This window comes from Pseudoxanthomonas japonensis, assembly GCF_010093445.1.
GTDB classification, from domain to species: Bacteria; Pseudomonadota; Gammaproteobacteria; order Xanthomonadales; family Xanthomonadaceae; genus Pseudoxanthomonas_A; species Pseudoxanthomonas_A japonensis.
This window is the reverse complement of record NZ_PDWW01000003.1, coordinates 56429-112199: the sequence shown is the minus strand read 5'-3', so window position 1 is coordinate 112199 and position 55771 is coordinate 56429. Positions and strand designations below refer to the sequence as shown.

The window sequence follows — 55771 nt, the reverse complement described above, 5'->3', positions numbered from 1 at the left end:
CGAGCACCTGGAAGGTGCTGCCGAACAGGGTGACCGCGCCCGACCAGACCGGGATGGCCTTGCCCGCCAACAGCGAGGCATTGGCGAACACGGTGGCGTAGTCCAGCGTGCCAAACATCAGCAGCACGCAGCCGATGCCGAGCAGGAAGCCGAAATCGCCCACGCGGTTGACCAGGAACGCCTTCATGTTGGCGAAGATCGCCGTGGGGCGCTTGAACCAGAAACCGATCAGCAGGTACGAGACCAGGCCCACCGCTTCCCAGCCGAAGAACAGCTGCAGGAAGTTGTTGCTCATCACCAGCATCAGCATGCTGAAGGTGAACAGCGAGATGTAGCTGAAGAAGCGCTGGTAACCCGGATCCTCGGCCATGTAGCCGATGGTGTACAGGTGGACCAGCAGCGACACGAAGGTCACCACGACCATCATCATCGCCGTCAGCTTGTCGATCATGAAACCGACGTGGCCGCTGATACTGCCCACTTCGAAGAAGGTGTACAGGTTCTCGTTGAACGGCGATGCACCCACGGCCACCAGCTGGTACAGCACCCAGCACGACAGCGCGCAGCTGGTCGCCACGCCCAGGATCGTCGCCGTGTGGGCGCCGGCGCGACCGACAAAGCGGCCGAACAGGCCGGCGATGATGCTGCCCAGCAGCGGCGCCAGCACGATGGCCAGCAGCACGTTCTTGGAGAGGAGGACTTCCATACCGGTCATCGGTGCATCAGCCTTTGAGCGTATCGACGTCGGCCACGTTGATCGTGCGCCGGGTGCGGAACAGGGTGACCAGGATCGCCAGGCCGATGGCGGCCTCGGCCGCGGCCACGGTCAGGATGAAGAAGACGAAGATCTGGCCGGCCGCATCGCCCAGTTCGCGCGAGAACGCGACGAAGTTGATGTTCACCGACAGCAGCATCAGTTCGATCGACATCAGCAGCACGATGACGTTCTTCCGGTTGAGGAAGATGCCCGCCAGGCTGATGCAGAACAGCACGGCGCCGAGCGCCAGCAGGTGGCCTACGGAAATCATGCCTTGCCCTCCCCTTCCACCGGCGCGCTGGCCGGCGTCTCGCGCACCAGCTTCTCGGCCGGCATCGACACCATGCGGATGCGGTCGCGCGCCTTGACCCGCGACTGCTCGCCCGGGTCTTGCGTCTTGATGCCGGTGCGCTTGCGCAGCGTCAGCATCACGGCGGCCACGACGGCGACGGTGAGGATGACGGCGGCGAACTCGAACGGCAGCAGGAACTCGGTGAACAGCGTGCGCGCCAGCCAGGCCGTGTTGGAGACGTCCGCCGCGGCGGACGCGGCGTTGTCCTGGAACGGCACCGCCATCTTCGCCTTGATGCCGATCAGCACCAGCATCTGCGCCAGCATGACGATGGCCACCAGCAGGCCGACCGGCAGGAACTTGACCCAGCCTTCGCGCATGGCGGTGACGTCGATGTCGAGCATCATCACCACGAACAGGAACAGCACCATCACCGCGCCCACGTAGACGAGGATGAGCGCCACGCCCAGGAACTCCGCGCCCACCAGCAGCCAGATGCAGGCCACCGAGAAGAACGTCAGGATGAGGCACAGCACGGCATGCACCGGGTTGCGCACGCTGATCACCGCGCCGGCGGCGATGACCGCGACGGTGGCGAAGGCGTAGAAACTGGTTAGGACCCAATCCATTCTTCGGACCTCAGCGGAAGGCGGCGTCGGCGGCGCGGCGCTCGGCGATCTCGGCTTCCAGCCGGTCGCCGATCGCCAGCAGCTGCGGCTTGGTGACGATGTTCTGCCCGCGCTTGTCGAAGTGGTACTCCAGCACGTGCGTTTCCACGATCGAGTCCACCGGGCAGCTCTCTTCGCAGAAGCCGCAGTAGATGCACTTGAACAGGTCGATGTCGTAGCGCGTGGTGCGGCGGGTGCCGTCCTCGCGCGGGGCCGAGTCGATGGTGATCGCCAGCGCCGGGCAGACCGCCTCGCACAGCTTGCAGGCGATGCAGCGCTCTTCGCCGTTCGGGTAGCGGCGCAGCGCGTGCAGGCCACGGAAGCGCGGCGACTGCGGGAACTTCTCCATCGGGTACATCAGCGTGTACTTCGGCTTGAAGGTGTACTTCAGCGTCAGCCACAGGCCCTGGAGCAGCTCCAGCAGCATCAGGCTCTTGAAGTAGTGCACAACCTTGCTCATGTCTTACACACCCTTCTCGAACACGCCGAAGAACACCATCACTGCCGTCACCGCGATCCAGAAGATCGTGAGCGGGATGAACACCTTCCAGCCCAGGCGCATGATCTGGTCGTAGCGGTAGCGCGGGAAGCTGGCACGGAACCAGATGTAGGCGCTGGCGAAGAACAGCACCTTCAACAGCAGCCACGGCCAGCCGCCGGTCCAGATCCAGTTGATCCACGGCGACACGTCGGCGGTGATCCAGCCCTGCAGCGGGCTTAGCCAGCCGCCGAGGAAGAACAGCGACACCAGGAAGCTGACCAGGATCATGTTGGCGTATTCGGCCAGGAAGAACAGCGCGAACGCCGCGCCCGAATACTCGACCATGTGGCCGGCGACGATTTCCGATTCGCCTTCCACCACGTCGAACGGCGAGCGGTTGGTCTCGGCGACGCCGGACACCCAGTACACGATGAACAGCGGGAACAGCGGCAGCCAGAACCACTCGAAGAAGCCGGAGTCGCCCGCCTGCGCCATCACGATGTCGGTCAGGTTGAGGCTGCCGGCGGCGATCAGCACGCCGACCAGGGCGAAGCCCATCGCGATTTCGTAGCTGACGACCTGCGCGGCCGAGCGCATCGCGCCGAGGAAGGCGTACTTCGAGTTGGAGGCCCAGCCGGCGATGATGATGCCGTACACGCCCAGCGAGGTCATCGCCAGCAGGTACAGCAGGCCGGCATTGGCGTTCGACAGCACCAGCTGGTAGTCGAACGGCACCACCGCCCACGCCGCGAAGGCCGGCGCCAGCGTGATCAGCGGCGCCAGGATGTACATCGTCTTCTGTGCGCTGCTGGGCTGGATGATTTCCTTGAACAGCAGCTTGAAGACATCGGCGAAGGCCTGGAAGATGCCCATGCCCACGTACATCGGTCCGTGGCGCACATGCATCCAGCCGATCAGCTTGCGCTCCCACACCACGTAGAACGCGACCGAGATGATCACCGGCATGGCGATGGCCAGGATCTTAAGCACGATCCACAGGATCATGCCGATGTCGCCCAGCCCGAAGAACCACTCGCGCAGGGGGCCGACCGCGTTGATCAACATCTCGTTCATGCGCTCACCACCGTGACGCGTCCAGCGCCCAGCGGTGCCGTGGCACCGTAGCCGCTCTCGATCCAGGCGACGCCCGCGGCGACGCGGGCATCCACCACCACCGGCAGCGCGGCCGTGCCGACACCGTTGCCGACCTTCGCCATCTGGCCTTCGGCGACGCCGGCGGCCTGCGCGTCGGCAGGATTCAGCACGATGCGGTCGCCCACGTTCAGCGGGTGCGCCTGCAGCGCTTCGGCGCGGCGGACGGTACCGTCGGTGCGGTAGATCGCCGCAGTGACCGCCAGTTCCAGACCATGTCCATTGGCGGCAGGCGCGGCCGACTTGGCGACGGCGACGGCCTTGGTATCGCCGATGGCCTCGCGCGCACCGGCGATGTCGGTGAACTCGAAGCCGGCCAGCTGCAGCTCGCCACCCAGGGCACGCAGCACCTTCCAGCCGTCGCGCGCCTCACCCGGCAGCTTGCCGGCCGCCTGCGTGCGCTGGTCCCTGCCATCCAGGTTGGTCAGCGTCGCTTCGATTTCCGGCAGCAGGCCGATCGGCAGGATCACGTCGGCCACGTCGCGCGTCGACTTGCAGGCGAAGTGGCTGAAGGCCACGACCTTGGCCGAGGCCAGCGCGCGCGAAGCGGCCGGCGTATCGGCGAAGTCCAGGCCAGGCTCAATGCCGTAGATGACGTAGGCGCTGCGCGGCTCGGCGAACATGCCGGCCACGTCGCGACCGGTCGGCAGCACGCCATGACGGGCCAGGCCGACCGCGTTCGCGCCTTGCGGAATGCGGCACAGCGACGCGTCGGTCGCGCCCGCGAACGCCGCGGCAGCGGCGCGTAGCGTTGACGCCTGCGGATGATTCTCGACGATGCCGCCGACGATCACGACGGCGCGGTTCGCGGCCTTGGCGATGTCGCGCAACGCGGCATCGTTCAGCGCGTCACCGAGCTTCGACGGCGCAACGATGTGCTTGCCGGCGATGCCGAAGGCGAAGTCGAAGTCGACCGGATTGACCACGTGCACCTTGGCGCCCGTGCGGACGGCCTTGCGGATGCGCTGGTGCAGCAGCGGCAGCTCGTGGCGCAGGTTGGTGCCGAACAGCACGATGACATCGGCCTGTTCGATCTCCGCCAGCGGCAGTGCGAACGGCTCGGCGACGGCGCCGTCGGAGAAGTCGCGGGTATTGATGCGGTGGTCCAGGTTGCCGGTGCCGAGGCCGCCGGCCAGCTTCGCCAGCAGGCCGCCCTCTTCGTTCGACACGGCCGGATGCACCAGCATGCCGACGCTGTCGCCGCGGTTCGCGCGCAGGATCTCGGCAGCCGCCGCCAGGCCTTCGCCCCACGACACTTCGCGCCACTCGCCATTGACCTTCTGCAGCGGCTTCACCGCGCGGTCGTCGGCGTACAGGCCCTGGTGCGAATAGCGGTCGCGGTCCGACAGCCAGCACTCGTTGACCGCCTCGTTCTCGCGCGGCACGGTGCGCAGCACCTGGCCCCGGCGCGAGTGGTAGAACACGTTCGAACCCATCGCATCATGGAAGCCGACGGACTCGCGCGCGATCAGCTCCCACGGACGGGCGCGGAACTGGAACACCTTGTTGGTCAGCGCACCCACCGGGCACACGTCGATGACGTTGCCGGAAATCTCGGTGGTCAGCGGCTTGCCGTCGTAGGTGCCGATCTGCAGGTTCTCGCCGCGGTACATGCCGCCCAGCTCATAGGTGCCGGCGACGTCCGCGGTGAAGCGCACGCAGCGCGTGCACTGGATGCAGCGGGTCATCTCGGTGGCGACCAGCGGACCGATGTCCTCGTCCGGCACCACGCGCTTGCGCTCCTGGAAACGGCTGACCGAACGGCCATACCCCAGCGACAGGTCCTGCAGCTCGCATTCGCCGCCCTGGTCGCAGATCGGGCAGTCCAGCGGATGGTTGATCAGCAGGAATTCCATCACGTTGCGCTGCGACTTCAACGCCTTGTCGCTGCGCGTGGCGATCTTCATGCCGTCCATCACCGGCGTGGCGCAGGCCGGCGCCGGCTTCGGCATCTTCTCGACTTCGACCAGGCACATGCGGCAGTTGGCCGCGATCGGCAGCTTCTCGTGGTAGCAGAAGCGCGGGATCGGGATGCCGGCCTTGTCGGCGGCCTGGATGATCATCGAACCCTTGGGCGCGGCCAACTCCTGCCCGTCGATGAAGACGGTGACGTGGTCCGGCGGCAGGTTGGGATTCACGGGCTGCGCACTCACGCGGCCACCTCCAGGTTGGAACGGACCACCGTGCCGTTGCGCTCGTCGTCGACGAGGAAGCGCTTGTTGACGATCGCGTATTCGAATTCGTGCCAGAAGTGGCGCAGCATGCCCTGCACCGGCCACGCAGCGGCTTCGCCGAAGGCGCAGATGGTGTGGCCTTCGATCTGGCCGGCCGCCGCGCGCAGCGTCTGCAGGTCTTCGATCGTGGCCTTGTGCTCGGCCACGCGGGTCAGCATGCGGTACATCCAGCCGGTGCCTTCGCGGCACGGCGTGCACTGGCCGCAGCTTTCCTTGTAGTAGAAGCGCGCGATGCGCTGGCAGGCACGCACCATGCAGGTGGTGTCGTCCATCACGACGACGGCGCCCGAACCCAGGCCGGAGCCGGCCTTCTGGATGCTGTCGTAGTCCATCGTCAGACCCATCATCACCTCGCCCGGCAGCACCGGCATCGAGGAGCCGCCCGGGATGACCGCCTTGAGCTTGCGGCCTTCGCGCATGCCACCGCAAAGCTCCAGCAGGTCGGCGAACGACGTGCCCAGGCGGATCTCGTGGTTGCCCGGCTTCGCGACGTGGCCGGAGACCGAGAAGATCTTGCAGCCGCCGTTGTTGGGCTTGCCGAGGTTCATGAACCACTCGGCGCCGTTGCGCACGATCGCCGGCACCGAGGCGTAGGTCTCGGTGTTGTTGATCGTGGTCGGCTTGCCGTACAGGCCGAAGTTGGCCGGAAACGGCGGCTTGAAGCGCGGCTGCCCTTTCTTCCCTTCCAGCGACTCCATCAGCGCGGTTTCCTCACCGCAGATGTAGGCGCCCGCACCGAGCGCGTTGTACAGGTCGATGTCCACGCCGGAGCCGAGGATGTTCTTGCCCAGCCAGCCGTGCTTGTAGGCCTCGGCGGTGGCTTCTTCCAGGTGCTCGAACGGCTCGTGGTGGAACTCGCCGCGCAGGTAGTTGTAGCCGACGGTCGAACCGGTGGCGTAGCAGGCGATGGCCATGCCCTCGATCACCGCGTGCGGGTTGTAGCGCAGGATGTCGCGGTCCTTGGCGGTACCCGGTTCGGATTCGTCCGAGTTGCAGAGGATGTACTTCTGCATGTCGCCCTTGGGCATGAAGCTCCACTTCAGGCCGGTGGGGAAGCCCGCGCCGCCGCGGCCGCGCAGGCCGGACTGCTTGACCATCTCGACCACGTCTGCCGGCGGGATCTTCTCTTCGATGATCCGGCGCAGCGCGGCGTAACCGCCGGTCTTCAGGTAGTTCTCGTACGACCACGGCTTGTCGAAATGCAGCGTGGTGTAGACGGCCTGGTGCTCCTTGGGAGCGGGACCGACCGGGCCGTAGCCTTCCGAATAGTGTGAATGGCCTGCCATGCGCTTACTCCAGCCCGTCCAGCAGCTCGTCGACCTTCGCCGGCGTCAGCTTCTCGTGGTAGTGGCCGTTGATGACCACGACCGGCGCGCCGCAGCAGGCGGCGACGCATTCTTCTTCGCGCTTCAGGTAGACACGACCGTCGGCGGTGGATTCGCCCAGCTTGCAGCCGAGCTTCTTCTCCGCGTGCGCGACCAGATCCTCGGCGCCGTTGAGCCAGCAGCTGATGTTGGTGCAGAACGCGACGTTGTTGCGGCCGACCTTCTCGGTCTCGAACATCGAGTAGAAGCTGGCGACTTCGTACGCCCATACCGGCGGCAGGTCGAGGTACTTGGCGACGGCGGCGATCAACTCGTCGGTCAGCCAGCCCTCGTTCTGCTCCTGCGCGGCATGCAGGCCCTGCAGCACCGCGGAACGCTTGCGGTCCGGCGGGAACTTGGTCAGCCAATGATCGATGTGCGCGCGCGTCTTGTCGCTCAACGCCACCAGCGGATCGACATTCTGCGCCGCTTCGAAATTACCCGTGGCCCTCATCGGTCCACCTCACCAAAGACAAGATCATAGGTACCGATCATCGCGACGACGTCGGGGAGCATGTGGCCGCGCACGATCTCGTCCATCGAGGAGAGGTGCGCGAAACCCGGCGCGCGCAGCTTCACGCGGAACGGCTTGTTGGCGCCGTCGGATACCAGGTAGCAGCCGAACTCGCCCTTTGGCGCTTCGACCGCGGCGTAGGTCTCGCCGGCCGGCACGCAGTAGCCCTCGCTGAAGAGCTTGAAGTGGTGGATCAGCGCTTCCATGTCGTCCTTCATCTCCTCGCGGGAGGGTGGCGCGACCTTGAAGTTCTGCACCATGACCGGACCGGGGTTGGCCTTCAGCCACGTCACGCACTGCTGGATGATGCGGTTGGACTGGCGCATCTCGGCGACGCGGACCAGGTAACGGTCGTAGCAGTCGCCGTTGACGCCGACCGGGATGTCGAAATCGACCACATCGTACTTCGCGTACGGCTGCTTCTTGCGCAGGTCCCAGGCGATGCCCGAACCGCGCAGCATGGCGCCGGTCATGCCCCAGGCGCGCGCCTGCTCGGGCGCGACGACGCCGATCCCGACGGTGCGCTGCTTCCAGATGCGGTTGTCGGTCAGCAGCGTCTCGTACTCGTCGACGCGCTTCGGGAATTCGTTGGTGAAATCTTCCAGGAAGTCGAGCAGCGAGCCCTCGCGCGCCTGGTTGAAGTGCTTCAGCGCCTTGCCCTTGCGCCAAGGCGATTCCTTGTACTTCGGCATGCGGTCCGGCAGGTCGCGGTACACGCCGCCCGGCCGGTAGTAGGCCGCGTGCATGCGCGCGCCGCTGACCGCTTCGTAGCAGTCCATCAGCTCTTCGCGCTCACGGAAGGCGTACAGCATGACCGCCATCGCGCCGAGATCGAGCGCATTGGAGCCGATCCACATCAGGTGGTTCAGGATGCGGGTGATCTCGTCGTACATCGTGCGGATGTACTGCGCGCGCTCCGGCGCTTCGATGCCCATCAGGGTTTCGATGGCGCGCACGTAGGCGTGCTCGTTGCACATCATCGACACGTAGTCGAGGCGGTCCATGTAGCCGATCGACTGGTTGAACGGCTTGGACTCGGCCAGCTTCTCGGTGCCCCGGTGCAGCAGGCCCACGTGCGGATCGGCACGGACGATGGTCTCGCCGTCCATCTCCAGGATCAGGCGCAGCACGCCGTGCGCGGCCGGATGCTGGGGACCGAAGTTCAGCGTGTAGTTGCGGATTTCCTGCTTGCTTTCGGCAGGATTGCTGGCGAACGCGACGCCGGATTGCGGATTGCTCATGCCTTGCCCTCGCGCGCGGCCTGCTCGCCGGCGGCGGTCTGGTAGCGGGCGTCGTCGCGGATCACGCGCGGCACGCCGACACGCGGCTCGACCGAGGTGACCGGTTCGTACACCACGCGCTTCTTCTCTTCGTCGTAGCGGACTTCGACGTTGCCGATCAGCGGGAAGTCCTTGCGGAACGGATGACCGACGAAGCCGTAGTCGGTCAGGATGCGGCGCAGGTCCGGATGGCCTTCGAAGATGATGCCGTACAGGTCGAACGCCTCGCGCTCGAACCAGTTCAGGCCCGGCCACACGTCGCACAGCGACGCGACCACCGGCAGGCCGTCGTCCGGCGCGAAGCAGCGCACGCGCACGCGGCGGTTGTGCTGGTACGACAGCAGATGCAGGACCACGGCGAAGCGGTTCGGACGGGCGGCGTCGCGCGGACGCTGGTCCCAGTTGAAGCGGCCCGGACCGAAGCCCTCGACGCCGCGACTGAAACCTTCGGACGACACGTCGGCGGTATCCCACTCGGCGCTGCCGTAGCCCAGGTAGTCCACGCCGCTGACATCGACGGCCTGTTCGAAACCGAACTCGTCGCGCAGCGCCAGGCAGACCGCGTGCCAGGAGGCGGACGGTACTTCCAGGGTGATCTCGCCGCGCGGCTCGGCCACGCTGACCGTGGCGTCCGCGAAGCGGGCGCGCAGCTGGTCGGTGAAGTTTGCAGCTTGCTCAGCCATGGGGCGTGGCGTGCTCTAGAAAGGATTCGGGGGAATGGAGGATCAGCGCGCGATGGTCTGCGTGCGCCAGATCTTCTTCTGCAGTTGCAGGATGCCGTACACCAGCGCTTCGGCCGTGGGCGGGCAGCCCGGCACGTACACGTCCACCGGCACCACGCGATCGCAACCGCGCACCACCGAGTACGAGTAGTGGTAGTAGCCGCCGCCGTTGGCGCAGCTGCCCATCGAGATGACCCACTTCGGCTCGGGCATCTGGTCGTAGACCTTGCGCAGCGCCGGGGCCATCTTGTTGACCAGCGTGCCGGCCACGATCATCACGTCGGACTGGCGCGGCGACGGGCGGAACACCACGCCGTAGCGGTCCAGGTCCAGGCGCGAGGTGCCGGCATGCATCATTTCCACCGCGCAGCAGGCCAGGCCGAAGGTCATCGGCCACATCGAACCGGTACGCGCCCAGTTCATCAGCGCGTCGACGCTGGTGGTGACGTAGCCCTTTTCCAGCAGCGGGTTGTCGCCTTCGGGGCGCAGGATGTCGTCCACCCGCCCTTCCGGGATCGGGTTGTTCATCAGACGGTCGACGGTCTGGATCACTCCCATTCGAGCGCTCCCTTCTTCCAAACGTAAACGAAGCCGAGGAACAGCATGCCCACGAACAGGCCCATCGTGACCAGCGCACGCGGACCCAGCTCCTGGAACACCAGTGTCCACGGAACAATGAAGATGATTTCCAGATCGAACACGATGAACTGGATGGCGATCAGGTAGTAGCGCACGTCGAACTTCATGCGCGCGTCTTCGAAGGCCTCGAAGCCGCATTCGTACGGGGACAGCTTCTGGGCGTCGGGGCGACGCGGGCCGAGGAAGCGACCGGCCACCATCAGCGCGATGCCGATGCCGGTGGCGACGATCAGGAACAACAGGGTGGGCAGGTAATTGGCCAGCACTCGCTTGTCTCGTCTTGTCCTATCCGCCGGCGCGCACGACGCGGCACGGCATGAATGGGGCTCGCATCGCCCGCGTCCGGCCAGGCCGTGCGCGACCCGTGGCGCAACCACCGGGCCCATCTTCGGCGGGAGCCCTTCCGCAACACGTACCGGGCGCCCGATGAATCGGCGGGATTGTAACGGTTCGTGAACTCGCTAGTAAACGATTACCGGCGCATATCACCGCAGTCGGCAAAAGAAAAAACCCGCCGGAAGGCGGGTTTTTCCATGCGGGAGCGACGTTGCCGCCGACCCGCCGATTGGTGCCCAAGAGGGGACTCGAACCCCTACGACTTTCGCCGCTACCACCTCAAGGTAGTGCGTCTACCAATTCCGCCACCTGGGCTTTGAAACCTGCGCGGTACGCCGCGCCATTGTATCCGCGATCAGCCGCCCTGCGGCGGCGTCACCGGCGGCGTTCCGGTTGCCGGCGCCGGCTCCTGCGGCGCGGCGGGCGCCTGCTGGATGGGCGTGCTCGGCACGGTGGACGGCTTCGGCAGTTCGCCCACCGGCGCAGCCGGCGCTGCGGGCAGCTCGGACATCACACCGAGGTTCTGCTGGGTGGTCGGACGCGCGCTGTGCGTCGCGTACCAGGCCATGAACAGGCTGATGCCGAAGAACGCGATGGCCAGCCACTTGGTGCTCTTGGACAGGAAGTTGGACGCGCCGCGCGCGCCGAACACCGTGCCGGAGGCGCCGCCGCCGAAGCCCGAACCCGCTTGGGCGCCGGAACCCCGCTGCATCAGCACCAACGCGATGATGGCGATGGCCACCAGCACGTACACCACATTCAGGATCAACATCCACATTTGGAATCAGTCTCAACCGGTTGAGTCGCCCGGTCCCGATGGACCGGTCGTGCCGGGGTCACCCCCGACCGGCCGCCGCCTGCGCGATGGCCAGGAAATCCCGGGCGACCAGGGAAGCGCCGCCCACGAGCCCTCCATCGACATCGGGCTGCGAGAACAGTTCCGCGGCGTTGTCGGGCTTCACGCTGCCGCCGTACAGGAGAGGCAACGAGCCGGCGATTCTAGCATCGCGCGCGGCGACTTCGCCACGGATGAACGCATGCACCGCCTGGGCCTGGGCTGGCGTGGCCGTCAGGCCGGTGCCGATGGCCCAGACCGGCTCGTAGGCGATGACGGCGCCATCGAAGGCCTGCGGGCCAGCCAGGTCGAACACCGCCTGCAGTTGCTTCTGGATGCGGAACTCGGTCTGCCCGTCCTTTCGCTGCTGCTCGGTCTCGCCCACGCACAGCACCGGGATCAGGCTGGCGTTCTTGGCGGCGACGAACTTCTTCGCCACCAGTTCGCTGCTCTCGTTGTGGTACTGGCGACGCTCGGAATGCCCGACCAGCCCGTAGCGCGCGCCCACGTCCACCAGCATGGCGGCACAGACTTCACCGGTGTAGGCGCCCTTTTCGTTGCTGCTGACGTCCTGCGCGCCGAAGGCCACGCCACGGCCGGCGTAGTCCTCGATCAGCTCGCCCAGATAGGGCAGCGGCGGCAGGATCAGCAGGTCCACGCCGTCCAGCGGCAGGCCTGCGACCAGTTCGTCCATCAGCGCGTTGGCGAAACCGCGGGTGCCATGGAGCTTCCAGTTGCCGGCCACGAGCTTGCGACGCATAAGACCAATTCCTGTCCAGTTCGAGGGCGCGCAGTCTAGCCCATGTTGGGCGGCACACCTACCCGCGCGCTATCGTGCCTGAACCCCTTCGCTTGCCCAGGAGCCCGCATGTCCGACGCCACCCCTGCCCCTCCTGCCGGCTACGCCCTGGTCACGGGCGCCTCCAGCGGTATCGGCGAGCAGATCGCACGGGAGTACGCGAGGCGCGGCGTCCCGCTGGTGCTGACGGCCCGGCGCGCGGACCGGTTGCAGGCATTGGCGACGGAACTGCGAGCGCAGGTGCCGGTGGAGCTCGTGGCCGCGGACCTGGCCGATCCCGCCGCGCCCGAGGCACTGGTGGCCGAACTCGCGCGACGCGGCGTGAAGATCCGCATCCTGGTCAACAACGCCGGCTACGGCATACCGGGGCGTTACCGCAGCAGCGACTGGACCGACCACGCCGCCTTCCTGCGGGTGATGGTGACCAGCGTGTGCGAACTGACCTGGCGATTGCTGCCCTCGATCCGCACCGCCGGCCATGGCCGCATCCTCAATGTCGCTTCGTTCGCCGCGCTGATGCCGGCCGCCGACGGACAGACCCTGTACGCGCCGGCCAAGGCCTTCCTGTTGAAGTTCAGCGAGGCGCTTGCGCTGGAGAACAACGACAAGGGCGTGCACGTCACTGCCCTGTGCCCGGGCTTCACCTACTCCGAGTTCCACGATGTCACCGGCACGCGCGCGCGGATGCGGGTATCGCCGTCCATGTGGCTGCAGGCCGCCGACGTGGCGCGCGCCGGCATCGACGGCACAGAGCGGGGCGATGTGCTGGTGGTCCCCGGCTGGCGCTACCGGGTGCTGCACGCCATCGTGAAGCTGCTGCCTCACCGGCTGGCGCTGGGCATGATGGCGCGCAACTCGCGCAAGGTGCGCCCGCTGGATTGAGACCGCCTCAAACGCATGAAGCCGGACATCCCGGCGTCGTGTGTCGTGCGATGGCGGGCCTGGGCCCGCCCTATTTCAGCTTGATCTCGCGCAGGCGCTCTTCCAGGTAGCCCTGCGCGGTGATCGGCTCGGGGTACCGCTTCGGATTGTCCGCGGTGATCGTGGACGGCAGCACGTCGATCAGGAAGTCCGGATTCGGGTGCAGGAAGAACGGCACCGAATAGCGCGGCTGGCGCGCCTGTTCGCCCGGCGGGTTGGTCACGCGGTGCGTGGTGGACGGATACACGTGGTTGGTCAGGCGCTGCAGCATGTCGCCGATGTTGACCACGATGGTGTCGGCGTCCGAGGTGAACGGCACCCACTCGCCCTGCTTCGACCGCACTTCCAGGCCGGCGGCGCTGGCGCCCACCAGCAACGTGATCAGGTTGATGTCCTCGTGCGCACCCGCGCGCACGTTCGGGATGTCGTCGGCGGTGATCGGCGGATAGTGGATCGGGCGCAGGATCGAGTTGCCGGAATCGGTCTTGTCGGCGAAGTAGGTCTCGGGCAGGCCGATGTGCAGCGCCAGCGCCGACAGCACGCGCGAACCCAACTGGTCGAGCGCCTGGTACAGCCCATAGCCATGCTCGCGGAAGCCGGGCACTTCATCGGGCCACAGGTTCGGCGGCATCACGTCGCGGTACTTCGAATCGTCCGGGATCTCGCGACCGATGTGCCAGAACTCCTTGAGGTCGAAATGCTTGGAGTCCTTCGCGGTCTCCACGCCGAACGCGGTATAGCCGCGCGCGCCACCACTGCCTGGCACGTGATAGCGCTTCTTGGCATCGTCGGGCAGCGCGAAGAAGCGCTTGAACACATCGTAGGCCGCGTCGATCTGCGCCTGCGGGATGCCGTGGTTGCGGATGCCGGCGAAGCCCCATTCGCGATACGCGGCGCCGAGTTCGGCCACGAAGGCCTCGCGGTCGGTATCGAAACGGGTGATGTCCAGCGTGGGAATTCGGGCACTCATGCAATCTGCTCCAACAAGGGAAAGGCGCAGGAGGCCCGGGGACCATCACCGCGCCAGAGGTTCATCGATCCGGCTCAGGCCGCGGCGGCGGCGCGCACGGCCTCGGCCAGCGTTTCCAGCGTGTTCTTCACCAGCGTGTCGTCGTCCGCTTCGACGGTGACGCGCACGACCGGTTCGGTGCCGGAAGGACGCAGGAAGGCGCGCCCACGCCCGGACACCGCGGCCTGCGCCAGCGCCAGCGCGGCCTGCACGCTCGCGGCCTCGGTCGGCTTCGCGCCTGCGGCCAGCTTCACGTTGATGGTCTTCTGCGGCAGCATCGTGAGACCGTCGAGCGCATCGCGCAGCGTCACCTTGCGACGCTTCAACGCTTCCAGCACCTGCAGCGCCGCGATGATCGCGTCGCCGGTCGTCGTGCGGTCCAGGCACAGCAGGTGGCCGGACGCTTCGCCGCCGAGCACCGCATTGCCCTCGACCAGCGCCTGGTGCACGTAGCGGTCGCCGACCTTGGTGCGGACGAACGGAATCTCGAGCTTGCCCAGCGCGCGCTCCAGACCGTAGTTGGTCATCAGCGTGCCGACCACCGGGCCGCGCAGCCGCCCGCTCGCCTGCCAGTCGCGGGCCAGCAGGTAGATCAGCTGATCGCCATCCACCGGCGCACCCTGCCCGTCCGCCATCAACACGCGGTCGCCGTCGCCGTCGAACGCGATGCCGAGGTGTGCGCCGGTCTCCCGCACTTTCGCGGCCAGGTTGTCGATGTGCATGGAACCCACGCCATCATTGATGTTGATGCCATTCGGCTCCGCGCCGATGGTGATCACGTCGGCGCCCAGTTCGCGGAACAGCAGCGGCGCGATGTGGTAGGTCGCACCGTGCGCGCAGTCCAGCACCAGCTTCAGCCCCTTCAGGTCGAAGCGGCGCGGCACGCTGGCCTTGCAGAATTCCATGTAGCGGCCGACCGCGTCGCGCGTGCGGATCGCCTTGCCCAGCTTGTCGGATTCGACGGTGACGAACTCGCCATCCAGCGCGGCTTCGATGGCCGCCTCGGTGGCGTCGTCCAGCTTCTCGCCTTCGGCGGAGAAGAACTTGATGCCGTTGTCGTAGTGCGGATTGTGCGAGGCGCTGATGACGATGCCGGCGTCGGCACCCAGCGTACGGGTCAGGAAGGCGACGGCCGGCGTCGGCATCGGCCCCATCAGTTGCACGTCGGCGCCGGCGGCGACCAGACCCGCTTCCAGCGCCGCTTCGAACATGTAACCGGAAATGCGCGTGTCCTTGCCGATCACCACGACCGGGCGGGCACCGCTGCTGTTCTCGCACAGCACGCGTCCCAGCGCGTTGCCGAGGCGCAGCACGAAATCCGCCGAGATCGGGCTGGTACCGACGCGGCCACGGATGCCGTCGGTGCCAAAGTACTTGCGGCTCATGCGGTCACCAGTTCGCTGTCTTCGGGCTTGGGCTGTCGCATCAACAACGCCAGCAGGTCCGCCAGGCGGTCACGCATCTCGCGGCGGTCGCAGATCTGGTCGATCGCGCCGTGCGCGACGAGGAACTCGGAACGCTGGAAGCCTTCCGGCAGCGTCTCGCGCACGGTCTGCTCGATCACGCGGGGGCCGGCGAAGCCGATCAGCGCTTCCGGCTCGGCGAGGTTGATGTCGCCCAGCATCGCGAAGCTCGCCGACACGCCGCCGGTGGTGGGGTGCGTCATCACCGAGATGTACGGCAGGCCGGCTTCGCGCAGGCGTCCGAGCGCGGCGGAGGTCTTCGCCATCTGCATCAGCGAGAACAGGCTTTCCTGCATGCGCGCGCCGCCGCTGGCGGAGAAGCACACGAACGGCGACCCGATCTCCAGCGCGCGCTCCGCGCCCAGCGAGAAGCGCTCGCCCACCACCGAGCCCATCGAGCCGCCCATGTAGGCGAAGTCGAAGGAACTGGCGACCAGGTCGCGACCCTTGAGCGTGCCCTGCAGCGTGATCAGCGCATCGCGCTCGCCGGTGCTCTTCTGCGCGGCCTTGATGCGGTCGGCGTACTTCTTCTGGTCCTTGAACTTCAGCACGTCGGTCGGGCCGAGCGTGGCGCCGATCTCGCGGGTGCTGCCGGGATCGAACAGCGCCGCCAGACGGGCGCGGGCGCGGATCGGCATGTGGAAGCTGCACTTCGGGCAGACCTCCAGGTTTTCCTCCAGCTCCGGCCGGTACAGCACCGCGCCGCAGCGGTCGCATTTTTCCCACAGCCCCTCGGGGACGCTGCGTTTGCTCTTGCCTGCGGTGCCTTCGGTGCGGATGCCCGACGGCATCAGTTTGCTGAGCCAGCTCATGCGTGGTCTTGCTGCCTGCCCCTGGCGGGGCCTCGTGGATTAGCGCGGCAGTTTAGCTCAGTCGTCCATGCACAACCGTACGGAGGCTCAGCCATCCAGCGCCGCGCGCAACGGGGCCAGGAACGCCGCTGCCCGCGCCGGGGCGTCGCTACCTGCCTCTGCCAACGCCGCCACCAGCGCACTGCCGACCACGACGCCATCGGCATCGGCCGCCATCGCGCGGGCGCTGTCGGCATCCTTGATGCCGAAACCGGCCACGACGGGCGCCCGCGAACCCGCACGAAGCTGCTTCAGTCGTTCGCCCGCCGCGGCCGTGTCCAGCCGGTCGGAGGCGCCCGTGACGCCCGCGAAACTGACGTAGTACAGGTAGCCCTGCGCGGCGTCGCACAGCATCCGCCGGCGCTCGGGCGAGGTGGTCGGCGAGGCCAGCGCGATCAGCGCCAGCCCTTCCCGGTCGAACACCGCGCGCGTCTCCTCGGCCTCCTCCGGCGGCAGATCGACCAGCAGCACGCCGTCGACACCGGCCGCGACCGCTTCACGCGCAAAGCGCTCGGCGCCGTGGATCTCGACCGGATTCAGATAGCCCATCAGCACGATCGGCGTGCCGTCGTCCTGCTGGCGGAACACCTCGACCGCCTCCAGCACGTAGCGCAGGCCGGCACCCCGGGCCAGCGCGCGTTCGGAACTGCGCTGGATGGTCGGCCCGTCGGCCATGGGATCGGAGAACGGCACGCCCAGCTCGATGACATCGGCACCGGCCGCAACCAATGCGTGCATCACCGGCACCGTGGATTCCAGCGACGGATCGCCGGCCGTGATGAAGGGCACGAGGGCCTTGCGGCCTGCGGATTTCAGTTCGGCGAATTTCTGTTCGAAACGGCTCATCGGAAACGTCCAGGAGATCGAGCTTCAGAGCCCTCCCCTTCAAGGGGAGGGTTGGGTGGGGATGGTGTGGGAGGAATGATCAGCACGCTCGGCAAAACAAACACCCTCCCCTCCCCGGCCCTCCCCTTGAAGGGGAGGGAGCACCGCGTCAAAGCGAAATGCCTTCCCGCGCCGCGATGGTGTGCACGTCCTTGTCGCCACGGCCGGACAGGTTGCACAGCACCAGCTGGTCCTTCGGCAACTCTCGCGCCAGCTTGATGGCCTGGGCGACCGCGTGGCTGGATTCCAGCGCCGGCAGGATGCCTTCGGTGCGGGTCAGGCGATGGAAGGCGGCGAGCGCTTCGTCGTCGGTGATGCCGACATACTCGGCGCGACCACTGTCCTTCAGGAAGGCGTGCTCCGGCCCGACGCCCGGGTAGTCAAGGCCGGCGGAGATGGAATGCGTTTCGATGATCTGCCCGTCGTCGTCGCAGATCACGTAGGTGCGGTTGCCGTGCAGCACGCCCACGCGTCCGGCAGACAGCGACGAGGCGTGGCGTCCGGTTTCGATGCCATCGCCCGCGGCCTCGGCACCGACGATGCGCACGCCGGGATCGTTGAGGAAGGCATGGAAAAGGCCGATGGCATTGCTGCCGCCGCCGACGCAGGCGGTGATCGCATCCGGCAGGCGGCCGTAGTCGGCCAGCATCTGCGCGCGCGCCTCGCGGCCGACCACGGCGTTGAAGTCGCGCACCATGCGCGGATATGGATCCGGGCCGGCGACGGTGCCGATGATGTAGAAGGTGTCGTGCACGTTGGTCACCCAGTCGCGCATCGCTTCGTTCAGCGCGTCCTTCAGCGTGGCCGAGCCGCTGGTCACCGGCACCACCGTCGCGCCGAGCAGCTTCATGCGGTAGACGTTGATCTTCTGCCGCTCGATGTCGGTGGCGCCCATGTAGACCACGCATTCCAGGCCCAGCCGCGTGGCGACCGTGGCGCTGGCCACGCCGTGCTGGCCGGCGCCGGTCTCGGCGATGATCCGCTTCTTGCCCATCCGGCTGGCCAGCAGCGCCTGCCCGATGGTGTTGTTGATCTTGTGCGCGCCGGTGTGGTTCAGGTCCTCGCGCTTGAGCAGGATCTGCGCGCCGCCCACTTCGCGACTCAGCCGCTCGGCGTGGTAGATCGGGCTGGGCCGGCCGACGTAATACTTCAGGTCCTTGTCGAAGGCGGCGATGAAGGCCGGATCGACCCGCGCGGCGTCGTAGGCGGCCGACAGTTCCTGCAGCGGCCCGATCAGGGTCTCGGCGACGAAGCGGCCGCCATGCCGGCCGAAGTGGCCGCGGGCGTCGGGATAGGCATGGTAATCAGCGGGGGCAGCCATGGCAGGTCGTACGGGAGCGGATGAGCCGTCACTCTAGCGCACAGGTCCCTCCCACTAAATCGATGAAATATCACCAACCCGTGACTTAAACTCACGCCATGTCGCGCCCCCTGCCCCCGCTCAACGCCCTGCGCGCCTTCGAGGCCGCCGCCCGGCTGGGCAGCGTCAGCCGGGCTGCCGGCGAGCTGCATGTCACCCATGGCGCGGTCAGCCGGCATATACGCACGCTGGAGGAGGCACTGGGGCGTCCGCTGTTCGTCCGCGACGGGCGTGGCCTGGCGCTGACCGCCGACGGCCTGCGCCTGCGTGACCTGGCGGGCGACGCGTTCTCTTCCCTGCAGTCCGGCTGGGCCGCGCTGCAGCGCGACCGCCGGCCGTCCGCTTTCGTCCTCGGCTGCCCGGGCAGCCTGCTGGCGCGCTGGGTGATTCCGCGGCTGGAGCGGCTGGCGGTCGACCTGCCCACGCTGACCCTGCACCTGTCGGCACAGGAGGGCGGCTTCGACGACGCGCTGACCGGGCTCGATGCCGCCCTGCTGGTCGGCGAAGCGCCGTGGCCGACGGGCTGGGACGTGCACCCACTGGTACCCGAGCGGATCGGGCCGGTGGTCAGCCCGCGCCATGCCGGCTTCGTGCGACTGGAAAGGGCGCCGGCCAGCGCGCTGGCGAACGAAGCGGTCCTGCATACCGCCTCGCGCCCGCAGGCCTGGCCGCGCTGGTTCGAGGCCCGGGGCGTGGATGCTGGCCAACTCCGCCTGGGCGCCGGCTTCGATCATCTGACCTACCTGCTGGAAGCGGCCGTCGCCGGCCTGGGCGTGGCCATCGCGCCGCAGGAACTGGTGCAGGCCGACCTGGAGAGCGGACGCCTCGTCGCGCCGTGGGGCTTCGTGGACACCGGCGGGGAATGGGCGCTGTGCACCCGGCGCGGCAATCCGGACCCCCGGATTCCGGCATTGGCGACGTGGCTGCGCGCCATGCTCGCCTGAGATCAGCCGCGGGCGTCAGCCTCGCGCACGGCATCGACGAAGCGCCGCATCTTCTCCGCGTCCTTGATGCCGGGCGCCGATTCGATGCCGCTGGACACGTCCACGCCCCAAGGCCGCGCCGTGCGCAGGGCCAGGCCGACGTTCTCCGGCGACAGGCCGCCCGCGAGCAGGAACGGTTTGTCGGCGGAGGTCGGCATGCGCCGCCAGTCGAACCGCTGGCCGCTTCCGCCCTGCTCGCCCGCCGCATGGCCATCGAACAGAAAGCCGTGCGCACCGGGATAATCCGAGAGACTGGCGAACACACTCTCGTCCTGTCCACCCATCGCGATCGCCTTCCAGTACGGACGCCCGAACGACGTCGCCAGCGCATCGTCCTCGCTGCCATGGAACTGCAGCAGATCCGGCTGCAGCGATTCGACGACGTGCTCGATGTCGCTGCGCGGGTTGTCCATCACCAGGGCGACGACCGCGATCTCCTCGGGCACCAGGTCGCGCAGCATGCGCGCCTGCCCCAGCAGCAGCCGGCGCGGGCTATGCGGCGCGAACACCAGGCCGACGTAATCGACGCCCAGTTCCACCGCCAGGCGGACATCCTCGGCGCGGGTCAGGCCGCAGAACTTGATGCGCGTATGCATGGCGGGAAGGACCTGTCGGGCGTCGCGGAAGCGTAGCCGGTTTCGGAAGATCGCGAGGGATCGGGCGATGCCCGCCACTTCTGGTGCTGCAGGAGCGGGCCATGCCCGCGATGCTTTTCCGCAGGGCTGGGTTGGATAAAAAGCATCGCGGGCATGGCCCGTTCCTACAGTGAGGGCGTGGCGACTGGGATTGGCGTGTCCTGCAAGGTCACTTCGATCGGCAACGCCCACTCCGCCGGATACAGCGGACTGACGAAGACCAGACCGTCCGGCGGCGCGGTCGGTCCGGCCACAGTCCGGTCGCGGCCGGCCAGCAGTTCGCCGATCCAGCCCTCGGGCCGTTCGCCACGCCCCACCACCAGCAGCGAGCCGACGATGTTGCGGACCATGTGGTGCAGGAAGGCGTTCGCCTGCACCTCGACAATCACGCGCTCGCCTTGCCGCGTCACCGTGATCGCATGCAGGTTGCGCATCGCATGCGGCGACTGGCAGTGCACGGTACGGAAGGCGCTGAAGTCGTTTTCGCCCAGCAGCACCTGCGCGGCGCGATGCATGGCGTCCGCGTCCAGCGGCATCCGCTCCCAGCTGAGGTACTGCCGCTCCAGCGCCGGTCGCGCCAGCCGGTTGACCAGCGTGTAGCGGTAGCGACGCGCGCGTGCGGAGAAGCGTGCATGGAAATCGTCGGCGACCGGCTGGCACCAGCGCACGCAGACCGCCGGTGGCAGCCGTGCCGTGGCGCCCAGCAGCCAGCCGCGCGGCGTGCGGACGACGCCGCTGTCGAAATGCACCACCTGGCATTGCGCATGCACGCCGGCATCGGTGCGGCCCGCGCAGATCGTGTCGACCTGCGCATCGGCAACCGACGACAGTGCGGCTTCCAGCGCCGCCTGCACGGTGGTGGTGTCGTCCGGCGTGCCGGACTTGCTCAGCCGTTGCCAGCCCTTGAATCCGCTGCCGTCGTATTCGACGCCCAGCGCGTAGCGCGTCACGACATCACTCCGCGTCCGTCATCCGATATCGCGGAGCAACTGCAGGGCCTCGTCGCGCGCCGTCACGTCGTTGCCCGCCGCCACCTCGTTCAACAGGTCGCGCGCGGTGGCGACATCACCCAGGTCGAGGTAAGCCACCGCCAGTTCCAGACGGTCGCGACCTGCCGGCGGTGGCGGCATGGCCGGCGCTGCAGGCGTGGTGCTGCCGCCGGCATGCCAGGTGGGACCCGGCGTGGATGCGGGTGTGGGGGCAGCCTTCGGCGCAGGCCGTGGCGCCACGGCCTGCGGCAGGACGACCGCCGGCTCCAGTACGGGACTCGGCGTATGCACCGGCTCGGGTTCGGGCGCGGCTTGCGGCATCACGGCGGCGAGCTCCGCGGCACGGCTCTCGGACGGCGCCTTGCCGAACACCGGGTTGCGCGGCACGGGAGCCGGCGACAGGCGCTGGCGTCGCTGCGCGAATCCCCAGGCCAGCGCGCCGACGAACAGCAGGCCAAAGCCCGCCCATGCCCACACCGGCACGCCACCGTCGCTGCCGTTGCTCTGCGCCAGCCGTTGCTGCGCGGCGGCCAGGTCGCTGTCCTTCATGGCCAGCAACTTTTCCTGCTGCGCCTTCAGCTTTTCCAGGTCCGCGACCTGCGAGCGCAGTTCCTGCACTTCGGCTTCGCGCGCGGCCAGGTCTTCCTTCGACTGCTGCAACTGTTCGTTCGCCAACATCTCGCCCTCACCGCCGGCGCTGACGCCGGACTGCGTTCCAGAACCCGACGTGCTCGTCGCCGCGGGTGCGATTTCCAGCCGTGCGTCCGCCACTGCCGGCGCGCGCGACGGCGCGGCTGGCGTGGAGGTCGCTGCCGGCTCGACCACGGCCGCCGGTTGCGGGATCGGCGCGCGCGCGCGCCGCCACTCGGCGATCTGGCTGCGGACCAGCGCCGCTGCCTCGCTCTCCAGGATGGTCTGTGCTTCCGTCGACTCCGGCACGCGCAGTACCGCGCCCTGCTTCAGCAGGTTGAGGTTGCCGTTGATGAAGGCCTCGGGATTGGCGCGCAGCAGCGCCACCATCGCCTGGTCGAGCGTGTAGCCCTGTTCTCGCGCCAGCGGCGCCGCGATCTGCGACAGCGACTGGCCGCGGCGAACCGGCGCAAGCGTGTCGCCGGGCGCGACGGATGGCGTCGGCGCCGCCGCCACGACGGGTGTCGGCGCGGGCGTCGGCCGCACCGGGGCTTCCGGCGCAGGCGGCGTCGGCGCAGGTTCCGGTGCGGCGGCAACCGGCTCGACCGGGCGGTTGATGATGTCCGTCGGCGCGGCGGCCGGCGCATCGATGATCGGCTGCTCGGCGGCGGCCAGCGTGCCGGGCGCACTGACCAGCGCCGAGTACTCACGGACCAGCCGGCCCTGGCCCCAGTCCACTTCGATCAGGAAGTTTACCGCCGGCACGTCGACCGGCGTGCGGCTGGTGACGCGCACGACCGGGCGGCCGGCATCGTCCAGCGCGACCGCGAAGTCCAGCTCGTTCACCAGGCCCTGCGGGCGAGGCAGGCCGACACGTTCGAATGTCACCGGCGAGGCCAGGCGCGCACGCAGTTGCTCGAGCTCCCCCGGCTCGCTGGAAATGACCGGAATCTCGGCCAGCAGTGGCTGGCCGGGTTGCGATTTGACCCTTATCTCCCCCAGGCCGAGCGCCAGGGCGACGTTGCTCAGCAACGCCAGCCCCAGCCCGAACATGCCGGCCAGGCGGAGTCTTGCCGTCCGAGGTCTGTGCTTCGGTTTCACGGCCCTTCCCCAAGTTTCCCGGCCACGACTATAGCCGCTCAGCCGTTTTTCGCCACCAACTCCGCCACCTGCACCGCGTTCAGGGCGGCGCCCTTGCGGATGTTGTCGGACACGATCCACAGATTCAGGCCGCGCGGATGCGAGATGTCCTCGCGGATGCGACCGACATAGACCGCGTCGGTACCGGAGGCATGGGTCACCGGCGTCGGATAGCCACCCGGGGCACGGTCGTCCACCACCTCGATGCCCGGCGCGGCTTCCAGCAACGCGCGAGCTTCAGCCGCCGTGATCTTCTCGCGGGTTTCGATGGCGACGGCTTCGGAGTGGCCGTAGAACACCGGCACGCGCACCGCGGTCGGGTTCACCTGGATGCTGTCGTCGCCGAGGATCTTGCGGGTCTCCCACACCAGCTTCATTTCTTCCTTGGTGAAGCCGTTGTCGAGGAAGTCGTCGATGTGCGGGATCAGGTTGAAGGCGATCTGCACCGGGAAGCGCTGCGGGTCCGGGTCCTGGAAGTTCAGCAGCGCGCCGGTCTGGCGGCCGAGTTCCTCCAGCGCCGAGCGGCCCGCGCCGGATACCGACTGGTAGGTCGCCACGTTGATGCGCTCGATGCCGACCTTCCGGTGGATCGGCGCCAGCGCCACCAGCATCTGCATGGTCGAGCAGTTCGGGTTGGCGATGATGCCGCGCGGACGGTTCTGCACCTGCTCCGGATTCACCTCGCTGACCACCAGCGGGATGTCGGCGTCGTAGCGGAAAGCCGAGGAGTTGTCGATGACCACGGCGCCCGCGGCCGCGAACTTCGGCGCGAACTCCTTGGAGATGCCGCCACCGGCGGAAAACAGCGCGATGTCGATGCCGGCCGGGTCGAACGTGGCGAGATCCTGCACGGTGATCTTTTCGCCGTTGAACTCGACGCTGCTGCCGGCCGAACGCTCGGAGGCCAGCGCGACGAGCGTGCCGATCGGGAAGTTGCGCTCGGCGAGGATGGACAGCATGGTTTCGCCGACGGCGCCGGTGGCGCCCACGACGGCGACGTTGAAGGTACGGTTCTGGTTGCTCATGGATGGGTTTCGCGAAGAGTGGGAGTGAAGACAGCAGACAGGCGAAGGCTGTGTTCGGGGAACCTGCGGGCGTGCCTCAGGCTCCCTGTCGTTTGGCGATGGTGGTTTTGATGGCGCCGGCGATGGCCAGTGCGTCCGGATTGACCGGCGTCGGCGGATGGCCGGCATCCGGGCCTTCGCCGAGCGCGGCGATCAGGTTGTCCACCGCCAGCGACACCATCGCGCGGCGCGTGGCGAGGCTGGCGCTGGCGATGTGCGGCGTCAGCACCACGTTGCGCAGCGCGAGCAGTTCGGGACGAACCGCGGGTTCGCCTTCGTACACGTCCAGGCCGGCCGCGGCCAGGCGACCGTTCACCAACGCGTCGGCCAGCGCGACCTCGTCGACGATGCCGCCGCGCGCGATGTTCACCAGCGTGGCGGTGGGCTTCATCTTCGCCAGCGCTGCGGCATCGACCAAGTGATGGACCTGCGGCGAGTACGGCAGTACCAGCACCACGTGGTCGGCCTGCGCGAACACGTCGTCGAAGCTGGCGTAGGCCGCACCGCACTCGCGCTCGACCGCGTCCGGCAACCGGCTGCGGTTGTGGTACAGCACGCGCATGTCGAACCCGCGCGCGCGGCGGGCGATGCCCTGCCCGATCCGGCCCATGCCGATGATGCCCAGCGTGCTGCCATGCAGGTCGGCGCCCAGCAGCGTGCCGAACGACCACTGCTGCCACTGGCCGTCGCGCAGCCAGCGCTCGGCCTCGGTGATGCGGCGTGCGGTAGCCATCAGCAGCGCGAAGCCGAAGTCGGCCGTCGTCTCGGTCAGCACGTCCGGCGTGTTGGTGGCGACGATGCCGGCCTGCGTCAGCGTGGCCACATCGAGATTGTTGTAGCCCACGCCGACATTGGCGATGGCGCGCAGCTGCGACGCCGCAGCGATTTCCCGCGGGCCGATGCGCTCGTTCAAGGTGACCAGCGCGCCGGCGCAATCGCGCAGCGCGTCGGCAATGGCCTGCGGCGTGTACTCGGTGACCTCGTCCGTCGACTGCACGTCGAAGTGCGCCGCCAGCCGTCCGACGATGTCGTCGAACAGCGGCTGCGACACCCAGACGCGCGGCCGCGGCTCAGCCATCGACGCTGCCGGGAACGTGGGGCGGCACCTCACCGACATCGCCGCACTGTGCGCGATGGCGCAGCGCCTGGTCCATCAGCACCAGCGCCATCATCGCCTCGGCGATCGGCGTGGCGCGGATGCCGACGCAGGGATCGTGGCGGCCCGTGGTGATGACGTCCACCGTATTGCCGTCCACGTCCACCGTCGCGCCCGGCAGGCGCAGGCTGGAGGTGGGCTTCAGCACGATGGAGGCGGTGACCTGCTGCCCGGTGGAAATGCCGCCGAGGATGCCGCCGGCATGGTTGGACAGGAAGCCGTCCGGCGTCATCAGGTCGCGGTGCTCGGTGCCCTTCTGGGTGACCGCGGCGAACCCGTCGCCGATCTCCACGCCCTTCACCGCATTGATGCTCATCAGCGCGGCAGCGAGGTCACCATCCAGCTTGCCGTAGATCGGTTCGCCCCAGCCGGCGGGCACGCCGTCGGCGACGACATTGACGCGCGCGCCGATGGAGTCGCCCGACTTCCGCAGCGCGTCCATGTAGGTTTCCAGCGCCGGCACCTGCGCGGCGTGCGGCCAGAAGAACGGATTGTCTTCCACCGCCTCCCAGGCGAAGCCCGCCGGCACGATCGGACCGAGCTGCGACAGGTAACCCCGCACGGTCACGCCATAGCGCTGCTGCAGCCACTTCTTTGCGATCACGCCCGCGGCCACCCGCATCGTGGTCTCGCGCGCGGACGAGCGTCCTCCGCCGCGCGGATCACGGATCCCGTACTTCTGCCAGTAGGTGTAATCGGCGTGGCCGGGGCGGAACTGCCGCGCGATGTCGGCGTAGTCCTTGCTGCGCTGGTCGGTGTTGCGGATCAGCAGCGCGATCGGCGTGCCGGTGGTGCACCCTTCGTAGACGCCGCTGAGGATCTCGACCTCGTCGGCCTCGCGGCGCGCGGACGTATGCCGCGACTTACCGGTGGCGCGGCGCTCCAGGTCGTGGCGGAACTCCTCCGGTGCGATCTCCAGTCCCGGCGGGCAGCCATCGACCACGCAGCCGATCGCCGGCCCGTGCGATTCGCCGAACGTGGTGACGGTGAGGAGTTTTCCGAAACTGTTGCTGCTCAAGCGCCGCTCCGCGGGTGGACCTACCGTGCCGGGCGTTGAAGCATCGCATGCCGGCCGCCCTATTGTGCAGTGCGCCAACGCCGGCTGCGACGGTTGCGTTCGCAACCGCTGCCGGCGCCGCTTGCGGCCTTATTTTCGCGCGGCGGCGAGCGCGCTGATCTGCGCGTTGTGGCGGATCAACTCGGCGCATTCGACGGCGAAGATGCCCATCTGGCCGACCTTGAATTCGATCCACGCGAATTCCACGTCCGGCAGCAGCTTCACCAGCGCGCGCTCGGACTCGCCGACCTCGCAGATCAGCAGGCCGTCCTGGCTCAGGTGCAGCGGCGCATCGCGCAGGATCTTCAGCACCAGGTCCAGGCCGTCGTCGCCGGCACGCAGGCCGAGTTCCGGTTCGAAGGAATACTCCTTCGGCAATGCGTCGGTCTCGTCGTTGGTGACGTATGGCGGATTGGTGACGATCAGATCGTAGTGGCGACCGGTCAGGCCGGCGAACAGGTCCGACTTGATGAACTGCACGTTGTCGGCCAGCAGGCGCGCCTTGTTCTCGGCCGACAGCGCCAGCGCGTCGTCGCTGATGTCGACGCCATCGACCTGCCAGTCCGGGTGGTAGTGGCCCATCGCAATGGCGATGCAGCCGGAGCCGGTGCACAGGTCGAGCGCATGATTGACCTCGCGACCGCCCAGCCAGGGCTCGAAACCAGCCTCGATCAGTTCGGCGATCGGCGAGCGCGGCACCAGCGCGCGCGCATCGCTCTTGAAGCTCAGGCCTGCGAACCAGGCCTCGCCGGTCAGGTAGGCGACCGGGATGCGCTCGTTCACCCGGCGCTCGAACAGCGCCAGCACCTGGGCCTTCTCCGCGCCGGTGACGCGCGCCTGACCGTAAGCGGGGCCCAGATCCGGCGGCAGGTGCAGCGTGTGCAGCACCAGGTGCGACGACTCGTCCAGCGCGTTGTCGTAGCTGTGGCCGAAGGTCAGGCCGGCGGCGTTGAAGCGGCTGGCGCCGTAGCGGATCAGGTCGATGATGGTGTGCAGTTCGGCGGCGACGTCGGCGGTCATGGCAATGCTTGTGAAGACGCCGGAACGGCGAAGGCCGCCGATTATAGGGGCTGCCCCGGTATCATGGCCGCCTTCGTGCCGCGCCCATGCGGCCCCGGCCCACCGGCCGCGCCCCTCCTCCGTGGGAATCCCCAGCGCATGTTCAACAAGAAGATCGGCCTCATCCTCGTCCTGGCACTGGCTGCCGGCCTGGGCCTGCTGGCCGCGCAGAAGTTCTTCGGCCCGGCCACGCCCGCCACCGTGTGGCCGCCGACGCAGACCGTCCCCCTGTTCCCGCAGGCGCGCCCGCTGCCGCCGTTCTCGCTGCGCCAGTCCGACGGCACCCAGCTGACCGACGGCGAACTCAAGGGGCACTGGACGCTGGTCTTCCTCGGCTTCACCTTCTGCCCGGATGTCTGCCCGACCACGCTGGCCGAACTGGCGCAGGCGCAGGCGCAGTGGAAGGACCTGCCCGACTCCACCCGCCCGCGCGTGCTGTTCGTGTCGGTGGATCCGGAGCGCGACACGCCCACCCGCATCGGCGAGTACGCCCACGCCTTCCATCCCGACACGATGGCGGCCACGGCCGACGTGCCGGCGCTGGAGAACTTCGCCAAGTCGCTGGGGTTCGTCTTCATGAAGGTGCCGGGCGACGGCTTCGAGCAGAACCCGAACGACTACAGCATGGACCACTCCTCGGCGATCGGCGTGCTGGATCCGCAGGGCCGCCTGGCCGGCCTGATCCGCCCGCCCTTCCAGCCCAAGGCGATCGCCGCCGACATGCGTGCGCTGACCGAGGCGTCGACGCAATGAGCCTGTTGACCTCGCTGACCTACGTCCTGCCGCACCGCTTCCTGTCGTCGCTGGCGCGGCGGCTGGCGTATTCCACTTCGCCGGGCACCAGCCGCTGGCTGATCGACACGGTGACGAAGAAGTTCAACGTCGACCTCGGTGAGGCCGCGAATCCCGATCCGCGTTCCTATCCCAGCTTCAATGCCTTCTTCACCCGTGCGCTGAAGCCGGGCGCCCGCGTCGCCGACGCCGATCCGCGCGCGCTGCTGATGCCGGCCGATGGTCATATCAGCCAGTGCGGCCCGATCGAGGACGGCCGCATCTTCCAGGCCAAGGGCCAGTCCTTCACCGCGGCCGAGCTGCTGGGCGACGCGGCGGACGCGGAGCCGTTCCGCAACGGCCTGTTCGCCACCGTCTACCTGTCGCCGCGCGACTACCACCGCGTGCACATGCCGTGGACCGGCACGCTGCGCGAAACCGTGCACGTGCCAGGCCGTCTCTTCAGCGTGGGCACCGACGCGGTGGCGAGCGTGCCGCGCCTGTTCGCGCGCAACGAGCGCCTGGTCTGCCACTTCGACACCGACTTCGGCCCGATGGTCTCGGTGATGGTCGGCGCCCTGCTCGTCTCCGGCGTGGAAACCGTGTGGAGCGGCGAGGAGATCCCCACCTACGGCACCGCGATCACGCGCAAGGATTACCGCGGCAAGGGCATCACGCTGGAACGGTTCGCGGAGATGGCCCGCTTCAATTACGGCTCCACCGTCATCGTGCTGTTGCCGCCGGGGGTAGCGACACTGGCGCCCGAGTTGAAGGCGGAATCGCCGGTGCGATTGGGACAAGCGCTCGCGCGGCTGCAGTAACGGGTAGCGTGCGCCATGCGCACGACCGCACGATACATCCCCGCGCGCAAGAGCCCACCATGCATCCCATGGCCGTGCGCACGACCGCACGATGCATCTCTGCGACGCGCTCGGGTGCACAGACGCCATGCTCGCCATCCGGCAGGCATTGTTAATGGCGCCGACGCCGCATGAACCGCATCATGACCGCCTGTTCTCCCCGAAAGGCAGCCAAGGATGGCGAGGTTCCGACGCGTATTCACGCCCGGCGCAACATGGTTCTTCACGGTCGTCGCCGCACGACGGCGCCCCCTGCTGACCGACACGCGCGTGATCTCGGCCTTCGGCACGGCAATGCGCGAAGTGCGGTTGACGCTGCCGTTCTCGATGCCGGCCTGGGTCCTGCTGCCGGACCACCTTCACGTGATCTGGACACTGCCGGAAGGCGATACGGACTATCCACGACGCTGGTCGATCATCAAGCGCAGGACATCCCAACTGGCCGGGCTTCCGCCGATGGCACGAACCTGCGCGATGGTCGCGCGTCGCGAAAGCGGGCTGTGGCAACGACGCTACTGGGAGCACCTAATCCGCGACACGGATGACCTGCACCGACATATCGACTACATCCACTTCAATGCCGTTAAACATGGCCATGTGGACGCAGCCGCGTCATGGCCTTATTCGAGTTTCGACCGGCACGTCCGCACAGGCACTTATCCTCCGGACTGGCGAGCCACCCGCGACATGGATACCTTCGACGCCGGCGAACCATAGCGTGCGCCGAGCGCATGACCTCAAGCAGGCCGGAATCGCGTGGTCGTGCGCATGGCGCACGCTACGTCAAAGCCTCCGTGCGGCAGGCCGATGGAGCAACCTCCAGCAGCATCGGGCGGCACCCGCGATGACGATGTTGCCGACGCCCACGCAGCGTAGCGTGCGCTATGCGCACGACGGCAGGCAGGTCGGCATCCTGCGGTCGTGCGCGCGGCGCACGCTACTTCGAGCAACTCTCCAGCTTCAGCTCCTGCCCAGGCCGCACCGCGTATGCCGGCGCCTTCAGCCTGTTGGCCTGCGCCAGCTTCTTCAGGTCGCACTGGAACCGCTGCGAGATACGGCCGAGCGTATCGCCCTTCGCCACGCGGTAGTCGCGCGCCTGCTTCGCTTTCGGCTCGGCGGGCTTCGGCTCGCCGGAGGCGACGGTCGTCGGAACGCCCGCGACCGGGGTCACGTCACCGACGGCGACATTGCCTGCCCGCGACGCACGCCGGATGGCGGCGGCCGGATCGGCGCTCACCAGCGTGCGCGCCAGTTCCGCGCGCGGACCGTTGACGCAGTAGCGCGTGTACAGGCCCGCAATACGCGCATTCGCTTTCAGCGTGGTACCGGCCGGAATCCAGGCCTCCGGCTGATAGCGCGGATTGAGGTTGCGCAGCGTGCGCATGTAGCCCTCGCGCGTGCCGCCGTTACCCAGACAGATGGTCAGTTCGTAGAGCGACGCGTCGCGTGCCAGTTTGAGCGCCGCCGGCTGGGCCGTGACCTTGGGGAATTCCAGGCCGTACTGGCGCGGGTGCAGGAACAGCCACGCCGCCGCGATCACCATCGGCACGTAGTCGCGCGTCTCGCCCGGGAACTGGCTGTAGACCACGTCGTCCCAGAAGCCCAGGCCGGGATTCTCCCGATAGACACGGGCCGCCCGGCCCTCGCCACCGTTGTAGGCGGCCAGTGCCAGCTCGATGTTGTTGTTGAGCCCGCGCATGCGCTCGTTCATGTACTCGGCGCTGGCCTGGCCGGACGCATACGGGTCATAGCGCGTGTCGAACCCGCTCGCATCGCGCCCCAGTCCGAAGCGCGCGCCGGTATGGAACATGAACTGCATCGGCCCCGCCGCACCCGCGCGCGAGGTGGAATGCACGCGCCCGTTGGACTCCTTCGCCATGATGCCGAACAGCAACGCCTCCGGAAGACCACTGCGCTCCCACGCCGGGTACAGTTCGGCGCGCATGTTCTGGTAGTTCTCGTAGCTGTCGATCAGCGCCGGGCGCATGTCGGTCAGCCAGCGACGGATGCCGGCCTGGATCGCCGGGTTGTATTCGACCATGCGGTCGAAGGCGTGCCGCTGGTCGTTCAGCAGTGCAGCCGTGCGTGCCGTCTCGGGTACCGGCGATCCGGTCGGAACCGCGTGGTCGGTGCCGTCATCCAGCGCATCGATGGCCTCGCCCTCTTCCGTCTCGCCTTCACCCTGCGCGTCGGCGTTGCCCTTCAGCAGGCGCTTGTAGGTCGCCAGCAGCGTGGGCACCTGACAGCCGCGTTGCTGCACGCAGGCCGCCAATACGTCCTCCATGTCCTCCAGCGCGGCGTCGCTCTCGGTCGCACCGCGCGGATCGCTGTTGGCCACCAGCACCAGACCGTCGCGGTACCGCTTTTCGGCAGCCGCCATGCGCTGTTCCAGCGCTTCGGCCGCGGCACGGTCTTTCGCGGACACGCGTTGCGCCAGCGACACGGGTGAGACCAGAAGGAGGGACAGGGCGACCGCAACGGGCCACAGGCGCAGACAGGCAGGAACCGCAAGCGACATCAGGTGTGCATCCAGAGTGTGAGCCGGGAGGGTAGCCCCGCCCGCGCGGCCGGGGCAAGGTCGCGCGTCGCATCGCTTTATCCCCGAGGCGGTTTCCAGCCGCTAGAATCCCGGCATCACCACGCGAGGTTGCACATGGATCCGATCCTGCTGGGCAAGGGCATCACGGACGATATCCCGGTCACGCTGCTGCCGAAGTTCGGCAATCGCCATGGCCTGGTGGCCGGCGCCACCGGCACCGGCAAGACGGTCACGCTGATGACGCTGGCCGAAGGCTTCTCGCGCATGGGCGTGCCGGTCTTCATGGCCGACGTGAAGGGCGACGTGGCCGGCCTGGCGGCGGCCGGCGATGGCAGCGAGCGCGTCATGCAGCGGGCGAAGGACATCGGCATTGCCGACTACTCACCGATCGCCAGCCCGGTGGTGTTCTGGGACCTGTACGGCAAGCTCGGCCACCCGGTCCGTACCACCGTCAGCGAGATGGGTCCCACCCTGCTCTCGCGCATCCTGGAATTGAACGACACCCAGAGCGGCGTGCTGGACATCGTGTTCAAGCTCGCCGACGACCGCGGCCTGCTGTTGCTCGACCTGGAAGACCTGCGTGCGCTGCTCGGCCTGGTCGCCGCCGAACGCAAGGACATTTCCACCAGCTACGGGCTGGTCAGCACGCAGTCGGTGGGCGCGATCCAGCGCGCGCTGCTGCGGCTGGAACAGGAAGGCGGCGAGATGTTCTTCGGCGAACCCGCGCTGGAACTGACCGACCTGATGCGCACGAACACCGACGGCCGCGGCGTCATCGGCATCCTCGCCGCCGACCAGCTGATCCTGAAGCCGCGCCTGTATTCCAGCTTCCTGCTGTGGCTGCTGTCGGAGCTGTTCGAGACGCTGCCGGAAGTCGGCGACCTCGACAAGCCCAAGCTGGTGTTCGTGTTCGATGAGGCACACCTGCTGTTCGACGATGCACCGCCGGCCTTGCAGCAGCGCATCGAACAGGTCGTGCGCCTGATCCGCTCCAAGGGCGTGGGCGTGTACTTCTGCTCGCAGTTCCCCGACGACGTGCCCGACAACATCCTCGGCCAGCTCGGCAACCGCGTGCAGCACGCGCTGCGTGCGTTCACCCCGCGCGACCAGAAAGCGGTGAAGACCGCGGCGCAGACCTTCGTGCCGAATCCGAAGCTGGACGTCGCGCAGGCGATTTCCACGCTGGGCACCGGCGAAGCGCTGGTGTCCACGTTGCAGGACAAGGGCATTCCCTCACCGGTGCAGCAGACGCTGGTGTCGCCGCCGCGCTGCCGCATGGGTGCCATCAATGAAGGCGAACGCCAGCAGGTGCGCAATGGCAGCCCGGTCGGTGGCAAGTACGACGCCGCCGTGAACCGCGAATCGGCGGCGGAGATGCTGGCCAAACGCGCCGAGACGGCCGTGCAGGCCGCCAACGCGCCGGCTGCGAAGACGGAGAAGGACGATCCCGATGCCGGCGGCTTCGGCCAGGCGGTCAAGGACGCGGTGTTCGGCACCAAGCGCCGCCAGGGCATGATCGAGACGATGGCCAAGCAGACCACCCGCACCGTCGGCACCAAGCTGGGCAACCAGATCGTGCGCGGCATCCTGGGCAGCATCTTCGGCGGACGCCGCTGATCGCACGGATGAAGTGGCTGTTCGCTCTCCCGGTCTGCTCGATGCCGCTTGTCGTCGTCGCCGCCAATCCGACGCCCGAGGCTTTCGCTGGCCAGTTCTTCGGCACCATGAAGGACCGCGCCTGCGCGTCGCAGGATGCGTTGCTGTCGCTGCAAGCCGACGGACACTACGCGCTGCAGATGCATTGCCAGGATGATCTGCAAGCGACGCCGGTCAGTCGCGGACGCTGGTCGGTGACCTGGAACGGCACCTGCGTACAGCTCACGCCCGACGACGTACCGGCGCAGCCGCTGGAGTTCGCGATCCACGACGACGACCTGCTGGTGCAGACCACCGGCAGCTGCATCGAACCTATCGAGGATCCACGCGGCCGCACACTGCGTCGCGCACTCGACGACACCGGGAACGACTGATGTCCCGCTGGCGCCCGCCGGGCGAGAAAAGCACCGCCCTGATCACCCGCGAAGGCCACGACCGTCTGAAGGCGGAACTCGACGACCTGTGGCGTGTGCGCCGTCCCGAGGTGGTGAAGGCGCTGGCCGCCGCCGCCGCCGAAGGCGACCGCTCGGAAAACGCGGAGTACACCTACCGCAAGAAGCAGCTCGGAGAGATCGACCGCCGCGTGCGCTACCTGAGCAAGCGGCTGGAAGTGCTGCGCGTGGTCGACACCGCGCCCAGCGATCCGGAGGCGGTGTTCTTCGGCGCGACGGTCGAACTGGAGAACGTCGCCAGCGGCGAGACCTCGCGCTACCGCATCGTCGGCCCGGACGAGACCGACGCGGCACGTGGCTGGATCAGCATCGATTCGCCCATGGCGCGCGCGCTGTTGAAGAAGCGCATCGACGACGAGTTCGCCGTGGAGCTGCCCGGCGGCCTCACGCAGTTCGTACTGGTGGATGTCGACTACGCGAGCTGATCCTCACAGCGGTCGCGGGTAGACACGACCCTCGCGCAGCGGCCGGAAGTAGTCCGCCTGCTTATAGAAAGACTCGCCCTGCTCCGCATGCCACCCGGGGATGCCGGACAGTGGCAACGGACGCAGTTCCGTCGGCGTGACGAGACTCGTCCCCGCCGCGATCGATTCGACCACGCGTGCGACGCTGTCGACCGGGTCGCCCAGCACCATCAGGCACTTGCCGACCAGCAGGCGCCCCGGCACGAGCATCTGCTCCATCAGCGCATGCCCGACCACGGCCGCGACGCTGATGCCGCCATCACGCCAGCGACCTGCGTTGGCATGGAACAGTGCCATCCAGTCATGCCGGTCCCACAGGTCCAGCAGCGCCCTGTCGCGCACCTGCACGATGACGCCGCTTTCATCGAACTGCGTCAGCGCCTGCTGCGCAGGACTGCGCTCACGCGTGCCCATCCGTTCGATCTGCCGGCACTGCTGTTGGTTGAGGGCGTGCTTGAGGCTTGGGTGACGCATCCAGACCATCGCGTTGAACAGGTCGTGCCAGTTCTCCGCACGCGTGGCGATGCGCCCCTGCGCGATGCGTGCTTCGTAATGCAGACCGTCGCCGAGCAAGACCGCGTCCTGCGCCACGAAACGCGGACCGGACGTCGGCATGCGCGCATTGAGGGCGTCGATGTCCGGCCACCGCGCGGACGTCAGCAGGGCCAGGTACTCACCGTACCCGCCGAACACCGGATGCCGGAAACACGCGGCATCCACCTGTCCACGCCTAGGCGCGATGAAACGACGCCGGCCGTCACCAGCGCGGATTCCAGCGTCTGGCGCGGTCACAGCACCTTGAGATCGAGCGGCGCACCCGCCGTCTCGACGATGGCATCGCCGATCAGGTCGTGCTCGTCGCTCTCGGTGATCTCCACGTCGACGAACTGGCCGACGCGCAGGCCCAGTTCGCCACCGTTCTGGATATGCACCAGGCCATCGATCTCCGGCGCATCGGCCTTGGAGCGCGCCACGGCGATGTCGTCTTCGATCAGGTCGACCAGGCACTGTTGCACGGTGCCGATCTTCGCTTCCAGGCGCGCGGCGGAGATCTCCGCCTGCTTCTCCATGAAACGCGCCAGGCGCTCCTGCTTGACCTCTTCCGGCACGGGGTTGGGCAGCAGGTTGGCCGCGGCGCCGTCGACCGGCGAATAGGCGAACGCGCCGACGCGGTCGAGCTGCGCTTCGTCGAGGAACTGCAGCAGTTCTTCGAACTCCTGGTCCGTCTCACCGGGAAAGCCGACGATGAAGGTCGAGCGCAGCGTGATGTCGGGGCAGATCGAACGCCAGCGCTTCACGCGCTCCAGCGTCTTGTCGACCGCACCCGGGCGCTTCATCAGTTTGAGGATGCGCGGGCTGGCGTGCTGAAACGGAATGTCCAGGTACGGCAGCACCTTGTTCTCCGCCATCAGCGGCACGATGTCGTCGACGTGCGGATACGGATAGACGTAATGCAGGCGCACCCAGGCATCGAGCTCGCCCAGGCCTTCGCACAGCGCCTTCATGCGGGTCTGGTAGGCCTTGCCGCGCCACTCGCGCTCGGCGTACTTCACGTCCACGCCGTAGGCCGACGTGTCCTGCGAGACCACCAGCAGTTCCTTCACACCGCCGCGCACCAGCCGCTCGGCTTCGCGCAGCACGTCATCGACCGGACGCGACACCAAGTCGCCGCGCATCGACGGAATGATGCAGAAGCTGCAGCGGTGGTTGCAGCCTTCGGATATCTTCAGATAGGCGTAGTGGCGCGGGGTCAGCTTGATGCCATAGTCCGGCACCAGGTCCACGAACGGATCGTGCTTCGGCGGCAGCGCTTCATGCAGCGCCTCCATCACGCTCTGGTAGTCCTGCGGACCGCTGATCGCCAGCACGTCCGGGTATTGCTCGCGGATCTGCTCCGGACGCTTGCCCAGGCAGCCGGTGACGATGACCTTGCCGTTCGCGTTCATCGCCTCGCCGATGGCATCCAGCGACTCGGCCACGGCCGAATCGATGAAGCCGCAGGTATTCACCACCACCACGTCCGCCGCGTCGTAGGTCGGCACGATGTCGTAGCCCTCCACGCGCAGCTGGGTGAGGATGCGCTCGGAGTCGACCAGGGCCTTCGGGCAGCCGAGGCTGACGAAGCCGACTTTGGGGTTCTGCAGGGACATGGAGACGGTACGGCGGCGGCGTGTACGGGGCGCGGATTATAGCCTCCCGCCTTCGTCTGGCCCGGAATGCGCGTTCAGGCGGGCAGACAGGTGCACGCCGTCCTTGGGTCGCCCCTGGCGCCGGCATACACTGACCGCATGGGCCACTGGACCACCCTCGATACACCGCACGGCCGCATCGCGGCCTGGCAGGCCGATCCGGCCGGCGCGCCGCGCGGCGCCCTGGTCGTGGTGCAGGAAATCTTCGGCGTGAACGCGCATATCCGCAGCGTCGCCGAAGGGTTTGCGCTGGAGGGCTACGCGGTGCTGGCGCCGGCCTGTTTCGATGTCGTCGAGCCTGGCGTGGAACTCGCCTACGACGCCGACGGCGTCGAACGCGGGCAGGCACTGAAAGCCGCCGTCGGACTCGAGCGGGCCAACGACATCACGCATGCCGCCGCCAATGCACTGGCGGCTTCGCATCACCGCGTCGGCACGGTCGGCTACTGCTGGGGCGGCACCGTCGCCCTGCTGGCGGCGCTGCGGATCGGACTGCCGTCGGTCAGTTACTACGGGGCGGGCAATCTGCCGTTCCTCGACGAACCACCGCGTGCGCCGGTGATGTTCCATTTCGGCGAACAGGACGCCTCGATCCCGCCGGACATGGTGCAGGCCCATCGCGACGCGCTGCCCGGGATGGAGGTCTTCACCTACCCGGCCGGGCATGGCTTCAACTGCGACCTGCGCGCGGACTACGAGCCATCCAGTGCGCGGCTCGCACGCGAGCGCACGCTCGACTTCTTCACCCGGAACCTCGCATGACCGATTTCCTGCTCGACCCGCGCCTGGCCGCCGACAGTGCCTTCATCGCCGACGGCCCGCTGTCGCAGGTGCGATTGATGGACGACACCCGCTATCCCTGGCTGGTGCTGGTGCCGCGCGTGAATGGCGCCAGCGAATGGCTGGACCTGGATGGCGGCCAGCAGCGCCTGCTGCTGGCGGAGATCAACCAGGCCGGCCAGTTGATCCGCGCGACTCCCGGCGTGGAGAAACTCAACATCGGCGCACTCGGCAACATCGTGCGGCAGCTGCATGTGCACCTGGTCGGGCGTCGTGACGGCGATGCGGCGTGGCCGGGACCGGTGTGGGGCAATGGGCATGCTGTCCGCCATACGCCGGAACAACTGGCTGCCGGGATCGAGCGCTGGCGCCTGCGCCTGGCATGAGCACGCCGCGCTTCGAACCGCTCGGCGACGATGCCCTGCTGGTGCGCTTCGGCGAGCGCATCGAGGCGGAGACCAATGCGCAGGTGCACACGCTGGCGGCGCGGCTGCGCGACCGCTCGCCGCCGTGGCTGCGCGATCTGGTGCCGGCCTACGCCAGCCTGGCGGTGTTCTTCGATACCGACCATGCGCCGGCCAGCGATGCGCATGCGGTCGTACGTGAATCGGTTGAAGCCCTGCTTGCCGATCCCTCATCGCGATCCGTCGGCGACACCGGGCTGCACGAGATTCCCGTGTGCTACGGCGGCGAATACGGCGAGGACCTCATCGACGCGGCGCAGACGCTGGGATGCGATACGGCGTCGCTGATCGCGCGCCACAGCGCACCCGTTTACACGGTGGCGATGATCGGCTTCGCACCGGGCTTTCCTTATCTGCTCGGGCTGGATCCGGCATTGGCGCTGCCACGGCTGGCGACGCCATGCACGCGGGTGCCGGCCGGTTCGGTTGCGATCGGCGGCGCGCAGGCCGGCATCTATCCGCGCGAAAGCCCCGGAGGATGGCGCTTGCTGGGGCGAACGCCTGCGATGCTGTTCGATGCAGGCCGCGCGCAGCCTGCACTGCTGCAACCCGGCGACCGGGTGCGTTTCGTGCCGATCGACGAAGCCACGTTCCGCCACCTGGCAGCGTCGCCATGAGCGCGTGGCAGGTGCTGTCGCCCGGCGTGCAGACGACGGTGCAGGACCAGGGGCGCCACGGCTGGCGCCATCTTGGCGTGGCGCGTGCCGGCGCGATGGATCCCTCCGCCCTGGCGATGGCGAACCGGCTGGTCGGCAACGATGAAGGCGCGGCGGGACTGGAGATCGCACTGCAAGGTCCCCGCCTGCGGTTGCCGCGTGCCTGCCGCATCGCGCTGACCGGCGCCACGGTGCAGGCGCGGTGGAATGATGTGCCGCTGCCGATGGGGCGACCCATCGATCTGCCCGCAGGCGAGCTCGCGCTCGGCCCCTTGCGCGATGGCGCGCGGGCCTGGCTCGCCGTGGCGGGCGGCATCGCGACACCCGCCGTGCTCGGCAGCCGCAGCACCGATCTCCGCGGCGGGTTCGGCGGCGTGGACGGACGCGCGTTGGCCACCGGCGATCGCCTGCCTGTCGGCGAGGTCCGCAGGGAGGTTGCCATCGCGCGGCAACCCGCCTTTCCCGCATGGTGGATCGACGTGGACGACCCATGGACGGCGGATCGCCACGTCCTGCGCTACGTGCCGTCCGCGCTTCCGGCCGCCCTCATGCTGGCCGCTCAGGTCTGGCGTACGCACCCGAACAGCAATCGTCAGGGCGTGCGGCTGCGTGGCACCGGATTGCCCGCGGGAACAGGCGACGGCGTGTCCGAACCGGTCGCCGTCGGCACGCTGCAACTGCCGCCCGACGGACAGCCCATCCTGCTGCTGGCCGACGCACAGACGGTGGGCGGCTATCCGCGACTGGGCCATGTGATCGCCTGCGACCTGGGGCGCGCCGCGCAGTTGCGCCCCGGCGAACCGGTGCACTTCGAACCGGTCACGCTGGACCAGGCCCGATCGCTGGCCAGGGAACATGCGTACCGCCTCGCGCGGCTGCGCATCGCCATTGCGCAGCGCGTGCAGGCCTGAGGTAGGCTCGCGGGCATGCGCACCATCGACTTCAACTGCGACCTGGGCGAAGACTGCGGCGACGATGCGGCAATCCTGCCGTACATCAGCTCCGCCAGCATCGCCTGCGGTTTCCATGCCGGTTCGCCGGACACCATGCGACGCACCGTCGCGCTGTGTCTCGCGCACGGCGTTGCCATCGGCGCGCACCCGTCGCACGCGGACCGCGAGCATTTCGGTCGCGTCGCGCACCCCCTTTCTTCGGAAGAAGCGTATTCCCTGACGCTGTACCAGGTGGCCGCACTGGATGGATTCGTTCGGGCCGCCGGCGGGCGCCTCCACCACGTCAAACCGCACGGTGCCCTGTACAACCAGGCGGCCCGCGACGCCGGCCTAGCCGATGCCATCGCGCGCGCCGTGTGCGACCACGATACGGGCCTGGTGTTGTACGGCTTGTCGGGCAGCGCGTTGACGACCGCCGGAGAACGGCTCGGCCTGCAGGTGGCGCACGAAGCCTTCGCCGAGCGTCGCTACGAGGCCGACGCCACGTTGACGCCGCGCACGCACAGCGACGCCAGCATCGAGGATCTGCCGACGGCCGCGGCGCAGGTCACGCGGATGCTGGACGCCGGCATCGTGGTCGCTCGCACGGGTGAATCCGTGCCGTTGCGCGCGGACAGCATCTGCCTGCACGGCGACCGACCGGACGCCGCCGCGTTCGCGCGCGGACTGCGACAGACCATCGAATCCAACGGCTTCGCCATCCGCACCATGGAGCGCCACGCATGAGTTACTGGCCCCTGCTGGGCATCGTGGTGGTGGTGGCGGGTTTCGTCCTGCGCTTCAATCCGGTCATCGTGGTAGTCACGGCGGGCCTGGTCAGCGGGCTGGCGGCAGGCAAGTCGATTCCGGACCTGCTCGCGCTGCTGGGCGAGAGCTTCGTATCCAACCGCGCCCTGCTGATGTTCGCGCTGACGCTGCCGACCATCGGCCTGCTGGAGCGTGCCGGTCTGCGCGAGCATGCGCTGCGCTGGATCGCACGGCTTCGCGGGCTGACGCTGTCGCGCCTGCTGGCGGGCTACCTGCTGGTGCGGCAAGGGCTGAGCATGGTGGGGCTGATCGATATCGCCGGACATGCGCAGACCGTGCGACCGCTGCTGGCGCCGATGGCCGAATCCGCCGCGGGCAAGACGCGCGCCCCCCTGTCGCGTGAGGAAACGCAGCGCGTGCATGCGATGTCGGCGGCGACCGACAACATCGGACGCTTCTTCGGTGAGGACGTGTTCCTCGCCTTCGGCGCCGTGCTGCTGATCCAGGGCTTCTACGCGCAGCACGGCATCCAGCTGGAGCCGCTGCAGATCGCGCTGTGGGCACTGCCGACGGCGATCGCGGCCTTCATCATCCATGCCGTGCGTATCGTCCTGTTCCAGCGCCGACTGGACCGTGCGGTTCTGGCAGCGGAGGCGAAGACCGATGCTGTCGATTGAGCACTTCTACTGGGTACTGGCGGCCTTCCTCGCCTACGCCGGGTGGCGCAACCTGCAGCAGCGCCGCTACGCGCACGCCGCGTTCTGGACGGTGATCGCGGCGCTGTTCGCGGGCGGCGACGTCGTGCTGCGCGCAAGCAAGGCCGGCGATGCCCTGCCGGCACAGTTCGCTGGTGGCGCAGTGCTGGTGCTCGCCCTGCTGGCCACGCGCATGCGCCGCGAACCGCTGAACGAGGCGCCGGAATCCGAACGCCTGGCATCCGCGCTGCGGCTGGGCCACCGCCTGTTCGTGCCGGCTCTGCTGATCCCGGCGCTGACGATCACCGTCGTGCTCGCCGGCCCACATCTGTTCTTCGGCGGTACCCCGCTGTTCGCGCCCACCGGCATGACGCTGGTCGGCCTGGCCTTGGCCTGCGTGATCTCGGCCATCGCGGCGATCGCGGTGACGCGCCAACCCCCGCTACGGGCCGCCGACGAGGGACGCCGACTGCTCGACACGATGGGGTGGGCAGCGCTGCTGCCACTGGTGCTGGCGACGCTGGGCGGCGTGTTCGCGGCCAGCGGGGTGGGCGAATCCGTCGCATCGCTGGTGTCGATGGTGATTCCGGCCGACAACCGCATGGCCTGCCTGCTGGCCTTCGCGGCGGGCATGGTGGTGTTCACCATCATCATGGGCAATGCATTTGCTGCGTTCCCGGTGATGATGGCCGGCATCGGCCTGCCGCTGCTGGTGCAACGCCACGGCGCCGATCCCGCCATCCTCGGCGCCATCGGCATGCTGACCGGCTACTGCGGCACGCTGCTCACGCCGATGGCGGCGAACTTCAACATCGTCCCCGCGGTGCTGCTGGAACTGGACGACCAGTACGGGGTCATCCGCGCGCAGGCCGCGACCGGTTTGTGGCTGATGGGTACCAATGTGCTGCTGATGGCGTGGCTGTGCTTCCGCTGATGCTGCTTCCGCGAGACTTGCCATGCCGACGACGCGCACCGTGCTGCTGACCGGCTTCCAGCCGTTCGGGGGCGAACAGGTCAATCCCAGCTGGCTGGCCGTGTCCGCGCTGCATGGCGCACGCATCGCGGGACATCGCGTGGTGGCCCGCGAGTTGCCGGTCGCCTTCGGTACCTCGCTCAAGGTCCTGCGTGCGGCGCTGAAGGAAACGCAACCATCGCTGGCGATCTGCGTCGGCCAGGCAGGCGGTCGTTCGCAGCTTTCGCTCGAGCGCGTGGCGATCAACGTCGACGACGCACGCATTCCCGACAACGCGGGCCAGCAGCCGATTGATGCCCCCGTGGTCGCGGACGGTCCGGCAGCCTACTTCTCCACGCTGCCGATCAAGGCGATGCGCGAGGCGTTGCGCGGTGCCGGTTTTCCTGTCGAGGTCTCGCAAACTGCGGGCACCTACGTCTGCAACCACGTGTTCTACGGGTTGATGCACGCACTGCGGCGCCAGCGTGCGGTGCGGGCGGGCTTCATCCATATTCCCTACTCGCCTGCGCAGGCGTCGATGCACGCCGGCACGCCCAGCGTAGCGGTGGAAACGGTGACGGAAGCACTGCGCCTGGCAGTGCAGGTGGCGCTGAAGACCCGCACGGACGCCCGCCTTGCGGCCGGCGCGGAGCACTGACCCCGTCGGGTTCGATCAGTCGGCGCGGATGACGCGCGTACCCGCGATCAGGTCATGCAGGCAACGCTGATCCTGGCGGAAGATCATCAGCGAATCGACCAGCGCATACAGGCCGCCCACGCAAGGAACATTGACGATGGCATGCGTGGGCAGGTAGCGCTTCAACAACAGATCCATCAGCGGCGGCGTGCGTCCCTCCAGGTCCACGATCCTGATAGACAGCAGCTTCTTGCCCCAGGTCTGCCCGCTGTCATGCAGCGGATAGCTTTGGATCGCGGCGAACAGCACGAAGCCGATGACCGCCCACAGCACCATCGTGCCCACCGGCATGAAGCCGAAACCACCTGATTGGCCGGCCTCGAACGCGGCCTGCCAGTACCCGCTCGCCAGCATCAGGGGCAGCATGACGGCCAAAGCGATGACGCCATCGATCAGCGCCGCCGCCAGCCTTGCCCAACGGTCGGCCAGTTCCTGATGCCCTGTGGTTGGCATCACGAGGTGTGCCTCTGGCGTTCGGTAAGGATCGTGCTCCGGCATCGGCGGAGGAGTTTGCATCGGTTGCTTCCTTTCGTTGATGGAGCGGACGGCGTCAGGTACGCGGCAGCGTCACGCCAGTCTGACCCTGGTATTTGCCGCCACGGTCCTTGTAGCTGGTCTCGCACACGTCGTCGGCATCGGACTGGAAGAACAGCATCTGCGCCACGCCCTCGTTGGCGTAGATGCGCGCCGGCAGCGGCGTCGTGTTGCTGAATTCCAGCGTCACGTGGCCTTCCCACTCCGGTTCCAGCGGCGTGACATTGACGATGATGCCGCAGCGCGCGTACGTGCTCTTGCCCAGGCAGACCACCAGCGTGTCGCGCGGGATGCGGAAGAACTCCACCGTGCGCGCCAGCGCGAAGCTGTTCGGCGGAATGATGCACTCGTCCGCTTCGATGTCGACGAAGCTCTTCGGGTCGAAGTGCTTGGGGTCGACGATGGTGGAGTTGATGTTGGTGAACACCTTGAACTCGCGCGAGCAGCGCACGTCGTAGCCGTAGCTCGAGGTGCCGTAGCTGACGATGCGCTGGCCGTTGACCTGCTTGACCTGTCCGGGCTCGAACGGCTCGATCATGCCCTGCTGCTCGGCCATGCGGCGGATCCAACGGTCGCTCTTGATGCTCATGCAAATCCTGGTCTGGTGGGGCGAAGGCCGCGCGGGCGGCGCGCAGCGGACGGGGAATTGTAGGGCGGGCCCCGGCCCGCCGTCTGCGCCAGCCGGCTAGACCAGCGAGGACGCGATGGACATCGAGGCCCGCGGCCGCTGTGCCAGCGTGCCCGCCATGACCCGCGCGGTCTGCCGGTAGGCCTGTGCCACGGCAGAATCCGGCGCGGCCACCACGACCGGCTGGCCGGCGTCGCCCTGCTCGCGGATGGCGATGTCCAGCGGCAGCGAACCCAGCAGCGGCACGCCGTACTGGGCCGCCATGCGCTCGCCGCCCCCCTGGCCGAACAGGTGTTCGACATGGCCGCAGTTGGAGCAGGTGTGGACTGCCATGTTCTCGACGATGCCGAGCACCGGCACCTCGACCTTCTCGAACATCTTCAGCGCCTTCTTGGCATCCAGCGTGGCGATGTCCTGCGGCGTGGTGACGATGACCGCCCCCGCGACCGGGATCTTCTGAGCCAGCGTCAGCTGGATGTCGCCCGTGCCCGGCGGCAGGTCCACCAGCAGGTAGTCCAGGTCGCTCCAAAGGGTGTCGGTGAACAACTGCATCAGTGCCGAGGTTGCCATCGGCCCCCGCCAGATCATCGGCGTGTCCGGGTCGACCAGGAACCCGATCGACATGGCTTCCACCCCGAACGCCCGCATCGGCTCGATCGACTTGTTGTCGTGGCTCTCCGGCCGCCCCGACAGGCCGAGCATGACCGGCACGCTGGGCCCGTAGACGTCGGCGTCCAGTACCCCAACCCGTGCCCCTTCGGCCGCCAGCGCCAGCGCCAGGTTCACCGAGGTGGTCGACTTCCCTACCCCGCCCTTGCCGGAGCCGACGGCGATGACGTTGCGGATGCGGGGGTGGGGAGTGAGGTTGCCTTGGACGGCGTGGGATCGGACAGACATCGACGCATTTCCAGTATGTGAGTAGCCGCCGCAGCGTGTGCGGTACCCGGGCATCTGTTGGATACGCGTGCGGCAACGCGACATCTTCTCACACCCGCCAGCAGGGGGCTTTACCTGTTCGACCTCGCTGCACTACTCTGGCCGGCGCGCCAGAGAATGAACAATGCGTTCAGCATCGGGAATCGGCAACATGCTGCGATGCGCGCTTGGCGCCTTCTTAAGAACACGAATCAGGGGTACGAGCCAACCATGAAGATTGGGAAAGTACGTTTAATCGCCGCGTCTTTGATGCTGCTGACAGGAACCGCCACCGCACGCGATGCGATCCCGATCGAGTCGTTCGCGCGCCTGCCGAACATCCAGTCCGTCTCGATGAGTACGGATGGAAAGAATCTTGTCGCCATCGTGGCGATGCCCAACTCCAACAACCAGGAAACCGGCCTAGCCACCTGGAACCTAGACAATCTCGACGCCGGCTCCGTGATCACGCCATCGGGTGATCGCATGAAGTTCATTGCCGCCAACGCCATGAAGGCCGACCGTGTGCTGGTGCTCGGCCGACAGGAGTGGACCGGCCAGTTGGGCGGATGTGGCGAGGGCAGCAACGTCGGCGCGACCAAGACCTTTGTCGTCAAGCCCTACCTGACGGATATCAAGCAACAGAAGTTCGATGAGGCCTTTGCCGACAACGTGCGCCGCATCGGTGTTGGCGAAGACATGAAGCGCTGCCTTGAGATTGCCGGCACCGCGAACCTGGTGCATACGTTGCCACTGGACCCGGACAACGTGATCATCTCGCAAATGAGCGGCCTGTCGCTCAGTGGCGCCTACTACCTCTATAACCTGCGGACCAACGAAACGAAGCTGCTGTTCAAGGCGAACAGCCGCACCAGTCCGGGCCTGTTCAATCCGCGCAACGGCGAACTGCTGACACGCACTCAGCTCGAACCCATTTCGCCCGGCGAGTACGAGCAGCGCGTGCTCATCCGCAACAAGGCAGGGGAATTCGAAGTCCACGCCCCCCTAACCAGCAAGCTCAGCGAGCGCAATGCCGTCGACATCGTTGGTATAGACGAGCAGACCGGCAAGTACTACATCTTGACGGACAAGTTCTCTGATCTGGTCCAAGCGTGGATGTACGACCCGGCTGCACGGAAATTCGATAGCGAGCCATTGCTGGCGCACCCGCAGTTCTCGATCAGCCGTCTGATCCTCGGCGCCCAGCCCAGCAACTTCAACCGCGTCTTGGGCTTTGTCGTCGATGGTCCCGAGCCCGAAGCGACCTACGTCGATCCCGAGCTGAGCGCGATACACGCCGGCCTCAAGAAGGCTTATCCCGGCCAGACCGTGGCCATCAGCAGCTACAACAACGAGATGTCGCGGGTCCTGTTCAGCACGGAAAGCGCCCAGCATGCCCCGGCTTACCGGCTGCTGCTGGACCGTAAACGTATCGTGGATCTCGGCGAGCAACGGCCGTGGATCGACGCCAAGCAGATCGGCGAACAGCGCTGGGTGAACTACGCCGCCCGTGACGGCCTGAACATCCCCGCCCTGCTCGATCTTCCCGTGGGCTGGAAGGCGAGCGATGGCCCGCTTCCCACGATCATCCACCCGCATGGCGGCCCTTGGGCGCGCGACTACGGTGGCTGGGACGCCTCGGGATGGGTGCCGTTCTTTACGTCTCGGGGTTACGCCGTGCTTCGCCCGCAGTATCGGGGTTCTGCCGAACTGGGCCGCAAACTCTGGCTTGCCGGTGATGGCGAGTGGGGCCAGAAGATGCAGGACGACAAGGACGACGGCGCCGCCTGGCTGGTCAAGGAGGGCATCGCCGATCCGAAGCGCTTGGCGATCTTCGGCTACTCCTACGGCGGGTTCGCCGCCGCCGCTGCGGTCGTGCGCCCCAATAGTCCTTATCAATGCGCAATCTCCGGCGCGCCGGTGACTGACCTCACCAAGCTGGGATGGTCGTGGAGTGAGAACCGGCTGCAACGCATCCTGCAGGGCCGGACCGTCAAGGGCATGGACCCGATGCTCAATACGGACAAGGCCAACATTCCCGTACTGCTGTACGTGGGCGACCGGGATGTCCGCACGCCTTCCTTCCATGCCCGCGGCTTCTACGATGCGGTAAAGGGCAGGGTGCCGGCGAAGTTCGAGCTGATCGCCGACATGCCGCACAGTATGCCCTGGTACTACCGCCACCAGCAGCAGGCACTGGGGCTGATGGAAAACTTCCTCGCGAAGGATTGCGGCCCCGGCGGCCTGTGATCTGACCCGCCCGTTCTAAGCAGTCCAATGAGCCCCGCCCCCGCGCGGGGCTCATCGTTTCTCGTGCCTGCCTACATGCTCGGGAGCATCTGCCCGGAACCCGTCAGGCGCCGGAATCAGAAAATTTCATGGTTGTAAAACAGTGCTGTCACAAAATTCTAACGATGCATTGCTATGCGAGTGTAACGGTGCATATACTCACTTAACCCCTGCATAACGAGCAGGAGGGATGCTGTGCAGCACTTCTTTAGGGGATACAATCAATGCACAACGCAAAAAAATCTCGCGTCATCAATAAGTTACCTCTTTTCGTCGCCGTCCTGGGCTGCCTGTATGGCACGACCGCCCTGGCCCAAAACACAACGAACGATGACCAAGAGGAGAAGAAAGCGGTAGAGCTGGACAAGATCACCGTCACGGGCTCCCTGCTCCGCCGCGCGGAGTACGACTCGGTCTCGCCAGTCCAGATCATCACTGCCGATACGAACGTGTCGGTCGGCCAGGTGGACACCGCCGAGTTCCTGCAGAAGTCGAGCATTGCCTCGGGTTCCACGCAGATCAGCCACCAGTTCGCCGGCTTCGTCGTGGAGGGCGGCACCGGCGTCCAGTCGGTCGATCTACGCGGCCTGGGCGCCCAGCGTTCACTCGTGCTGCTGAACGGCCATCGCCCTGGCCCGGCGGGTACGCGCGGCCAGGTCGGCGCGTTCGACCTCAACGTCGTGCCTTCCTCGATCCTGCAGCGCGCTGAAATCGTGAAGGACGGTTCGTCGTCGATCTACGGCTCCGATGCCGTGGCCGGCGTCGTGAACCTGATCACGCGCAAGAACATCGACAGTCCCGAGATCACGATCAGCACGCGCGCACCCTTCGTGGGCGGCGGCGAAGTGTTCAGCATGTCCGGTGCCACCGGCTGGAACTTCGACAACGGCAGCATCGTCCTGGCGGGTGAGTACTACCTGCACGAGCCGCTCCGCATGGGCGATCGTCGCTACCTGCGCTGCGCAGAAGATCTGGCGTTCGACGCTAACGGCAATCGTATCGATCGCGCCGACCTGTCGATCCTCGCCGGCACGCCGCTGGCGGGCTGCAACAACACCGGCGTCATCAACGCAGTGGACGACTACTTCACCGGCGTCCGCTACGTACCCTCCTGGGACGGCACCACCATCGGCCTGCTGCCGGGTTACCGTCCGAACATCTCGACGCGCTACGACAACTCGCCGCAGGCGTCGCATCGTCAGGTCCTCAACGATGCACGCTGGGCAGATGTGCAGCTGATCGACCGCCAGGAGCGCTTCAGCATCTTCGCGAGCTCCAGCTTCTCGTTCGGCAGCGTCAACTGGGACACGGAATGGCTGTTCAACCGTCGTAACACGGACACCCATCGCCTGCGCCAGTTCTTCCCGGTCGTGGAAGGCCCGGTGCCGTCGGGTTACGCGAATCCGATCATGCTGTTCCCGTCGGATCAGGCCGTCGAAGTCGATTACGCCTACGTCAACACCGGGCTGGACGGTCTCCTTTCCTTCACCGACAGCTGGGCATGGTCCGCGGACCTGTCGTACTCCCGCTCCAGCGGCGACTACAGCTCGCTGGCGATCGCCAATGAGCTGACGGGCGACCTGACCCGCGCCAACAGCGGCACCGCCGCCATCGACTACTTCCAGCCCTGCGTCCTGAGCGGCGCGTGCATGGATGATCTGGTTGCGGCCGTTGGTCGCTGGCACACCGGCAACACGGTCTATGACCAGTTCGTGGCCAATGGCGTGCTGACCGGCGAGCTGTTCAACCTGCCGGCCGGCCCGGTGGGCGCGGCAGTGGGCGTGGAGTACCGCAAGTACAGCCTGGACGATCAGCCGAGCCAGCGCGAAGTCTCTGGTGGCCTCTGGGGCCAGAGCAGTGCGCAGGTGACGAAGGGCGAGGACAAGGTGAAGGAAGTCTTCGCCGAGTTCGAAGTGCCGCTGCTGAAGGGTGTTCCCGGCTTCGAAGCGCTGAACGCCAACTTCTCGGGTCGCTGGTTCGACTACGATTCCGTCGGTGATTCCGATACCGTCTGGAAGGCAGGCCTGAGCTGGCAGATCGTCCCGTCGTTCCGCGTGCGTGCATCGCGCGGCACCTCGTACCGTGCCCCGGGCCTGTATGAGCTGTACCTGGGCAACCTGTCCGGCTTCTTCGCACAGACGGCGATCGATCCCTGCATCCGCTGGGGCGAGTCGAACAACGATCAGATCCGCGCGAACTGTGCAGCGATCGGCATTCCCAACGACTACACCGCAGCCGGTGGCTCCTCTGCCGAAGTTTTCCAGGGTGGTGGTGCAGGCTTCCTGCAACCGGAACACTCCACGGCAGAGACGGTGGGCCTGGTCTGGACGCCGACGTTCGCCCCGATCAGCGTTGCGTTGGACTACTTCCAGTACGACGTGCGTGACCAGATCGGCACGCTGAGCGCTGCCCAGATCGTGAACGGCTGCTATGCATCGACGCAGTTCCCGAACAACTTCTGCAACATGTTCGATCGCAACCCCGGTACGGGGCCACAGGCGCATATGATCACCGACATCTATGCGACCTACATCAACATCAACAAACAGAAGACCCGCGGTTACGACCTGCTGGCGCGTTACGAGGACGACTTCTCGTTCGGCAAGCTCGAGCTGGAGACGCAGTTCACCTATACCAAGGAGAACTACTATCTGCTGTTCGCCGACCCACAGTCTGGCGGCCAGGTGCGCTCCGATCAGACCGGTTACATCGGCTATCCGCAACTCGTCGGCAGCTTCCGTGCTGGCCTGACCCGGGGTGATTTCACCTACACCTGGTTCATGGACTACATCGGCGAGACTGAGAACCTGGACCTGGATCCCAACTATCGCTATCAGGTCGTGGCTCCGACGGCGCCCAACGCCTATCGTGATATTTGGGCCGAGTCGCGGCTGTACCACGCGGTCTCGGTGCGTTATGAGCAACCGAAGTGGTCGCTTCTGCTGGGCGTCCGCAACGTGTTCGATGCGGATCCGCCGCAGGTGAGCTCCGGTGTGGCGACTCGCTACGGCAACGTTCCCGCGTTCGCCACGCAGTACGACTACTACGGCCGCACGCTGTTCGCGCGCCTGAACTACAAGTTCTAAGCGCTCTTCAAGCAACACAAAAAGGCGGCGCTCTGCGCCGCCTTTTTTGTTTCTGCGGCGCACCAGGCGACTGGCCGGATGGCAGCATTACTTCCGATGCATGTTCGGCCCCTCCTTCAACGCTAGGCTGGCAATGCACGCACTCGAGGGAACACCATGCGGAAACTTGTCTTGATAGCGGCATTGGCGGCGCTTTGCGCGGGAACCGCGCTTGCACGCGAAAAGCCAGCCAACCAACGCGATCCGACGATCAACTCGACGATGGTGGCCGCCGGCTTCCTCGACAGCCACCCCGACCTCATGTATCGCTCGCGCGGACTGGATCGCTATGGCGAGCGTGAGTTCGAAGAAGCATTCCAGCAGTTCCGTCGCGCTGCATACTATTCTGACAAGCCCTCCCAGGCCATCGTCGGGGAAATGCTGTGGATCGGACTTGGCGTCCCCAAGGATCGCGCGCTCGCCTATGTCTGGATGGACCTGGCGGCGGAGCGCGGTTACCTGAGCTTCGTGGAGAAGCGCAAGCTCTACTGGGACCAGCTCGACGAGAGCGAGCGCGGCCGCGCCCAGCAGGAAGGCGCGGCCATTCGCGCGGATTACAGCGATGCCGTCGCCGAGCAACGTTTGCATTACATGCTTCGCCGGGAGAGATCAAAGATGACGGGCAGCCGGTTGGCGTCTCTGGCCAATCCTGTCCAGATCTCCGTTCCCGGAGTCGGCACGCTCGACAGCTCCCAGTACTACCATCCCAAGTATTGGGAACCCAAGGAGTACCGCGCCTGGCAGGACTCGATCTGGCAGGAGCTGCGAATCGGCAAGGTAAGCGTGGGCGATGTCCAGCAGCTCTCTGACGCTGACGCGCCGGGAGAGCCGGTGTCGAAACCCGCGAACGGGCAGCCATCGGACCCGGCTGCACCTGCAAAAGAGGAGTAAGGGCGGCACCACTCGGCCAGCCCCTTCCATACGCCAGCGGATGCGGTATAACAGTCGTCATCCCGCCGGTCGTTGCCGGCGGGCCTGACCTTCATCCCTGGGAGGGGAACATGCGCAAGACCCTGATGGCCGCGATGCTGGCCGCTCCGCTGATGGCCCTGTCGCTGGTGGCGTCGGCCGCCGATCCGGTGGTGGGCCGCTGGAAGACCATCGACAGCGATACCGGCAAGCCGAAGTCCTTCGTCGAGATCACCCAGGCGGCCAACGGCACGATCACTGGCCGCATCGTCGAGCTGATCAACCCGAGCAAGCCGAACCCGACCTGCGACAAGTGCAAGGACGATCGCAAGAACAAGCCGATCACCGGCATGGAGATCATCCGCGGCATGAAGGCCGAGGGCGGTGGCGAGTACGCGGGTGGCACCATCCTCAAGCCGGACGAGGGAAAGATCTACAAGTCGAAGATGGAACTGATCGAGGGCGGCAAGAAGCTGGAGGTGTCCGGCTGCATCGCCTTCATCTGCAAGTCGCAGACCTGGATCCGCCAGTAAACTCTTGCGAATCCGCGACATCGCAGGCCCGGCATTGCCGGGCCTGTTGCGTTTGGGCCGCCGGAAGGGCCTCCATCCGGGCATGCGATAATCGCCGCCCCCCGTCGCGAAGTCCGTCATGAGCCGCACCGCACTCGTCACCAACGCCCTGCCCTACGCCAACGGCCCGCTGCACCTGGGTCACCTGGTGGGCTACATCCAGGGCGACATCTGGGTGCGGGCACGCCGGATGCGGGGCGACACGGTCCACTTCGTCTGCGCCGACGACACCCACGGCACGCCGATCATGCTGGCGGCCGAGAAGGCCGGCGTCACGCCCGAGGCCTTCATCGCCGGCATCCAGGCCAGCCACGAGCGCGACTTCGCCGCGTTCGGCGTGGCCTTCGACCACTACGACTCGACCAACTCCACGGCCAACCGCGAGCTGACCGAGCAGTTCTACCAGCGCCTGGACGCGGGCGGCCACATCAGCCGCCGCACGGTCGCGCAGTTCTACGACCCCGCCAAGGGCATGTTCCTGCCCGACCGCTACATCAAGGGCATCTGCCCGAACTGCGGCTCCGCCGACCAGTACGGCGACAACTGCGAGGTCTGCGGTGCCACGTACGCGCCGACGGACCTGAAGGAACCGAAGTCGATCCTGTCCGGCAGCACGCCGGAGATCCGCGACTCGGAGCATTACTTCTTCGAAGTCGGCCGCTTCGATGCCTTCCTGCGCGAGTGGCTGGCCGGCGACGTCGCCCTGCCCGGCGTCAAGGCGAAGCTGCGCGAATGGCTGGATGCCGAAGGTGGCCTGCGCGCGTGGGACATCTCGCGCGATGCGCCGTATTTCGGCTTCGAGATCCCCGGCGCGCCCGGCAAGTACTTCTACGTGTGGCTGGATGCGCCGATCGGCTACCTGAGCAGCTTCCGCAACCTGTGCACCGAGCGCGGCCTCGACTTCGCCCCGCACCTGGAAGCCGGCACCGATGTCGAACTGCACCACTTCATCGGCAAGGACATCGTCAACTTCCACGGCCTGTTCTGGCCGGCGGTGTTGCATGGCACCGGCCATCGCGCGCCGACGCGGCTGCACGTCAACGGTTACCTGACCGTGGACGGCGCGAAGATGTCGAAGTCGCGCGGCACCTTCATCATGGCGCGCACCTACCTGGACGTGGGCCTGGAACCGGAAGCGCTGCGCTATTACTACGCGGCCAAGTCGTCGGGCGGCGTCGACGACCTCGACCTGAACCTCGGCGACTTCGTCGCGCGCGTCAACGCCGACCTGGTCGGCAAGTTCGTCAACCTGGCCAGCCGCTGCGCGGGTTTCATCGACAAGCGCTTCGCCGGCCGTCTAGCCGACGTGCTGCCCGATCCGGCCATGTACCAGCGCTTCGTCGACGCGCTCGGCCCGATCGCCGACGCCTACGAGCGCAATGAACCCGCCACCGCCCTGCGGCTGACGATGGCGTTGGCCGACGAGGCCAACAAGTACATCGACGAGACGAAGCCGTGGGTGATCGCCAAGCAGGAAGGCGCGGACGCCGAACTGCAGTCGGTCTGCACGCAGGGTCTGAACCTGTTCCGCGTCCTGGCCGCCGCGCTGAAGCCGGTGCTCCCGCGCACGACCGCTGAGGCGGAGGCCTTCCTCAGCGCGCCGGTCGAGACCTGGGCCGATGTTGCGGCGCCGCTGCAGGCGCACACCATCCAGCCGTATTCCGCCCTCTTCACCCGTATCGACCCGAAACTGATCGACGCCATGACCGACGCTTCCAAGGACACCCTCGCCGCCGCGCCCGCGCCCGCCGCCCCCGAGAAGAAGACGGAAGCCAAGTCCTCCGTACCTGCGGAATCGAAGGACGCGACGGGCACCATCGGCATCGAGGATTTTTCCAAGCTCGACCTGCGCATCGGCAAGGTGCTGGAGTGCGGCTTCGTGGATGGTTCCGACAAGCTGCTGCGCTTCCTGCTGGACGCCGGCGACCTGGGCCAACGCCAGATCTTCTCCGGCATCCGCGCCAGCTACGGCGAGCCGGACAAGCTGGTCGGCCGCAACGTGGTGTTCATCGCCAACCTCGCGCCGCGCAAGATGCGCTTCGGTCTGAGCGAAGGCATGATCCTGTCGGCCGGCTTCGACGGTGGCGCGCTGGCGCTGCTGGACGCCGATGCCGGTGCCCTGCCCGGCATGCCGGTGCGTTGAGGCGGCCAGCCACGCCACGGCGATGAACGCCGATCTCGTCGAACGCCTCGACCGCCTGTTGCCGCAGACCCAATGCGGCCAGTGCGGCTTCGACGGCTGCCTGCCGTACGCGCAGGCGATGGCACGCGGCGACGCCGGCGTGGATCATTGCCCGCCCGGTGGCGATGCAGGTGCGCGGGCGCTCGCCCGCGTGCTGGACGTACCGCCGCGGCCCTACGACCGGGCGCGCGGCACCCACAAGCCCGCGATCGTCGCGGTGGTCGTCGAAGCCGACTGCATCGGCTGCACCAAGTGCATCCAGGCGTGCCCGGTGGACGCGATCATCGGCGGCGCAAAACACATGCACGTGGTGATCGACCCGCTCTGCACGGGCTGCGAACTGTGCGTGCCCGCCTGCCCCGTGGACTGCATCGTGATGGAACCGGCCCGCGCGTGATGCGTCGGGTGCCGGCGTCACGCCGGATCAGCTGACGGTCAACGCCCACCCGCCGCGCAGGCGGAACAGACGCGTTCGACCTTGTAGCCCTGGTCGCGCAACTTCTCCACCACGCCATCCTCACCCAGCAGGTGCAATGCACCGACCACGACCAGCGCATCGTCGTCGCCCGGCTGATCGAGAAGTTGCCGGATCTTCGGTACCCACGCGTCGTTGCGGTCGACGTTGATGCGCCGGTACAGGCGCGGATACTGCTCGCGCATGTCGGACGCCATGCCGTTCCACAAGGTTTCGGCGTCTCCACGGCGCCAGGCGTCGTGCAGGCGCTGGGTCTCTGCCGACCCCTTGTCGGCCTGCTCCAGGGCTTCGGCCACGAACTGGCGCTGCTCGCTCGCGTCCATGCCGTCCAGCACGCCGATCTGCTCCTGCATGCGCTCCAGCCCGCTGGCGGGCTTGCCGGCCGCCAGCGCCTTGTCCATGAAGTGATTGTCCAGGCCCAGTTTCGGGTCCAGACCCTGCTTGGTCATCTCGACGATGCTGATCGTCAGGCCGACGAACCACGGCTCGAAACCGTTGAACGAAGCGAGCGGCAGATTGTTCTTGCCCGCCCACGCCTCCAGCCGCGTCCAGGTGGCGGCATCCAGGTCCTGTTGCAGCGTCTTGCCGTCGACGCGCATCGCGGCCTGCATCATCAGCTGCGAAGCGGCCGGCGAGCGCATTTCCTCCGGCGACAGTTCGAACAGCACGCGCTCGGCGTCGTCGAAGGCGGCATCGACATCACCGGACAGCGGGTAGTCGCTCGGACGCAGCAGATGGAACGAGCCCAGCAGGTAGACGGCGTTGTCCTTGTCGGACACCTTCCACAACAGCGGCACCGATGCTCCGGCCGCCTTGGGCGCATCCGCGGCGAGCACGGATGCACTGCCGAGCAGTGCAGTGACGACGAGGGCTTTCAGCGAACGGCGCAGCAGCATCGCGAGATTTCCTTCAGAGCACTTTGATGGGTTTCGCGTAGGTCTTCTCGCCGGCCTCGACCCGCAGGTCCAGGCGATTCTCCGCCGGTGGCAACGGACAGGTCGCGTACGGCGTGAAGGCGCAGGGCGGGTTGTAGGCGCGATTGAAATCCAGCACCACCTTGCCCGCCTGTGGCGCATCGGCATCCAGGAAGCGACCGGCCGGGTAACTTCCATGCCCACTGGTGCGGTCCGCCAACACGAAGAACAGCGGCCCGCCTACCTGCCCCAGCGCCTCCAGGCGGAAGGTCGTGCCGTCGCGTTCGAACTCGACCACGCCAGGGTTCGGCGACTCGTTGGCCACGCCGATCACATCGACGATGGTGAGCGTCTTGCCGGGCGGATGGGGAATGAAGCGCCCTTCGATACGCCAGTCCTCCTGCGCGGGCCAGTAATCGAGCCCGACGAACTGCGTACGCGACTCGGCATCGGCATGCTTCACGCGCAACGCGTGGCGGCCACCGCGCTCGATCACCGTCAGCAGGCCCTTGCCGTCGTCGAAACCGACCGTGGATGGATTGGGATCGCGGTCGCTTTCGAGTTCAACGCGCCCCTTCAGCGGTTCGCCGTTGTAGGTCAGCGTGGTGCCACCCTCGGGCGTGAGGAACACGCGCTTGTCCTGCTGCGTGACCATGCCCAGCCTGGCCGGACCGACGGCGAGCTTGATGCCGCTGCCCGGCCCGCTGCCGATGAAGTGCGATTTCAGCTCGATCCAGTGCAGGCCGACCAGGCTGGTCCAACCGTCGGGGGCGATCAATTCGTTCCTGCGCTGCTCGCGCCAGGCCGCGTTGTCGGCCAGGAATCGGGCGTCGGCCACCTTGCCGGTGGTCGCGACCTTGTCCTCGCCGCCGCAGCCGGCCAGCAATCCCACCAGCATGGCCATCCCCAGCCATCCCGTGTTTTTCCCCATGTCAGCGTCCTCGCAGGAACCAGCGATCGATCTCGTTCAAGGAAAAGCGCGCCCAGGTCGGGCGGCCGTGATTGCATTGCCCCGAGCGCTCGGTGGCTTCCATCTCACGCAGCAGGGCGTTCATCTCGGGCAGCGTAAGCCGACGGT

Annotated in this window: 57 protein-coding genes and 1 tRNA gene (2 of these 58 cut by a window edge); 22 read left to right on the top strand and 36 right to left on the bottom strand. The window is 67.3% G+C overall.

The window, feature by feature from the left end:
• From nuoL to tpiA, 15 genes are all read right to left on the bottom strand, one after another.
• Positions 1-706, bottom strand: partial view of an NADH-quinone oxidoreductase subunit L gene (nuoL, locus tag CSC78_RS03870; RefSeq protein ID WP_162336589.1) — the 5' portion only. Its footprint begins 1517 nt before the window's first position; the window shows 706 of its 2223 coding nt (coding positions 1-706); it begins with the start codon at positions 704-706; the stop codon falls past the left edge of the window.
• A gap of 16 nt (positions 707-722) precedes the next feature.
• On the bottom strand, positions 723-1028 hold the full coding sequence (nuoK, locus tag CSC78_RS03865; RefSeq protein ID WP_162336588.1) for an NADH-quinone oxidoreductase subunit NuoK: 306 nt from the start codon (positions 1026-1028) through the stop codon (positions 723-725).
• Positions 1025-1678, bottom strand: a complete 654-nt coding sequence (locus CSC78_RS03860; protein ID WP_162336587.1) for an NADH-quinone oxidoreductase subunit J — start codon at positions 1676-1678, stop codon at positions 1025-1027. Before CSC78_RS03860 ends, nuoK begins: the two co-directional genes overlap by 4 nt.
• Before the next feature lie 10 nt (positions 1679-1688).
• Entirely contained in the window at positions 1689-2177 is a 489-nt protein-coding gene (gene nuoI / locus CSC78_RS03855) for an NADH-quinone oxidoreductase subunit NuoI (RefSeq protein WP_162108528.1), read from the bottom strand.
• Positions 2178-2180: 3 nt separating this feature from the next.
• Positions 2181-3272: an NADH-quinone oxidoreductase subunit NuoH gene (gene nuoH / locus CSC78_RS03850; protein WP_162336586.1), complete on the bottom strand. Its 1092-nt coding sequence runs from the start codon at positions 3270-3272 to the stop codon at positions 2181-2183.
• On the bottom strand, positions 3269-5503 hold the full coding sequence (gene nuoG, locus CSC78_RS03845) for an NADH-quinone oxidoreductase subunit NuoG (protein WP_162336585.1): 2235 nt from the start codon (positions 5501-5503) through the stop codon (positions 3269-3271). The genes nuoH and nuoG overlap by 4 nt, the downstream gene beginning before the upstream one ends.
• Positions 5500-6870, bottom strand: a complete 1371-nt coding sequence (gene nuoF / locus CSC78_RS03840; protein WP_162336584.1) for an NADH-quinone oxidoreductase subunit NuoF — start codon at positions 6868-6870, stop codon at positions 5500-5502. The genes nuoG and nuoF overlap by 4 nt, the downstream gene beginning before the upstream one ends.
• Positions 6871-6874: 4 nt before the next feature.
• Positions 6875-7402, bottom strand: a complete 528-nt coding sequence (nuoE, locus tag CSC78_RS03835) for an NADH-quinone oxidoreductase subunit NuoE (protein ID WP_162336583.1) — start codon at positions 7400-7402, stop codon at positions 6875-6877.
• A complete protein-coding gene (locus CSC78_RS03830) occupies positions 7399-8703 on the bottom strand; it encodes an NADH-quinone oxidoreductase subunit D (protein WP_162336582.1) in 1305 nt (434 codons plus the stop codon). Before CSC78_RS03830 ends, nuoE begins: the two co-directional genes overlap by 4 nt.
• Complete coding sequence (locus CSC78_RS03825; protein ID WP_162336581.1) at positions 8700-9425, bottom strand: NADH-quinone oxidoreductase subunit C; 726 nt, start codon at positions 9423-9425, stop codon at positions 8700-8702. The genes CSC78_RS03830 and CSC78_RS03825 overlap by 4 nt, the downstream gene beginning before the upstream one ends.
• Positions 9426-9467: 42 nt before the next feature.
• Entirely contained in the window at positions 9468-10022 is a 555-nt protein-coding gene (locus tag CSC78_RS03820) for a NuoB/complex I 20 kDa subunit family protein (protein WP_055943825.1), read from the bottom strand.
• Entirely contained in the window at positions 10013-10369 is a 357-nt protein-coding gene (locus CSC78_RS03815; protein WP_162108536.1) for an NADH-quinone oxidoreductase subunit A, read from the bottom strand. Before CSC78_RS03815 ends, CSC78_RS03820 begins: the two co-directional genes overlap by 10 nt.
• 300 nt (positions 10370-10669) lie before the next feature.
• Positions 10670-10754: transfer RNA gene (locus tag CSC78_RS03810), tRNA-Leu, on the bottom strand.
• Positions 10755-10794: 40 nt separating this feature from the next.
• Positions 10795-11217 (bottom strand): preprotein translocase subunit SecG, encoded by a 423-nt coding sequence (gene secG / locus CSC78_RS03805; protein WP_162336580.1) that lies wholly within the window; start codon positions 11215-11217, stop codon positions 10795-10797.
• Positions 11218-11275: 58 nt separating this feature from the next.
• Positions 11276-12034 carry a triose-phosphate isomerase gene (gene tpiA, locus CSC78_RS03800; protein ID WP_162336579.1) on the bottom strand — a complete coding sequence of 253 codons (759 nt, stop codon included), beginning with the start codon at positions 12032-12034 and terminating at the stop codon, positions 11276-11278.
• A gap of 108 nt (positions 12035-12142) precedes the next feature.
• On the opposite strand from tpiA, the gene CSC78_RS03795 reads away from it, so the two are divergent.
• On the top strand, positions 12143-12955 hold the full coding sequence (locus tag CSC78_RS03795; protein ID WP_162336578.1) for an SDR family NAD(P)-dependent oxidoreductase: 813 nt from the start codon (positions 12143-12145) through the stop codon (positions 12953-12955).
• A 70-nt stretch (positions 12956-13025) separates the two neighbouring features.
• On the opposite strand, the gene CSC78_RS03790 is transcribed toward CSC78_RS03795, so the two are convergent.
• The 5 genes from CSC78_RS03790 to trpB form a co-directional block, all read right to left on the bottom strand.
• Positions 13026-13964 carry an isopenicillin N synthase family dioxygenase gene (locus CSC78_RS03790; RefSeq protein WP_162336577.1) on the bottom strand — a complete coding sequence of 313 codons (939 nt, stop codon included), beginning with the start codon at positions 13962-13964 and terminating at the stop codon, positions 13026-13028.
• Between the two features lie 74 nt (positions 13965-14038).
• On the bottom strand, positions 14039-15388 hold the full coding sequence (gene glmM, locus CSC78_RS03785) for a phosphoglucosamine mutase (RefSeq protein WP_162336576.1): 1350 nt from the start codon (positions 15386-15388) through the stop codon (positions 14039-14041).
• Positions 15385-16278: an acetyl-CoA carboxylase, carboxyltransferase subunit beta gene (gene accD, locus CSC78_RS03780; protein ID WP_162336575.1), complete on the bottom strand. Its 894-nt coding sequence runs from the start codon at positions 16276-16278 to the stop codon at positions 15385-15387. The genes glmM and accD overlap by 4 nt, the downstream gene beginning before the upstream one ends.
• 87 nt (positions 16279-16365) lie before the next feature.
• A complete protein-coding gene (gene trpA / locus CSC78_RS03775) occupies positions 16366-17163 on the bottom strand; it encodes a tryptophan synthase subunit alpha (protein WP_162336574.1) in 798 nt (265 codons plus the stop codon).
• Between the two features lie 148 nt (positions 17164-17311).
• Positions 17312-18523: a tryptophan synthase subunit beta gene (trpB, locus tag CSC78_RS03770; RefSeq protein WP_162336573.1), complete on the bottom strand. Its 1212-nt coding sequence runs from the start codon at positions 18521-18523 to the stop codon at positions 17312-17314.
• A 98-nt stretch (positions 18524-18621) separates the two neighbouring features.
• Here trpB and CSC78_RS03765 point away from each other — a divergent pair, with 98 nt between their 5' ends.
• Complete coding sequence (locus CSC78_RS03765) at positions 18622-19506, top strand: LysR family transcriptional regulator (RefSeq protein ID WP_162336572.1); 885 nt, start codon at positions 18622-18624, stop codon at positions 19504-19506.
• A 2-nt stretch (positions 19507-19508) separates the two neighbouring features.
• Here CSC78_RS03765 and CSC78_RS03760 read toward each other — a convergent pair whose 3' ends face one another.
• From CSC78_RS03760 to prmB, 7 genes are all read right to left on the bottom strand, one after another.
• Positions 19509-20141: a phosphoribosylanthranilate isomerase gene (locus CSC78_RS03760; protein WP_162336571.1), complete on the bottom strand. Its 633-nt coding sequence runs from the start codon at positions 20139-20141 to the stop codon at positions 19509-19511.
• Positions 20142-20305: 164 nt separating this feature from the next.
• Positions 20306-21130: a tRNA pseudouridine(38-40) synthase TruA gene (truA, locus tag CSC78_RS03755; RefSeq protein ID WP_162336570.1), complete on the bottom strand. Its 825-nt coding sequence runs from the start codon at positions 21128-21130 to the stop codon at positions 20306-20308.
• 18 nt (positions 21131-21148) lie between these two features.
• The gene (locus tag CSC78_RS03750; protein ID WP_162336689.1) at positions 21149-22852 is read right to left on the bottom strand and encodes a FimV/HubP family polar landmark protein; all 1704 of its coding nucleotides are present in this window, start codon (positions 22850-22852) and stop codon (positions 21149-21151) included.
• Between the two features lie 86 nt (positions 22853-22938).
• Positions 22939-23964 carry an aspartate-semialdehyde dehydrogenase gene (locus CSC78_RS03745; RefSeq protein WP_162336569.1) on the bottom strand — a complete coding sequence of 342 codons (1026 nt, stop codon included), beginning with the start codon at positions 23962-23964 and terminating at the stop codon, positions 22939-22941.
• A 76-nt stretch (positions 23965-24040) separates the two neighbouring features.
• A complete protein-coding gene (locus CSC78_RS03740; RefSeq protein ID WP_162336568.1) occupies positions 24041-25081 on the bottom strand; it encodes a 2-hydroxyacid dehydrogenase in 1041 nt (346 codons plus the stop codon).
• On the bottom strand, positions 25074-26177 hold the full coding sequence (gene aroC / locus CSC78_RS03735) for a chorismate synthase (RefSeq protein ID WP_162336567.1): 1104 nt from the start codon (positions 26175-26177) through the stop codon (positions 25074-25076). Before aroC ends, CSC78_RS03740 begins: the two co-directional genes overlap by 8 nt.
• 129 nt (positions 26178-26306) lie before the next feature.
• Positions 26307-27236 (bottom strand): 50S ribosomal protein L3 N(5)-glutamine methyltransferase, encoded by a 930-nt coding sequence (gene prmB / locus CSC78_RS03730; RefSeq protein WP_162336566.1) that lies wholly within the window; start codon positions 27234-27236, stop codon positions 26307-26309.
• A gap of 138 nt (positions 27237-27374) precedes the next feature.
• On the opposite strand from prmB, the gene CSC78_RS03725 reads away from it, so the two are divergent.
• The 3 genes from CSC78_RS03725 to CSC78_RS03715 all read left to right on the top strand — a co-directional run bounded on the left by CSC78_RS03725 (position 27375) and on the right by CSC78_RS03715 (position 29623).
• The gene (locus tag CSC78_RS03725; RefSeq protein WP_162336565.1) at positions 27375-28028 is read left to right on the top strand and encodes an SCO family protein; all 654 of its coding nucleotides are present in this window, start codon (positions 27375-27377) and stop codon (positions 28026-28028) included.
• Positions 28025-28867 carry an archaetidylserine decarboxylase gene (gene asd, locus CSC78_RS03720; protein WP_162336564.1) on the top strand — a complete coding sequence of 281 codons (843 nt, stop codon included), beginning with the start codon at positions 28025-28027 and terminating at the stop codon, positions 28865-28867. Before CSC78_RS03725 ends, asd begins: the two co-directional genes overlap by 4 nt.
• Positions 28868-29083: 216 nt before the next feature.
• Entirely contained in the window at positions 29084-29623 is a 540-nt protein-coding gene (locus CSC78_RS03715; protein WP_162336563.1) for an REP-associated tyrosine transposase, read from the top strand.
• A 220-nt stretch (positions 29624-29843) separates the two neighbouring features.
• On the opposite strand, the gene CSC78_RS03710 is transcribed toward CSC78_RS03715, so the two are convergent.
• The gene (locus CSC78_RS03710; protein WP_162336562.1) at positions 29844-31424 is read right to left on the bottom strand and encodes a transglycosylase SLT domain-containing protein; all 1581 of its coding nucleotides are present in this window, start codon (positions 31422-31424) and stop codon (positions 29844-29846) included.
• Positions 31425-31559: 135 nt separating this feature from the next.
• Between CSC78_RS03710 and CSC78_RS03705 the strand changes: the two genes are divergently transcribed.
• Genes CSC78_RS03705 through greB form a run of 3 tightly spaced genes read left to right on the top strand, consistent with a single transcriptional unit; the run spans position 31560 to position 33978 of the window.
• Positions 31560-33062 (top strand): helicase HerA-like domain-containing protein, encoded by a 1503-nt coding sequence (locus tag CSC78_RS03705; protein ID WP_162336561.1) that lies wholly within the window; start codon positions 31560-31562, stop codon positions 33060-33062.
• A gap of 8 nt (positions 33063-33070) precedes the next feature.
• Positions 33071-33475, top strand: coding sequence for a copper resistance protein NlpE N-terminal domain-containing protein (locus tag CSC78_RS03700; RefSeq protein WP_162336560.1), 405 nt, complete (start codon positions 33071-33073; stop codon positions 33473-33475).
• Positions 33475-33978 (top strand): transcription elongation factor GreB, encoded by a 504-nt coding sequence (gene greB, locus CSC78_RS03695; protein WP_162336559.1) that lies wholly within the window; start codon positions 33475-33477, stop codon positions 33976-33978. Before CSC78_RS03700 ends, greB begins: the two co-directional genes overlap by 1 nt.
• A 3-nt stretch (positions 33979-33981) precedes the next feature.
• On the opposite strand, the gene CSC78_RS03690 is transcribed toward greB, so the two are convergent.
• The gene (locus tag CSC78_RS03690) at positions 33982-34809 is read right to left on the bottom strand and encodes a DUF3025 domain-containing protein (RefSeq protein ID WP_162336558.1); all 828 of its coding nucleotides are present in this window, start codon (positions 34807-34809) and stop codon (positions 33982-33984) included.
• Positions 34806-36167, bottom strand: a complete 1362-nt coding sequence (gene rimO / locus CSC78_RS03685) for a 30S ribosomal protein S12 methylthiotransferase RimO (RefSeq protein WP_162336557.1) — start codon at positions 36165-36167, stop codon at positions 34806-34808. Before rimO ends, CSC78_RS03690 begins: the two co-directional genes overlap by 4 nt.
• A gap of 138 nt (positions 36168-36305) precedes the next feature.
• Between rimO and CSC78_RS03680 the strand changes: the two genes are divergently transcribed.
• The 8 genes from CSC78_RS03680 to pcp are packed head-to-tail and all read left to right on the top strand — an operon-like array spanning position 36306 to position 42111.
• A complete protein-coding gene (locus CSC78_RS03680) occupies positions 36306-36968 on the top strand; it encodes a dienelactone hydrolase family protein (RefSeq protein ID WP_162336556.1) in 663 nt (220 codons plus the stop codon).
• Entirely contained in the window at positions 36965-37372 is a 408-nt protein-coding gene (locus CSC78_RS03675) for an HIT domain-containing protein (protein WP_162336555.1), read from the top strand. The genes CSC78_RS03680 and CSC78_RS03675 overlap by 4 nt, the downstream gene beginning before the upstream one ends.
• Positions 37369-38067 (top strand): 5-oxoprolinase subunit PxpB, encoded by a 699-nt coding sequence (gene pxpB / locus CSC78_RS03670; RefSeq protein WP_162336554.1) that lies wholly within the window; start codon positions 37369-37371, stop codon positions 38065-38067. The genes CSC78_RS03675 and pxpB overlap by 4 nt, the downstream gene beginning before the upstream one ends.
• A complete protein-coding gene (locus tag CSC78_RS03665) occupies positions 38064-39017 on the top strand; it encodes a 5-oxoprolinase subunit C family protein (protein WP_162336553.1) in 954 nt (317 codons plus the stop codon). Before pxpB ends, CSC78_RS03665 begins: the two co-directional genes overlap by 4 nt.
• A 15-nt stretch (positions 39018-39032) precedes the next feature.
• Positions 39033-39785 carry a LamB/YcsF family protein gene (locus tag CSC78_RS03660; RefSeq protein WP_162336552.1) on the top strand — a complete coding sequence of 251 codons (753 nt, stop codon included), beginning with the start codon at positions 39033-39035 and terminating at the stop codon, positions 39783-39785.
• Positions 39782-40483 carry a DUF969 domain-containing protein gene (locus CSC78_RS03655; protein WP_162336551.1) on the top strand — a complete coding sequence of 234 codons (702 nt, stop codon included), beginning with the start codon at positions 39782-39784 and terminating at the stop codon, positions 40481-40483. Before CSC78_RS03660 ends, CSC78_RS03655 begins: the two co-directional genes overlap by 4 nt.
• A complete protein-coding gene (locus CSC78_RS03650) occupies positions 40470-41435 on the top strand; it encodes a DUF979 domain-containing protein (protein WP_162336550.1) in 966 nt (321 codons plus the stop codon). Before CSC78_RS03655 ends, CSC78_RS03650 begins: the two co-directional genes overlap by 14 nt.
• 22 nt (positions 41436-41457) lie before the next feature.
• Complete coding sequence (pcp, locus tag CSC78_RS03645; protein WP_162336549.1) at positions 41458-42111, top strand: pyroglutamyl-peptidase I; 654 nt, start codon at positions 41458-41460, stop codon at positions 42109-42111.
• A 15-nt stretch (positions 42112-42126) separates the two neighbouring features.
• On the opposite strand, the gene CSC78_RS03640 is transcribed toward pcp, so the two are convergent.
• From CSC78_RS03640 to apbC, 3 genes are all read right to left on the bottom strand, one after another.
• A complete protein-coding gene (locus CSC78_RS03640) occupies positions 42127-42648 on the bottom strand; it encodes an RDD family protein (protein WP_162336548.1) in 522 nt (173 codons plus the stop codon).
• A 52-nt stretch (positions 42649-42700) separates the two neighbouring features.
• Positions 42701-43273, bottom strand: a complete 573-nt coding sequence (dcd, locus tag CSC78_RS03635; protein ID WP_055943731.1) for a dCTP deaminase — start codon at positions 43271-43273, stop codon at positions 42701-42703.
• Positions 43274-43369: 96 nt separating this feature from the next.
• On the bottom strand, positions 43370-44209 hold the full coding sequence (gene apbC / locus CSC78_RS03630; RefSeq protein WP_162336547.1) for an iron-sulfur cluster carrier protein ApbC: 840 nt from the start codon (positions 44207-44209) through the stop codon (positions 43370-43372).
• 249 nt (positions 44210-44458) lie between these two features.
• Between apbC and CSC78_RS03625 the strand changes: the two genes are divergently transcribed.
• The 6 genes from CSC78_RS03625 (at position 44459) to rnfB (ending at position 53701) form a co-directional block, all read left to right on the top strand.
• Complete coding sequence (locus tag CSC78_RS03625; protein WP_379609270.1) at positions 44459-46477, top strand: alpha/beta hydrolase family protein; 2019 nt, start codon at positions 44459-44461, stop codon at positions 46475-46477.
• Between the two features lie 263 nt (positions 46478-46740).
• A complete protein-coding gene (locus CSC78_RS03620) occupies positions 46741-49602 on the top strand; it encodes a TonB-dependent receptor domain-containing protein (RefSeq protein ID WP_162336546.1) in 2862 nt (953 codons plus the stop codon).
• A gap of 156 nt (positions 49603-49758) precedes the next feature.
• The gene (locus CSC78_RS03615) at positions 49759-50532 is read left to right on the top strand and encodes a sel1 repeat family protein (RefSeq protein WP_162336545.1); all 774 of its coding nucleotides are present in this window, start codon (positions 49759-49761) and stop codon (positions 50530-50532) included.
• Between the two features lie 110 nt (positions 50533-50642).
• On the top strand, positions 50643-51083 hold the full coding sequence (locus CSC78_RS03610; RefSeq protein WP_162336544.1) for a DUF2147 domain-containing protein: 441 nt from the start codon (positions 50643-50645) through the stop codon (positions 51081-51083).
• A gap of 118 nt (positions 51084-51201) precedes the next feature.
• Positions 51202-53265, top strand: coding sequence for a methionine--tRNA ligase (gene metG, locus CSC78_RS03605; RefSeq protein WP_162336543.1), 2064 nt, complete (start codon positions 51202-51204; stop codon positions 53263-53265).
• Positions 53231-53701 (top strand): Rnf electron transport complex subunit RnfB, encoded by a 471-nt coding sequence (gene rnfB, locus CSC78_RS03600; RefSeq protein ID WP_162336687.1) that lies wholly within the window; start codon positions 53231-53233, stop codon positions 53699-53701. The genes metG and rnfB overlap by 35 nt, the downstream gene beginning before the upstream one ends.
• 38 nt (positions 53702-53739) lie before the next feature.
• Here rnfB and CSC78_RS03595 read toward each other — a convergent pair whose 3' ends face one another.
• The 3 genes in view from CSC78_RS03595 to mutL are tightly spaced (at most 13 nt apart) and all read right to left on the bottom strand, a layout consistent with a single transcriptional unit that may run on beyond the window.
• Positions 53740-54675: a TraB/GumN family protein gene (locus CSC78_RS03595; RefSeq protein ID WP_162336542.1), complete on the bottom strand. Its 936-nt coding sequence runs from the start codon at positions 54673-54675 to the stop codon at positions 53740-53742.
• 13 nt (positions 54676-54688) lie between these two features.
• The gene (locus tag CSC78_RS03590) at positions 54689-55624 is read right to left on the bottom strand and encodes a DUF1684 domain-containing protein (protein ID WP_238391150.1); all 936 of its coding nucleotides are present in this window, start codon (positions 55622-55624) and stop codon (positions 54689-54691) included.
• 1 nt (position 55625) lies between these two features.
• On the bottom strand, positions 55626-55771 hold the 3' portion of the coding sequence (gene mutL / locus CSC78_RS03585) for a DNA mismatch repair endonuclease MutL (RefSeq protein WP_162336541.1). 1654 nt of this gene lie beyond the right edge of the window; the window shows 146 of its 1800 coding nt (coding positions 1655-1800); its start codon lies beyond the right edge, outside the window; its stop codon occupies positions 55626-55628.

Coding starts and splice junctions, on each gene's coding strand:
- CSC78_RS03860 (WP_162336587.1), bottom strand. CDS start 1,678: ATGGATTGGGTCCTAACCAGTTTCTACGCCTTCGCCACCGTCGCGGTC.
- CSC78_RS03740 (WP_162336568.1), bottom strand. CDS start 25,081: ATGGCTGAGCCGCGGCCGCGCGTCTGGGTGTCGCAGCCGCTGTTCGAC.
- CSC78_RS03820 (WP_055943825.1), bottom strand. CDS start 10,022: ATGGGAGTGATCCAGACCGTCGACCGTCTGATGAACAACCCGATCCCG.
- CSC78_RS03610 (WP_162336544.1), top strand. CDS start 50,643: ATGCGCAAGACCCTGATGGCCGCGATGCTGGCCGCTCCGCTGATGGCC.
- CSC78_RS03705 (WP_162336561.1), top strand. CDS start 31,560: ATGGATCCGATCCTGCTGGGCAAGGGCATCACGGACGATATCCCGGTC.
- nuoI (WP_162108528.1), bottom strand. CDS start 2,177: ATGAGCAAGGTTGTGCACTACTTCAAGAGCCTGATGCTGCTGGAGCTG.
- CSC78_RS03615 (WP_162336545.1), top strand. CDS start 49,759: ATGCGGAAACTTGTCTTGATAGCGGCATTGGCGGCGCTTTGCGCGGGA.
- CSC78_RS03590 (WP_238391150.1), bottom strand. CDS start 55,624: ATGGGGAAAAACACGGGATGGCTGGGGATGGCCATGCTGGTGGGATTG.
- asd (WP_162336564.1), top strand. CDS start 28,025: ATGAGCCTGTTGACCTCGCTGACCTACGTCCTGCCGCACCGCTTCCTG.
- rnfB (WP_162336687.1), top strand. CDS start 53,231: ATGCCGGTGCCCTGCCCGGCATGCCGGTGCGTTGAGGCGGCCAGCCAC.
- CSC78_RS03655 (WP_162336551.1), top strand. CDS start 39,782: ATGAGTTACTGGCCCCTGCTGGGCATCGTGGTGGTGGTGGCGGGTTTC.
- nuoH (WP_162336586.1), bottom strand. CDS start 3,272: ATGAACGAGATGTTGATCAACGCGGTCGGCCCCCTGCGCGAGTGGTTC.
- CSC78_RS03675 (WP_162336555.1), top strand. CDS start 36,965: ATGACCGATTTCCTGCTCGACCCGCGCCTGGCCGCCGACAGTGCCTTC.
- secG (WP_162336580.1), bottom strand. CDS start 11,217: ATGTGGATGTTGATCCTGAATGTGGTGTACGTGCTGGTGGCCATCGCC.
- apbC (WP_162336547.1), bottom strand. CDS start 44,209: ATGTCTGTCCGATCCCACGCCGTCCAAGGCAACCTCACTCCCCACCCC.
- glmM (WP_162336576.1), bottom strand. CDS start 15,388: ATGAGCCGCAAGTACTTTGGCACCGACGGCATCCGTGGCCGCGTCGGT.
- CSC78_RS03745 (WP_162336569.1), bottom strand. CDS start 23,964: ATGAGCAACCAGAACCGTACCTTCAACGTCGCCGTCGTGGGCGCCACC.
- dcd (WP_055943731.1), bottom strand. CDS start 43,273: ATGAGCATCAAGAGCGACCGTTGGATCCGCCGCATGGCCGAGCAGCAG.
- CSC78_RS03650 (WP_162336550.1), top strand. CDS start 40,470: ATGCTGTCGATTGAGCACTTCTACTGGGTACTGGCGGCCTTCCTCGCC.
- rimO (WP_162336557.1), bottom strand. CDS start 36,167: ATGTCCCTGCAGAACCCCAAAGTCGGCTTCGTCAGCCTCGGCTGCCCG.
- CSC78_RS03795 (WP_162336578.1), top strand. CDS start 12,143: ATGTCCGACGCCACCCCTGCCCCTCCTGCCGGCTACGCCCTGGTCACG.
- CSC78_RS03660 (WP_162336552.1), top strand. CDS start 39,033: ATGCGCACCATCGACTTCAACTGCGACCTGGGCGAAGACTGCGGCGAC.
- CSC78_RS03790 (WP_162336577.1), bottom strand. CDS start 13,964: ATGAGTGCCCGAATTCCCACGCTGGACATCACCCGTTTCGATACCGAC.
- CSC78_RS03715 (WP_162336563.1), top strand. CDS start 29,084: ATGGCGAGGTTCCGACGCGTATTCACGCCCGGCGCAACATGGTTCTTC.
- CSC78_RS03665 (WP_162336553.1), top strand. CDS start 38,064: ATGAGCGCGTGGCAGGTGCTGTCGCCCGGCGTGCAGACGACGGTGCAG.
- trpA (WP_162336574.1), bottom strand. CDS start 17,163: ATGAGCCGTTTCGAACAGAAATTCGCCGAACTGAAATCCGCAGGCCGC.
- nuoK (WP_162336588.1), bottom strand. CDS start 1,028: ATGATTTCCGTAGGCCACCTGCTGGCGCTCGGCGCCGTGCTGTTCTGC.
- pxpB (WP_162336554.1), top strand. CDS start 37,369: ATGAGCACGCCGCGCTTCGAACCGCTCGGCGACGATGCCCTGCTGGTG.
- greB (WP_162336559.1), top strand. CDS start 33,475: ATGTCCCGCTGGCGCCCGCCGGGCGAGAAAAGCACCGCCCTGATCACC.
- CSC78_RS03680 (WP_162336556.1), top strand. CDS start 36,306: ATGGGCCACTGGACCACCCTCGATACACCGCACGGCCGCATCGCGGCC.
- CSC78_RS03595 (WP_162336542.1), bottom strand. CDS start 54,675: ATGCTGCTGCGCCGTTCGCTGAAAGCCCTCGTCGTCACTGCACTGCTC.
- trpB (WP_162336573.1), bottom strand. CDS start 18,523: ATGGCTGCCCCCGCTGATTACCATGCCTATCCCGACGCCCGCGGCCAC.
- CSC78_RS03625 (WP_379609270.1), top strand. CDS start 44,459: ATGAAGATTGGGAAAGTACGTTTAATCGCCGCGTCTTTGATGCTGCTG.
- CSC78_RS03765 (WP_162336572.1), top strand. CDS start 18,622: ATGTCGCGCCCCCTGCCCCCGCTCAACGCCCTGCGCGCCTTCGAGGCC.
- CSC78_RS03620 (WP_162336546.1), top strand. CDS start 46,741: ATGCACAACGCAAAAAAATCTCGCGTCATCAATAAGTTACCTCTTTTC.
- CSC78_RS03760 (WP_162336571.1), bottom strand. CDS start 20,141: ATGCATACGCGCATCAAGTTCTGCGGCCTGACCCGCGCCGAGGATGTC.
- CSC78_RS03640 (WP_162336548.1), bottom strand. CDS start 42,648: ATGCCGGAGCACGATCCTTACCGAACGCCAGAGGCACACCTCGTGATG.
- nuoF (WP_162336584.1), bottom strand. CDS start 6,870: ATGGCAGGCCATTCACACTATTCGGAAGGCTACGGCCCGGTCGGTCCC.
- accD (WP_162336575.1), bottom strand. CDS start 16,278: ATGAGCTGGCTCAGCAAACTGATGCCGTCGGGCATCCGCACCGAAGGC.
- CSC78_RS03750 (WP_162336689.1), bottom strand. CDS start 22,852: ATGTTCGGGCTGGGGCTGGCGTTGCTGAGCAACGTCGCCCTGGCGCTC.
- CSC78_RS03710 (WP_162336562.1), bottom strand. CDS start 31,424: ATGTCGCTTGCGGTTCCTGCCTGTCTGCGCCTGTGGCCCGTTGCGGTC.
- CSC78_RS03725 (WP_162336565.1), top strand. CDS start 27,375: ATGTTCAACAAGAAGATCGGCCTCATCCTCGTCCTGGCACTGGCTGCC.
- CSC78_RS03700 (WP_162336560.1), top strand. CDS start 33,071: ATGAAGTGGCTGTTCGCTCTCCCGGTCTGCTCGATGCCGCTTGTCGTC.
- prmB (WP_162336566.1), bottom strand. CDS start 27,236: ATGACCGCCGACGTCGCCGCCGAACTGCACACCATCATCGACCTGATC.
- metG (WP_162336543.1), top strand. CDS start 51,202: ATGAGCCGCACCGCACTCGTCACCAACGCCCTGCCCTACGCCAACGGC.
- CSC78_RS03825 (WP_162336581.1), bottom strand. CDS start 9,425: ATGGCTGAGCAAGCTGCAAACTTCACCGACCAGCTGCGCGCCCGCTTC.
- pcp (WP_162336549.1), top strand. CDS start 41,458: ATGCCGACGACGCGCACCGTGCTGCTGACCGGCTTCCAGCCGTTCGGG.
- nuoE (WP_162336583.1), bottom strand. CDS start 7,402: ATGAGGGCCACGGGTAATTTCGAAGCGGCGCAGAATGTCGATCCGCTG.
- CSC78_RS03830 (WP_162336582.1), bottom strand. CDS start 8,703: ATGAGCAATCCGCAATCCGGCGTCGCGTTCGCCAGCAATCCTGCCGAA.
- tpiA (WP_162336579.1), bottom strand. CDS start 12,034: ATGCGTCGCAAGCTCGTGGCCGGCAACTGGAAGCTCCATGGCACCCGC.